The 57,671-nt window shown below is 68.0% G+C and carries 38 protein-coding genes and 1 pseudogene (1 of these 39 running past the window's edge); 13 read left to right on the top strand and 26 right to left on the bottom strand.

Going from position 1 to position 57,671, the window contains the following annotated elements:
* A protein-coding gene (locus IE244_RS39710) for an nSTAND1 domain-containing NTPase (protein WP_191878449.1) crosses the window boundary here: on the bottom strand, window positions 1–691 show its beginning. Its footprint begins 3,632 nt before the window's first position; only the first 691 of its 4,323 coding nucleotides appear in the window; it begins with the start codon at window positions 689–691; the stop codon falls past the left edge of the window.
* A gap of 175 nt (window positions 692–866) precedes the next feature.
* On the opposite strand from IE244_RS39710, the gene IE244_RS39705 reads away from it, so the two are divergent.
* Window positions 867–1,724, top strand: coding sequence for a hypothetical protein (locus IE244_RS39705; RefSeq protein WP_191878448.1), 858 nt, complete (start codon window positions 867–869; stop codon window positions 1,722–1,724).
* A 163-nt stretch (window positions 1,725–1,887) separates the two neighbouring features.
* Here the strand turns inward: IE244_RS39705 and IE244_RS39700 are convergent, their stop codons facing one another.
* Together IE244_RS39700 and IE244_RS39695 are read right to left on the bottom strand one after the other, a co-directional pair.
* On the bottom strand, window positions 1,888–2,505 hold the full coding sequence (locus IE244_RS39700) for an RNA polymerase sigma factor (protein ID WP_191878447.1): 618 nt from the start codon (window positions 2,503–2,505) through the stop codon (window positions 1,888–1,890).
* A complete protein-coding gene (locus tag IE244_RS39695; RefSeq protein WP_191878446.1) occupies window positions 2,486–2,827 on the bottom strand; it encodes a hypothetical protein in 342 nt (113 codons plus the stop codon). Before IE244_RS39695 ends, IE244_RS39700 begins: the two co-directional genes overlap by 20 nt.
* Before the next feature lie 1,036 nt (window positions 2,828–3,863).
* On the opposite strand from IE244_RS39695, the gene IE244_RS39690 reads away from it, so the two are divergent.
* Window positions 3,864–5,861, top strand: coding sequence for a zinc-ribbon domain-containing protein (locus IE244_RS39690; RefSeq protein WP_191878445.1), 1,998 nt, complete (start codon window positions 3,864–3,866; stop codon window positions 5,859–5,861).
* A 251-nt stretch (window positions 5,862–6,112) separates the two neighbouring features.
* On the opposite strand, the gene IE244_RS39685 is transcribed toward IE244_RS39690, so the two are convergent.
* From IE244_RS39685 to IE244_RS39670, 4 genes are all read right to left on the bottom strand, one after another.
* The gene (locus IE244_RS39685) at window positions 6,113–7,600 is read right to left on the bottom strand and encodes a UvrD-helicase domain-containing protein (protein WP_191878444.1); all 1,488 of its coding nucleotides are present in this window, start codon (window positions 7,598–7,600) and stop codon (window positions 6,113–6,115) included.
* 75 nt (window positions 7,601–7,675) lie between these two features.
* Complete coding sequence (locus IE244_RS42525; protein ID WP_229854794.1) at window positions 7,676–7,834, bottom strand: hypothetical protein; 159 nt, start codon at window positions 7,832–7,834, stop codon at window positions 7,676–7,678.
* Between the two features lie 327 nt (window positions 7,835–8,161).
* The gene (locus IE244_RS39675) at window positions 8,162–9,049 is read right to left on the bottom strand and encodes a DUF6083 domain-containing protein (RefSeq protein WP_191878443.1); all 888 of its coding nucleotides are present in this window, start codon (window positions 9,047–9,049) and stop codon (window positions 8,162–8,164) included.
* A 160-nt stretch (window positions 9,050–9,209) separates the two neighbouring features.
* A complete protein-coding gene (locus IE244_RS39670) occupies window positions 9,210–9,473 on the bottom strand; it encodes a helix-turn-helix transcriptional regulator (RefSeq protein ID WP_191878442.1) in 264 nt (87 codons plus the stop codon).
* A gap of 162 nt (window positions 9,474–9,635) precedes the next feature.
* Between IE244_RS39670 and IE244_RS39665 the strand changes: the two genes are divergently transcribed.
* On the top strand, window positions 9,636–10,676 hold the full coding sequence (locus tag IE244_RS39665; protein WP_191878441.1) for a hypothetical protein: 1,041 nt from the start codon (window positions 9,636–9,638) through the stop codon (window positions 10,674–10,676).
* Between the two features lie 430 nt (window positions 10,677–11,106).
* On the opposite strand, the gene IE244_RS39660 is transcribed toward IE244_RS39665, so the two are convergent.
* On the bottom strand, window positions 11,107–13,245 hold the full coding sequence (locus IE244_RS39660) for a CHAT domain-containing protein (protein WP_191878440.1): 2,139 nt from the start codon (window positions 13,243–13,245) through the stop codon (window positions 11,107–11,109).
* A gap of 1,028 nt (window positions 13,246–14,273) precedes the next feature.
* Between IE244_RS39660 and IE244_RS39655 the strand changes: the two genes are divergently transcribed.
* Window positions 14,274–17,462 carry a CHAT domain-containing protein gene (locus tag IE244_RS39655; protein ID WP_191878439.1) on the top strand — a complete coding sequence of 1,063 codons (3,189 nt, stop codon included), beginning with the start codon at window positions 14,274–14,276 and terminating at the stop codon, window positions 17,460–17,462.
* A 310-nt stretch (window positions 17,463–17,772) separates the two neighbouring features.
* Here the strand turns inward: IE244_RS39655 and IE244_RS39650 are convergent, their stop codons facing one another.
* From IE244_RS39650 to IE244_RS39595, 12 genes are all read right to left on the bottom strand, one after another.
* Window positions 17,773–18,183: a hypothetical protein gene (locus IE244_RS39650; protein ID WP_191878438.1), complete on the bottom strand. Its 411-nt coding sequence runs from the start codon at window positions 18,181–18,183 to the stop codon at window positions 17,773–17,775.
* Entirely contained in the window at window positions 18,180–18,941 is a 762-nt protein-coding gene (locus IE244_RS39645; protein ID WP_191878437.1) for a hypothetical protein, read from the bottom strand. The genes IE244_RS39650 and IE244_RS39645 overlap by 4 nt, the downstream gene beginning before the upstream one ends.
* Entirely contained in the window at window positions 18,938–20,968 is a 2,031-nt protein-coding gene (locus IE244_RS39640) for a hypothetical protein (protein WP_191878436.1), read from the bottom strand. The genes IE244_RS39645 and IE244_RS39640 overlap by 4 nt, the downstream gene beginning before the upstream one ends.
* Window positions 20,965–21,783, bottom strand: coding sequence for a hypothetical protein (locus tag IE244_RS39635; RefSeq protein ID WP_191878435.1), 819 nt, complete (start codon window positions 21,781–21,783; stop codon window positions 20,965–20,967). The genes IE244_RS39640 and IE244_RS39635 overlap by 4 nt, the downstream gene beginning before the upstream one ends.
* A 113-nt stretch (window positions 21,784–21,896) precedes the next feature.
* Window positions 21,897–22,556, bottom strand: a complete 660-nt coding sequence (locus IE244_RS39630) for a Crp/Fnr family transcriptional regulator (RefSeq protein ID WP_191878434.1) — start codon at window positions 22,554–22,556, stop codon at window positions 21,897–21,899.
* A gap of 39 nt (window positions 22,557–22,595) precedes the next feature.
* Entirely contained in the window at window positions 22,596–23,039 is a 444-nt protein-coding gene (locus tag IE244_RS39625) for a Pycsar system effector family protein (RefSeq protein WP_191878433.1), read from the bottom strand.
* A gap of 581 nt (window positions 23,040–23,620) precedes the next feature.
* A complete protein-coding gene (locus IE244_RS39620) occupies window positions 23,621–24,664 on the bottom strand; it encodes a hypothetical protein (protein ID WP_191878432.1) in 1,044 nt (347 codons plus the stop codon).
* Between the two features lie 127 nt (window positions 24,665–24,791).
* Entirely contained in the window at window positions 24,792–25,565 is a 774-nt protein-coding gene (locus tag IE244_RS39615; protein WP_191878431.1) for an AAA family ATPase, read from the bottom strand.
* The gene (locus tag IE244_RS39610) at window positions 25,562–27,082 is read right to left on the bottom strand and encodes a TnsB C-terminal domain-containing protein (protein WP_373305833.1); all 1,521 of its coding nucleotides are present in this window, start codon (window positions 27,080–27,082) and stop codon (window positions 25,562–25,564) included. Before IE244_RS39610 ends, IE244_RS39615 begins: the two co-directional genes overlap by 4 nt.
* Before the next feature lie 586 nt (window positions 27,083–27,668).
* A complete protein-coding gene (locus tag IE244_RS39605; RefSeq protein WP_268252929.1) occupies window positions 27,669–30,881 on the bottom strand; it encodes an AAA family ATPase in 3,213 nt (1,070 codons plus the stop codon).
* Window positions 30,878–31,105 carry an AAA family ATPase gene (locus tag IE244_RS39600; RefSeq protein WP_191878428.1) on the bottom strand — a complete coding sequence of 76 codons (228 nt, stop codon included), beginning with the start codon at window positions 31,103–31,105 and terminating at the stop codon, window positions 30,878–30,880. Before IE244_RS39600 ends, IE244_RS39605 begins: the two co-directional genes overlap by 4 nt.
* Before the next feature lie 5 nt (window positions 31,106–31,110).
* A complete protein-coding gene (locus tag IE244_RS39595) occupies window positions 31,111–32,355 on the bottom strand; it encodes a metallophosphoesterase family protein (RefSeq protein WP_191878427.1) in 1,245 nt (414 codons plus the stop codon).
* 432 nt (window positions 32,356–32,787) lie between these two features.
* Here IE244_RS39595 and IE244_RS39590 point away from each other — a divergent pair, with 432 nt between their 5' ends.
* From IE244_RS39590 to IE244_RS39575, 4 genes are all read left to right on the top strand, one after another.
* Window positions 32,788–33,627 (top strand): hypothetical protein, encoded by an 840-nt coding sequence (locus IE244_RS39590; protein ID WP_191878426.1) that lies wholly within the window; start codon window positions 32,788–32,790, stop codon window positions 33,625–33,627.
* 131 nt (window positions 33,628–33,758) lie between these two features.
* On the top strand, window positions 33,759–34,823 hold the full coding sequence (locus IE244_RS39585; RefSeq protein WP_229854792.1) for a hypothetical protein: 1,065 nt from the start codon (window positions 33,759–33,761) through the stop codon (window positions 34,821–34,823).
* Entirely contained in the window at window positions 34,820–36,322 is a 1,503-nt protein-coding gene (locus tag IE244_RS39580; RefSeq protein ID WP_191878424.1) for a hypothetical protein, read from the top strand. Before IE244_RS39585 ends, IE244_RS39580 begins: the two co-directional genes overlap by 4 nt.
* Complete coding sequence (locus IE244_RS39575; protein ID WP_191878423.1) at window positions 36,319–37,683, top strand: AAA domain-containing protein; 1,365 nt, start codon at window positions 36,319–36,321, stop codon at window positions 37,681–37,683. Before IE244_RS39580 ends, IE244_RS39575 begins: the two co-directional genes overlap by 4 nt.
* Window positions 37,684–37,742: 59 nt before the next feature.
* Here the strand turns inward: IE244_RS39575 and IE244_RS39570 are convergent, their stop codons facing one another.
* The 5 genes from IE244_RS39570 to IE244_RS39550 all read right to left on the bottom strand — a co-directional run bounded on the left by IE244_RS39570 (window position 37,743) and on the right by IE244_RS39550 (window position 48,442).
* On the bottom strand, window positions 37,743–38,930 hold the full coding sequence (locus tag IE244_RS39570; protein ID WP_191878422.1) for a hypothetical protein: 1,188 nt from the start codon (window positions 38,928–38,930) through the stop codon (window positions 37,743–37,745).
* Window positions 38,927–44,194, bottom strand: a complete 5,268-nt coding sequence (locus IE244_RS39565) for an AAA family ATPase (RefSeq protein WP_191878421.1) — start codon at window positions 44,192–44,194, stop codon at window positions 38,927–38,929. The genes IE244_RS39570 and IE244_RS39565 overlap by 4 nt, the downstream gene beginning before the upstream one ends.
* Window positions 44,195–44,857: 663 nt before the next feature.
* Window positions 44,858–46,882, bottom strand: a complete 2,025-nt coding sequence (locus tag IE244_RS39560; RefSeq protein ID WP_229854788.1) for a coiled-coil domain-containing protein — start codon at window positions 46,880–46,882, stop codon at window positions 44,858–44,860.
* Between the two features lie 5 nt (window positions 46,883–46,887).
* On the bottom strand, window positions 46,888–47,466 hold the full coding sequence (locus IE244_RS39555) for an ABC-three component system middle component 2 (RefSeq protein ID WP_191878419.1): 579 nt from the start codon (window positions 47,464–47,466) through the stop codon (window positions 46,888–46,890).
* Between the two features lie 49 nt (window positions 47,467–47,515).
* Window positions 47,516–48,442, bottom strand: coding sequence for a serine/threonine protein kinase (locus tag IE244_RS39550; protein ID WP_229854787.1), 927 nt, complete (start codon window positions 48,440–48,442; stop codon window positions 47,516–47,518).
* 1,744 nt (window positions 48,443–50,186) lie between these two features.
* Between IE244_RS39550 and IE244_RS39545 the strand changes: the two genes are divergently transcribed.
* The 3 genes and pseudogenes from IE244_RS39545 to IE244_RS39535 all read left to right on the top strand — a co-directional run.
* Complete coding sequence (locus IE244_RS39545; RefSeq protein WP_191878418.1) at window positions 50,187–52,232, top strand: DnaB-like helicase C-terminal domain-containing protein; 2,046 nt, start codon at window positions 50,187–50,189, stop codon at window positions 52,230–52,232.
* Window positions 52,233–52,853 carry a hypothetical protein gene (locus tag IE244_RS39540; RefSeq protein ID WP_191878417.1) on the top strand — a complete coding sequence of 207 codons (621 nt, stop codon included), beginning with the start codon at window positions 52,233–52,235 and terminating at the stop codon, window positions 52,851–52,853. It begins immediately after the preceding gene.
* Window positions 52,854–52,935: 82 nt separating this feature from the next.
* Window positions 52,936–53,388 (top strand): annotated as a pseudogene (locus tag IE244_RS39535) (AbiTii domain-containing protein); the annotation flags it as partial.
* Window positions 53,389–53,522: 134 nt separating this feature from the next.
* On the opposite strand, the gene IE244_RS39530 reads toward IE244_RS39535, so the two are convergent.
* A complete protein-coding gene (locus IE244_RS39530; RefSeq protein ID WP_191878416.1) occupies window positions 53,523–53,699 on the bottom strand; it encodes a hypothetical protein in 177 nt (58 codons plus the stop codon).
* 193 nt (window positions 53,700–53,892) lie between these two features.
* Between IE244_RS39530 and IE244_RS39525 the strand changes: the two genes are divergently transcribed.
* The gene (locus tag IE244_RS39525; RefSeq protein WP_191878415.1) at window positions 53,893–54,744 is read left to right on the top strand and encodes a Swt1 family HEPN domain-containing protein; all 852 of its coding nucleotides are present in this window, start codon (window positions 53,893–53,895) and stop codon (window positions 54,742–54,744) included.
* A 27-nt stretch (window positions 54,745–54,771) separates the two neighbouring features.
* Window positions 54,772–56,499, top strand: a complete 1,728-nt coding sequence (locus IE244_RS39520; RefSeq protein ID WP_191878414.1) for a hypothetical protein — start codon at window positions 54,772–54,774, stop codon at window positions 56,497–56,499.
* Window positions 56,500–57,671 lie beyond the last annotated feature (1,172 nt).

Here is a 57,671-nt window from a genome sequence, read left to right as displayed (position 1 = left end):
ACAGGCTCGGCTCATGGCGGCGCGAGTCCGGCCACACCCACAGCGCCCGCAGCAGGCCGGGGTTTTCATCCCCGACCGTGTTGAGGAGCTTCTCCCATTCCTCGAACGACAGATGGGGCGCAGTGAAGCCGGCCGACTCATCCCTGGCCTTGTCCAGCGCAAGATTCAGCAGCTGCGTGAACTCGCCCTGGCGGGGCTCCTGCTCGAAATTACCGCTGGTGATCACAGCGAGGGTCTTCAGGTCGCGCCGCTGCGTGCACAACTCCTCAAACAGCAAGCCCAGTTCGCTTTTGAGGCTGCCGGCGAAGCACGAGTCGACGAGCACCAGCACGTGCTCCGCCTCGCTGTCCATGACCTGCGTGATCAGTTCGCTGGTGGGAAACGCGGTGCCCAGCAGCCGGTCGGGGGAGGTGTGGCCGAAGGTCAGGTAATGGCGCCGGGTCTGGCCGCGCAGGCCGTGCCCGGTGATGTAGACGACCAGCGCCTGGTCCCACTGCGCCTGCGCGAGTTCCTGCTCGGTCAAAAACAGCCGCAAGTCCTCCGGCTGCGTCAGCTCCTTGGGCTGTGCGACCTCGAACCGCCGCTCTGCCTCCATCGCGGGGTCGGCCAGCCAGCCGGTGATTGTCTCCACCTGCTGCTGGATCCCCGCGGTGAAGGCCTCATCCTCGGTGAAGTACTCGTCGACCGCCACGACCACCAGCCGCCGAGGCCACGGCGTCACCCCGTTCAACTACGCCCCCTCACGCACACGTTGCCCAGAACTCTAACCACCCCAGCCAGACCGCGGCCGCGACACGGCCGGATAGGATCCCGGCAGCCACCAGCCCCGCATCCTGCGGGGCGCAGGCCCAGGGGGAAGGATCAGCGTGCACATCGTCGGTATCCACGGCATCTGGCAGGGCAACACCAACGCCGTGAAACTCTCGGCTGAGTGGGCCGGCGCCCTGACCAAGGGCCTGCGCACCCACCACGGGCCCGCCTGCCCCATCCCCCCGCTGACGGTGGCCTACTACGGCAACCTCTTCCGCACCCCGAGCAAACGCCTGGGCGCACAGGACGCCACCCCGCTCGTCGATGACACCGACCCCTTCACCGACCAGGAAGAGGCGTTCGTCCTCGACACTCTCGCCCTGTACGCCCCACCCGGCCTCGATCCCGAGCAGCTCCAGACCGAAACCCTCGGCCCGGGCATCCCCTATATCCCCCGACCCGTCGCCCAGGCCCTGGTCGCCGTCGACCACAAGATCGGCCGTGACATGGGGCGGCGCCTGCTGGTCTTCGTCCGTCAGGTCTACCGCTACCTGCACCACGACATCGGTGAGCGCATCCGCGCCGAGGTCCGCACCGAACTGCACCGCCCCGGGCCCCGCTTGGTCATTGCACACTCCCTGGGCAGCGTCATCGCCTTCGACATGCTCACCCGCGAGGACACCGGCCCCGGCCCTGACGGCCTGACCGCACTCGTCACCTGCGGATCCCCCCTGGCCTGGCCCACCATCCGTCATTCGCTGGGCCAGGACGGCGCCCTTGCACTGCCCGACGGCATCGACTGGCTGAACCTCCACGCCGCCGGTGACCTGGTCGCCCAGAGCGGACTGGGGGCCGTCGCTCCGGCCGTCCGTGACGAACTCGTCCGCAACGGCATCACCGATCCGCATACTGCCGTGCGCTACCTCGAGAAGCAGCCGCTCGCCGACCTCATCGTCGAAAGCAGCGCCTCGTAAGCCAGTCGCCGCCCGCAGCCCTCCACAGGGCATCGCGGCGAGACCATCGCGCGACCGTCTGCCAGGGGTTCCGTGGATGCTGCAGTCTCATGCTGAGCCTCTGTTCTGTTCAAGGTATTCGGACCCCTGGCTAGCCAAGCAACAGGGATGTTGCATCGGGTCGTCATGAGGCCCGTCGCTTTGAAGGGTGTCGCCTCGTCGGCGGAGGGACGGGTTCTCTGGTCCGAGCTGCGGGGGTCAGGGAGGCCACGATGTGGAGCCGAGCGCGATGCATCAGCACTCTGACCGTGCTCTGTGAAATGCCGAGGAGCTCAGCGATCTCCTGGTTCGTAAAGCCGGCGAGACTCAGGCGCAAGACCTCTCCCGCTCGCCCTGACATTGCCGTCACTAGGGCCAGCAGTTCCATGCGGGCATCGGCGTCGTCGTTCGCTGCTGCGTCTGACTGTTGCTCAAGGAGCGGCGCGAGCAGTTCGCTGTCGACAGGGAACTCTCGCCGTTGCTTTCGCCATAGGTCGATTGACCGGTGCTTCGCGACTGTCATGGCGTAGCCCATGGGGTTGTCCATCGTCAGCACCCGGTCCCATTTTCGGAGGACCACCTCCAGAGCGGCCTGCGCGACGTCTTCAGCGGTGTGATCAGGGACGTATTGCCGCGCCACCCGTATGAGTGCGGGAATGGCGCTTCGCGCGAACGCCTCGAAACACGCCGGCGAGGCCGGGGAGGTGTCCTCACCGCCGCCGACCTCGCCCCGCTGTCCGTCCTTAAAACGAGCCGCTGTCATCCGGAGTGCCGTTGGTCCCCCGCAGGGTCTCGGGCCGCTCATGCTGGGGGTCGCGTGCTCGGGCGGCCAGTTGCCGGAGGTCCGACCAGAACTGCTGCAGGGACACCCAGCGCAGCCGCAGGGCCGTCCAGCACCGCTGGATGATCAGCCAGAGGACGTGGATCAGTGCGGAGCTGATGATCGCCAGCTGGGTCTTCACCGCGGCCGAGCTCCACGCCGGAGCAGCCTGCTGGACCAGAACGCACCCGCCCAGCGAGAGGGCCAGCAGCGCATATCGCGCCTGCGGCCCCAGCCCCCACCAAGGAGGCTTGATGATCTGCATGTGCTTTCCCGTGTCTGTCGTTGATCTTGTTCTTGTTCCCCCCGGGCCGCGACGACGGTTGACCGGGGACGGGAAGAGAGTGGAAGTAGGACGCGCCGGATTTCCAGCCAGAACGGGCATAGCTACCCTTTCGGGTGGAGGGCAGCGGAAAGAGCAGACGGGATGGGATCTCGTCTGCTATGCGGCAACGATCTCCAGTTAAGGGTCTGGCCGCCGATCACCCCTCGTCGTGAGCCATCGGCAGCCAGACCTGACGACAGACACGGGAAGTGCAAGTTCGTCGCTCTTCTAACGTGCTTGCGAGCTGCTCCGTTTACTCGGAACCGTGGAAACTTCGAAGAAGCTGCACTACTGGCCAAGCAGAGTCTCTCTGACCAGCGAAGATGCCCGCAGGCCGAACAGGATAGAGGTTTCTGAGCAGAGCCCAACCTCATCCGAGGATGTGGTCAGTGAGAGCCCGCTGCAGCTAAGAAGCATGCCTCTGACCTGCTATTTTCCTGGTTCACCGTTACTCTGAGGCTGCTGTGATTCGGCGGAATCGGTGCAGGCTTGGCAGAGGCTGGCGAGCCACAGCATCAGGGTAGGGGCTGGCGCCGCCCGGGCAGCGTCCTGATCTTGGCTGCGTCTGCATCGCACTCTGAGGGCGGCGTGCTCCAGTGTCAGCTGATTGAGCGCTGTCGTGTAGATCTCCGTGCGGCGCTCCAGGGGGCGGCGGGCGAGAGCTCAGCGTGCTCGCGCTTAAGTGCGTACGTAGGCGTCAGCGCTCTGGGCTGCCTTGGTCCGCTGGCCTCTGCCTGTGCGACCTCGGCTTGGAGCGGTCCTTTAGATCGGTGTGCTGGTGGGTTTGGTGCCAGCGCTTAACGTCTGCCTCGATGGCCAGCTGGGAGACGTTCAGTCGCCCATTGGGCCGGCGTGGGGTGCCGGCGAGGAGACGGTTGATGGCGGTGGCGATGTCGGCTGCGTAGGCGGCTCAGTCCCCGGCGATGCCTGCTGTCGCATCCAGCGGGGTGTCAGTGCTGTACGCCATCATCGGCGCATGACCGCTGCCTCCTCGCCGAAAGCCAGGGCTACTTCAGCTGTTGAGCCGCCACGCACGGGGGCGCTTGTTCTTCCGGAGCCGCTCGTCGGTCTGTGCCGCGCAGATCAGTACGAGCGTCAGAAGAAGTTCTGGCAGGAGCTCACGCAGCAGTGGCGTGCTGAGGTTGCCGCTTCGCTGGAACAGGTACGCGCGAAGATCGAGAAGCAGAACGCTGCCAACCGGGAGCTCCGGGACAACGTCCTGAGTGTCATGCAGGCTGCCCCTGATCTGCGCGAGCTGTCGGTGGCCGACGTCATGGTGCTGAAGAACCAGTGGGCGGACACGGTGGATGCCGCGCGCGTGGGCGTGCGGGATGCGACCGACAGAAGATGGCGCTGCACTGTGGAACCGGGACACGGCTCGTGGATGGCTCCGCCGAAGGACCGCAGCCGCACCGACCGGCCCAGCATGTGCCCGAAGTGTTCCGGCGCGGCGCCGCGGCCAGGAGAGCGACCTGCCCTCGAGCGGTCCGTGGCGGCCATTTCCGCGCTGGCCGCCGAGCTTCACCCCGACTCTGGTGCGCCAGAGGAGATCAGCTACGGCAGCAACAAGCCGGTGACCTGGTGGCACCAGGTTCCTGCCGTTCGACCCAGCACCGGTGAGTGGTACTGGGCGACCCACGTTTGGAAGCAGACCACCAAGAGCCGCACCGGCCGGCGGAGCAGGAACGGGAAAGCGGCTGGGATCAACGGCTGCCCGGTCTGCAATTCCGACCAAGCCGACGCCTCCAACAGCCTGGCTGCGTGGTATCCGGAGCTCGCGGAGCAATGGGTGCATGGCCCGGTAGGCCGGAACGCGCACAACACAACCGTCGGGTCCAAGATCGAGGTGACGTGGCGCTGTACGTCCTCACAAGGGGAGCATGAGGACTGGCCAGCACCGCCCAACCGCCGAACCGCGAAGGCGCTGCGGTCCGGCTGTTTGAAGTGCAGCAAGAACGTCTCCGCCAAGGCGCTGGCGCTCTACCACGAGCTGCGTACCCACCTGCCCGCCTTGGAGCTCGAGGCGCCGATTCCACTCGACCCGGCGCCCGGCAAGCGGTACCGCGGCGTGCGGGTCGACATGTGGGAAGAGGCGTTGCAACTCGTTGTGGAGTTCGACGGCTGGAAGACCCATGGACCTGAGTCCTGGCGCGACCGCACAGCCGACGATCGCCTGAAGACCGAGCGTCTGGCCGCCGCTGGCCAGACGGTGATCCGGGTCCGCGAAGACCTTGACCCGGTTGGACCTCACGATGTCGTTGTCGGCTCAGGCTGGAGTGCGTGGAAGGTAGCCGCCGCAGTCCTGCTGCGCGTTCACCAGCTCGGCCTGCACCCGCTGCCCGGCCTCGCCAGCTACCTGGAGCACGGCACGGATACAGCGGCGGCCGATGTGGAGAAGGCCCTGCTAGGTATGCCATACCAGCCCCGCAGGTTGCCCAAGGCTCCGAAAGCGGCCGCCGTACCACGGCAACTGAAGGCCACCGAGCCACATGCGGACAGCTGGCTGACACCGGTGGGCCCCCCGTACTCCAATCCGAAGAAGCGAGCTGGATCGCTGCGGGACTACCAATGCAGGTGCAAGACGGTCGTCACCGGGGCCCCACAGGCCGACGTCACTCGAGGGAACACCAAGAGCTGCGGATGCCAACAAGATGCATCCCGTGCCCTCCCACGAGGCCGGGCGGATCGGGAGCTGACCCAAGCGGCTCGCCAATGGGCGCGGAAAACGGGGATCGAGGTCAGAGCAAATGGCGCGTTGGACGCTCGAGTCCTGGCTTCCTACCAGCTCTACGCTGTCGGCATGGCGAGCTTCCTCGGCGACGACAGCCTCATTCCTGAGAGCGTCGTACGTGGATGGGCCGATGATGAGGAGATCGCACTCGGTGCGCGCGGACGTCTGCCCCGGAACACCTGGCTCGGCTACGCGGCTTCTGTACTGGCCCAGCTGGCGAAGGCTCCGGACGAGGATGTGTAGGACATGGTGGACGCCCCGAACCAACCGTTGCTTCAGTTGCGGTAGCAACGCTTGAAGTCTGCCTCGCGCCGACAATCTCCTTCTTCGAAGACGTCGATGCGGCATAGGGTCCGTCACCAACAGCACATGGGATCGGGCATCCGCCCGCCTCCTCAGGGTGCCGGACGTGTAAGCCAGTCGGCGAGGGACGTGCGGACATTCGGAACGGGCAATGGCGTGTGCAGTCGTCCCGGTCGGGCTGCTCTTCGATGTCAGGCGTGTCCGGTGGGCAGGGGCGAGCTCGGGGCGGTGGGGTGGGTGTTGATCCAGGAGAGGCCGCCGAGGTCGAGGTGGTGGCGGGCGCGGGTGACGGCGACGTAGGCGAGGCGGGCGTCGGTGTCGCTGACGGGTTCGGGGATGGGGCGTCCTTGGCTGTCGTGCTGGTCGGTGTCCCTGGGCGGGGGGAAGTCGTCGGCGATTCGGATGGTGGGCCATTCGCGGCCTTTGGCGGTGTGGGCGGTGGAGACGGTGACGTCGGCGTGGGTCTCGTCGGTGAGTTGGTCGACTGCGGTGAGGATGGCGTCGGGGCCGTGGGTGTCGACGAGGTCGACGAAGGGTTGGAGGTCGCGTCCGGCGGGGTCGTGTGCCGCATAGTCCTGCAACTCTCCCCAGGAGGCGAAGAGTACGAGTTCGGGGTGGGAGGTGCGGCGGCCGTCCTTGAGGTCGCGGGCCGCGAGGGCGAGTGCGGCGAGTTGCTGGCCGCCGCGGGTGAGGGCGACGCGGTGGCCGGCGGTGAGCAGGCGCATGACTTCGGCCATGGCGCCGATGTTGGTGCGGCACAGCACTGCGTCCGGCCGGTTGAGGCTGCCGACCTCGGTGGGGATGGTGTCGGTGCCGGTCAGGCGGATGGGGGCGTCGGCCAGCGTGAGCCACCGGTTGGCCTCCTCGGCGATCAAAGGGCCGAAGCGGAAGGAGCGGGTCAGGGTGAGGGGAGTGGCGTCGAAGCCGGTCATCACGTCCCGGGCGCCGCGCCAGCCGTAGATGGCCTGGGCGGAGTCGCCGGCCATGACGAGCTGGGCATGGCGGCGCTGGGCGGTGAAGACCTCCTCGAGGACGGGGTTGGTGTCCTGGGCTTCGTCGAGGAGGAGGAAGTCGGCGTCGATGGTCGGCTCGGTCAGGGCCCACATCTTCAGGTAGTGGTCGTGTTCGAAGCGGACTACACCTGTCTCGGGGTTGTGCAGGTCGGCCCAGGCCTTGAGGGCGAACGGCAGGACCTCGTGGGCGAGCTGGGCGCGTTCGCCAGGGGTGTTGAGGCCGCGCAGGTGCGGTACGTGGTGGCGGGCCAGGATGCGGTCGGCGGAGTGGCAGTAGCGGGTGACGGTGCGCAGCACGGTGTGGGAGAGCGTCCGGGGGCTGATCTCGTGATCGCCGATGCGCAGCGGGCGGGTGATGCCGAGTGCCTGGCCGGTCTTCCAGGCCGGCTGGCGGGGGCTGTTGAGCCGGCTTGTGTAGCGGTGGCCGAGGGCGGCGTAGGCCGTGGCGTGGGCGGTCTTGCACACCACCGTGCGCGGGAAGCGAGCGGCGGCGTCGCGCGCGATGTCCTTGTTGAAGGCGAGATAGCGGCCGCGGCTGAGGGTGCTGGCGGCGAGCAGGGTGAGCGTGCTGGTCTTTCCCGTCCCGGCGCCGGCCTGCAGGACGAGATGGTGACCGGCCCGGAAGGCGTCGACGGCGTGGGCCTGTTCGTCGGTGGGCGTGTGCAACAAGGGCTCCGCGGAAGATGAAGAGGATCAGGGGCGCCTGCAGCCGCCGCGTCGGGAGCGACACGGCAGACGGGGTTACGGCGCTGTGCGGGCGGGATGGTGCCGGCGGCTGTGCAGGAGGCCGGCCATGCAGGCCAGGACTTCTTCGGGCTGGTGGTTGGCGAGCAGACTCTCGAGCCGGACCTCCAGGCGCCGGGCGCGTTCCTGCTCGTCCCAGGCCTGGGTCGCGGTCACCCGCCGCCGCAGCAGCCTCCTGGGGACGCTGCCCCAGGACGGCCGCAGCCTGGCGCAGGGCCCCCTCGGCGGAGTGGTCCAGGGCGACGTTGAGCAGGACCTGGCCGTGCCGGTCGGGGTAGTGCGTGGTCAGGACCTCGACCGGCAGGCGCGTGTCCAGCCGGCGCCGCAGCACCTGCAGGGCGCCACCGGACCTGCGGGCGCTGCAGACCGCCATCAGCCGGGTGCGGTCCGCACTCGCGGCCAGGCATACACCGCAGCGCGCCTGGCGGAGTTCGCCGGGAGCGGCGGGCCGGGTCAAAAGGATCTCGACGGCGTGGTGCGACGTCACGGCCGGGCAGTGTGCCGTGCGCGGTCCGCAGACCGGGGGCGTCGGGTAGTGGCGGGCAGGCGGGTGTGGATGTGCTCGTGGTGGCGCAGCGGGTCGAAGGGCTCCCAGTCGGCCACCGCCAGGTCGGCGGCCGTAGGTGCGGCGGCGTGCTGCGGACAGCGCTGCGCGCGCCAGCGCAGCTGCTCGGCGTAGGGGACAAGGTTGAGGTCGTAGACCGCCATGACCTCAGCGGGCAGGGCCAGTTGACCGCTTGATGCGGTGGCCGGGACCAGCGCCCAGGCGCAGGCCGGAGCGCCGGGGGTGAATAGCGGGCTGGTGCAGCGATCGCGGCGCCGGGTCTGCGCTACGCACTGGATCTCCTCCACCGGCTGGGAGGCGAGGTAGCGGAGATACAGCAGCTGCACGCTGGGCCGGGCCGGTCGGCAGACGGCCTGCTGGGATGCCGGGCCGTCCGGCGAAGCCGGGGGAGGGGTGAAGACGCCGGCGTCGATCAGACGGCGGGTGTCCACGGCCAGAGACCGGCGCAGTCCGGCGAGTTCGGGGGGAGTGGGGGGCGTGTCCCGGGTGGGGCAGACGACGGCGTGCGGCAGACGGCACCAGCTGCTGCCGTCTCCGGCCGGGTGGGCCACGCCGGAGCTTACGTGCCAGCGGCACACGGCGGGCACCCGGGTGGCTGGCAGTTCTTGGGGATGGAGACGGACGGCCCGCTCAGTGCTGCGGTGGTACCACTCGATCCGGTTGCCGCAGTCGCGGTACCGGCCGCTTTGGCCGCAGCGCAGCAGTCGGCTGACGCCGTCGGGGCAGACCTGTAGGGAGCGGCGCACGCGGTGGGCGAGGACCGGGCTGCCGTCCCAGTGGCGGGAGGCGGGAGGTGTGGAGCGCATGCGCGCGAACCTGCCAGCCAACACGCGGCATCCACGGCAGCGCTGCCGCCAGGTCACCTACCCGGCCGCACGCGATGCAACGGGGGTACGAAAGGCCGATTGTGCGTTCGAGGTCGTCTCGCTGGTTTGAGTGATCCGCGGCGGCCGCTCGGACCGGGTATCAGCCTTCACTCGGCCCGGGCAGATCGTGCCCGCGGCACAGCGTGCTGAAGAGCTCGTCGAGCGGGGTGTCCAGGGCGTGGGCAAGGGCGTGCCAGGTCTTCAAGGTGCCGATGGTGCGCCCCTGCTCGATTTCGATGAGGGTGCGCCTGGCCAGGCCGCTGCGGGCGGCAAGCTCGTCATAGGTCCATCCGCGCACGGCCCGCAGGCGCGCGAGTTCCAAGCGCAGCGCGTTGAGGTCGGGATCGGGCGGCAAGATCGTCACCCGTCCATCCGACGGGGCAGACCCCTGCCCTGTCAGTGCAGAACTCTGCCCTATTTCTGCAGGTCGCGGCACAGCGAGAGGGCAGAGGTCTGCCCTATGGTGAGTGGCCGCCCACAGCCCCTGAAGGGACCGGCGCGCAAGCACAGGGAGGAACACGCGCCCATGAGGCAGCGCACAACATGCCCGGCGACGCCACGCGCCTGGACCGTGGAACTGCGCTCGCACCCCGGCGGGCTCGTCCTGGTCTGCCCACAATGCCCGCACGCCGGCGGACAGGTCGCCGCGGCTTCCGCCCGCTCGGCCGCCCTCACCCACCTCGCACGCCACGCACGCAGCGACCTCGTCCCGCCCCACCTGAGGATCTGCCAGTGCCACGAACGCGGCTGCCGCTGGCACCCCCGCCACCGTGGCTGCGACGGCCCCATCCGCCTTCTCCTCGCCTGTGAACGCGGCGGACGAGTATGGCGACTCGCCGACGCCTGCAGTACCTGCGCCGCCGCGACCGCCCAGGCCGCCGTCGTACCCGACACCACCCCCGCCCGCACGTCGCCGCAACCGTCCACCGCTCGGCGGCGCAAGCGGCGCGCCAGAGGCCCGGGTGAACAGACCCGCGTACGCGAAATGCTCAACTACCTGGCCGCCGCACTTCCGCCAGGTGTCTCGCCCGCCGCACGCCTGCTCGCTCTGCAGTGCGCCCTGCGCATGAACGCCACCATGCACGTCCGGCTGCCCCAGGGCATCCCGCGCAGCCTCCGTCTCAACAGTCCGGACCCTTGGCACGAGTTGGAACACGCGCGATGGCTGCGTATCGCCCCCGCATGCTCCGCCGGCGAGGTCGTCGCCGAACTGCTCGACATCACAGTGCTCGGCCAGGCCCCAGCCCGCCCCGACCGTGTGCAGGCCGCGGACTGGGCGCTGCGCGCCGGCTCCCCGGCCGGGGCAGAGGCCATCGGGCCACTGCTGCAACTAGCCGTCGTCTACCTTGCGGCACACACCGGTCCCGAAACCGGCTCCGGCCTGACCGAACTCGACCAGATGACGCGCGCCTGCGGAACGCACCCCACTGAGCTGCTCGACATGCTCGACCGGCTGGCCCGGACTGGACTGGTCAGGTCATGGGAGGCCTGCCCGGAGTCCGGGGACCTGCACTGGACCTGCCGGTGGGTCGATCCTCAGGCCGCGCGCCTGGCCGTCACGAGGTAGGTGAACAGATGCTCTGACCCTCACATTCGCCGCCACACCTGCCTCGGCAACGGCGAGTTGCGCATCTCCGGTTAGCGGCGCGGACGTACGTCTGACCCGGTGGTTTTCGGAGGTTCGTCTCTCTGGGGCCGGTCGGCGTCTGGGGCGCCCATGAAGACGGCCGTGGCTGCCTTCCCATTCATGGCAAAGAAGAGCAGGAAGAACACGGCCAGACCTACGAGCAATCCGATGGAGTACCAGCCGAACACGTCTCCCTGCTGAGGGTCAAACATGCCAGTCACAGCCCCGCCGCCGACAGCGGTAACCACCGTAGCCAGGTCGGAGACAGCCGATCTTCCGGCGCGGACCAGAGTGCGATAGGTGATGTAGCCGATTGCGATGCCGAAGCAGCAGGCACCGACAGACATGACACTCTGTGAGCTACCCATAGCTACTCCTGACTGGTCTTCGGCGGTCGCAGGGTGAGATTGGCGAGACAGTAGGCGGTGTACGCCAGGCCCATGACGTTTCCCCGGCGCAGCATGGCCCATCGGGTCCCGTGCAGGGCTTCTCCGATGGAGGCGCCACTCAGCAGTCGGGTGAGCAGTTCCTCCATCGCCCAACCGGCCAGGCCCTGCTCGAGCGTTACCTCGGTGCCTAGCACGCCAGATGCGCCTGCCCATGTTGTGAAGGCGGGCACAAAGCTGTTCAGTGTTCCGCTGGTGGTTTCGGCGGTGTGACAGCCGTTGAGGATGACCAAGGGGCGGCGCCGCGGCCAGTGGGGGTCATCCCACTCTGTCCTCGCCCAATTGGTGATGTCCAACGGCTGCATTCTGACCTCTCCCAGGTCGAGGTAGCGGTCAGCGGCGGCCGTGTCACTGCGTACGTCGTATCCGCAGTGACAGTAGAAGTACACGATGTCCATGGCTTCCGGCCCGAGTGCACCAGCCACTCTCGTACCTGTGGCGATGGAAAGGCCACAGGTGGGTGGACCGGCGCGCAATCGGTCCAAGTGGGCAGTGGCGAGGTGCTCGTCCAGCGATCCGCCGACTGCGGCCAGGACTGCGACCTCCTTCGGGTCCCTCAAGACCGTCGTCTCTAGATCACGGTGGACTGTCGGGGGCTGTTCCACGATGCACGACAAACCCCAAAACCCGTATGGACACAGCACGTCGCCTTGATCCGTGTGTTGGTCCTCCCAGGGGCAGACAGGTGGAATGTGGGTGCCCGTGCCTTCGGGTCCGTACGCGCGCACCGCCGGGCACGGTTGGTAGCGGTCAATATCGCCCCCGACGGGCAGGTCGTACACCATCGACCAAAGCATGGCGTGTTCGTCGAACCGATCATCGACGATCTGCAGTACCGGCGGGCGACCGCGCAAGCGTGCCTCATGGCGCAAGAGGGACGGCAGCGAGAATGCGACAGTGAGGTCACCGCTCGGTGAGCTGAACAGTCGGGAATACAACTCGGCGCCCTCGCGAGCCAGACGACGCAGATCCGTCTCGTAGGTCGCGTTCGTCTTGCTGAACGTGCTGTCGTAGAGGGAGCACAACTGGCCGTCGCGCACCTTGATGTGGCTATCGAAGAGGGCCTCGCGGGCATTGAGAGCGGATGTGTCTGCGGCGCCGGCGCTGATCGCGAATGGGTTGTCCAGGAAGCCTACGCTGTTGACTACCACCCGCTGCGATGTCGACGACACCAGTAGGGACGCCGTGCGGCGCGTCAGTTTGCCCAAGTCGTTGAACGTTGTGCTCAGGCGCCCGACGACCGAAGCCTTCGGCGCCGCTCCCGGCTCTGCGACCGGCAACTCCAACTCGATCGCGACGACAGCGGCGGCCTCGTAGTAGATGACTAGTTCGCCCCGGACGGTGGCCGGTTGCTCTGGAGCCTTGATCGCAAAGCGGACCCACCTTCGCCTTGCGCACTCGCGGCTGTGTCCAGAGCCAGGCTCACAGGCACAACAGAAGCTCTCTCCATCTGGTGGCAGGAAGAGGGGGACGGTTACGGATTGCTGCATTCCGTCCAGCAACAGTGCCGCGTGCAACCACACGCCCCCCTCAGGCACCAACTCCTCAGGCCAAGCTGCCTCCTGCTCCTGCAGGAGGCTCGCATTAAGGCGCAGGCCAATGTTCAACAAGACCTCGTAGTCCGTTGAAACGGCCAGTTCGCGTACCGCTCCTTCCCTGCCCGGACGGGAGACAAATACATTGACAAACCGAGCTTCTTTACGAGGTTGTGTGCCCTCGCCATGCAATACGGGGTGTTCGTCTTTACCGGAAAGGACCGGATCGGACAGGGGCGCCGGTGGGTAGTAGATTCTACGGTCGGTCTGGTCCGGGCGTCGGGCAGTAACTGGTTCCGGGGTCGCAGGGAAGCTTAGTGTTCTGTGGTACTTGAATGACTGTTTTGTCCACTCCTTCACTTTGGGGCGCGTCAGAATTGCCATGATCTCGTCGCTGACGTCCATGCCGTCTCTGGCTTGCGCGAGCAGGTCCTTAATCTCGTTGTCGTATGTGCCGGCTTCGTCGCCGACTAGTTCAGGTAGGTGGCGTCTGAGTATGCGGGCAACATCGATAATGTCCTGGTCCATCACGAGCCTCCTGTCGTGTGATGGCCTGTTCAGGCGCCCGCATGCGCCTAGGCCCACCGGGAGGGGGGATCTCAACGGTTGAGGGGTTTGGGAAGGTCTTGTCCGTCGCGATTGGCTCGCACGGCGTGATGGAGGCATGTGCCGCCGCCATGATCACCACACCGGCCATATAAGGCCATCTCGTCTGCAGTCAGCAGTTGCAAGGCATGCTCCACTGGGAGTGTATCTACCTTTGAGGCAAATCCGCACTAGATGATGAGTCAACAAATAAATGTGATCACGTGTGGGCTTGACTGGAAGAGTTGAAGGCTGCGGAACATACTGGTTGTAGGTCCGATGAGCAACAGGTAAAAACGTTCATTGGAGTGATCATGCAGCCAACATGCATCATCTGTAGGGAACCTACGGACACGCTTCTCTGTCTTCGGGGCGGTGGCAAGTGGCTGACCGGCGTCCTGATGGCACTAGGGGTTCCGCCCGGTGAAGCCAAATATATGATCGGTAACCTCCTTGAGTGTGAACCAAGCGAGGTTTTCAACCATCAAGAGTATGAAGATCTGCCCCTGCTCGCCTGCCCGCGTTGCGTAGAAAAGTCTGGCAAATTTCCGCCTCCCGAACCCGCCGGAATACCCAATCCGACGGTCCTCGTTCAGCCCAGTGACTGGCACTAGCCCATCGCATCTTTCAACTGTGATCGGTGACTCACACACCCAGGTGGCTGAACCTGTCAATGGAGTCAGTTGCCACGAAACCCTCCGAGGGTGCTGTGCGAACGGGGTGTGTGCACAGCCTAAGGAGCCCACTTTCGGCTGCGGAAGTTGCATAAAAGCAATGGCGCTCCCCGTAGCTGCGACTGCCGCCACAGTGGGTGAAGCTGCAGATGAGAAGGTAAGAATTTATGGGGTGAAGGGCGCATGACGCGGGAAACTTTGCTAGCTGCCGTGACCGAAAGGTTGAGAGACTTTGACGCAACGAGAGATCCGCAATCCGTCCTCGAACCTGGGGCCCTAGCTGAGGCCGACGCCTTGATGGACAGCCGTGCCGATCCAGTGTCCGACTGGGAGGTCTTGCGCGCGGTCGGACTCCTGCACTGGGACCGGTACCTCGCCCTTCCGGAAGACCAAGGCCCCGAGGAATTGGAGCAGGCTGTTGAACTTCTCAGTCCGGTCTACCGGACAGTCCCAGATGATGTTCCCGAGCAGATCAAGGTGCTCCTCAACAAGGTGACTGCCTGGCATAACCATGCCGTTGACCTGCTGGAGGAAGCCGATACTCAAGACCGAGCTGCAATCGAGGAGGCCATCAGCCTGCTGCAGAGCGCGGTGGAGCACACGGTAACCACCGATCCCCGCCGGGCGGGATATCTGTCAACTCTGTGCACCGCGTTGGCGGACTTGCACGCCAACACGGGGGATCTGACCGTGCTCTCGCAGGCCGTACGAGTGGGCTGGGAGGCAGTTGCGGCAGGCAAAGAAACCGAAGCAGACAATGCGACACTGGCCCGCTACCTGTCCCGCTACGGTCAAACGCTCCACGTGTGGCACGAGCGCACGGACGACGTGAAGGCGCTCGAGGCGGCCATCTCCACGCTGCGCGAAGCGGTCAAGAAGAGCTCCTCTGAGGAGCGCTCCGGCTTCGGATTCGCCCTGGGTAGCGCGCTGCAGGCCTGGCACGAGCGAGTGGAGGATCCAGAAGCGCTGAAGGAAGCTATCGACCTGGGCCGAAAAGAACTAGCCGAGACTGGGCCCGGTCACCCCCTCCGGTGGTCCTCGTTGGGCAGTCTCGCCGGCGGCCTGCTGCTCTGGTACAAGCGCACGGGAGACCCCGCCACGCTCGAGGAAGCGGTGGGATTCTACAGGGACGCCGTCAAGGAGACTCCACTCGGGCACAAAGGGCATGAGGCCAACTTGGCCGCACTCGGCATCGCCTTGCGCGTTCGATACGACGCAACAGGCGACCTCACCACGCTTGACGATGCCATCGACGCCCTGCGTGAAGCCGTCGCCGTGACACCCGTCGGCGCCCCTCTCAATCCGGGATTCCTGACGGGCCTCAGCAACGCTCTGAGAGTGCGCTACGAGCGGATACCGGACGAGGCGACGATTGAGGAAGCGCTACGCGCGAGCCGGAAGGCGGTCGCCGAAGTTTCGCCTGGCGATTCCCGACGAGCTGGCATCCTGGCCAATCTGGGCGGCGCGCTGATAACCCAGCACGAACAGACTGGCGCCTCGGGTCCCCTCACCGAGGCGATCACCGTATTGAAGCAAGCGATGGAAGAAACCCCAGAAGGCAGCCCGTATCGAGGCATCGTTTTGTCCGGTGTGGGGATGGCACAGCAAGCCCGCTACCAGTGCACGGGAGACGTGTCCGCCTTGGAGGAAGCAGTTCAAGCTTCCCGGAAAGCGGTGGAAGCGACCCCCGCAAAACCCCCACACCCTGACCGTGCGAAGCTCCTGGCGAACCTCGGTAGCGTATTGAACGCCCAACAGCGGCAAGCAGGCTCTGGGAACAATGCTGCACGCGAGGAAGCTGTAAAGGTGTTGCGAGAAGCGGCGGGTGTGATCGCTGCACCGCCCAGCATCCGCCTAGGTGCTGCCCGTGACTGGGGTCGTCTCGAGGCTGTGGCCGGGCATTGGGAAGAAGCGGCTGAAGGGCTGGCGATAGCCGTCGGCTTGTTGCCACGTGTGGCTGCACGTCATCTGCAGCGAAGCGACCAAGAGCATCAACTGACCCGTTTCCCGGGGCTTGCCTCCGATGCCGCCGCCGCTGCCCTGCAGTGCGACAGGGTGGAGCAAGCCGTGGAACTGCTGGAGCAGGGGCGCGGAATTCTGCTCTCCCAGGCGCTGGAGTCGCGCAGTGACCTCACCGGACTACACGATTGCGACTCCGAGCTGGCCGCAGAGTTCGACCAGATCCGCGCAGCACTGGACGACGACCTCTACACTGCATCACTCAGAACTGATGATCTCGGATCGCTTCCGAAAGGTGTAGCGGATCGGCGCTATGAGCTGGCCCGTCAGTGGGACCTCCTGATCCAACAGATTCGCAACAGGCCAGAACCTGAGCTGCAACGCTTCTTGCTGGCCCCGGGCCTGGATGAACTGCTCCCTGCCGCCCAGGAAGGTCCGATCATCACCGTCAACGTCAGTGCGTATCGCTCTGATGCCATCATTCTCACCCCGCAGGGGGTGCAGGTCGTGCCGCTGCCCGACCTCACCCCGGAAGCGGTAGTCGAACAAGTGGAGAAATTTCTTACTGCGGTCGAGACTGCCCGGCAGAAGCACAAGGACGCAACAGAGCGCGTGGAGAGCACGCTCGGCTGGCTGTGGGACGCACTTGCCGAGCCGGTGCTTACGCACCTTGGCCTGACCGCGTCGCACGTGCCTACGCAGGCCTGGCCGCGGATCTGGTGGTCGCCGACCGGGCTGCTCAACTTCCTGCCCCTCCACGCGGCCGGCCACCACGATCTCCTGAGACAGACCGCGCCGCCCACAGTGCTGGATCGGGCTATCTCCTCCTACACGTCAACCGTGGACGCCTTGCAGAACGCCCGGCGGAAGGAAGATCAGGACCAGGAACTGGAGACCGATCGCACCTGGTCCGTGGAGCAACATGAGCACACAACCCGTCAACTCGTCGTGGCCATGCCTCACACCCCCGGGCAAAGCGACCTCCCGGGAGCAGAAGAGGAAGCACAGATCATCACCCACCGCTTCCCCAAAGCTGAGGTCCTGCTAGCGGCACAAGCGACGCGCGATCGCGTCCTGGCAGCACTCCGGAACTGCTCGTGGTCTCACTTCGCCTGCCATGCGTACAGCGATATGGCGAGCCCTTCGAACAGCCACCTGCTCCTCCACGGCGCTCCCTTGACCATCGTCGACGTCTCACGGCTCCAGGCCGACGGCTCTGCACTCGCCTTCCTGTCCGCCTGCAGCACCTTCCGAGGCGGAGCAGCGATCCCGGACGAGGCGGTCCACCTGGCCACCGCGTTCCAACTTGCGGGCTATCAGCACGTCGTCGCCACGATGTGGCCGGTGCTGGATCAGACGTCGGCCCGGGTAGCTAACAAGATCTACGCCGAGCTGGACGCCACCGACACCCTGGAACCGGATGCTGGAGAAGCCGCTTTTGCCGTGCACGCCGCGGTCCGCGAGCTTCGCGCAAACGCCCCAGGCGACCCTCTGCAGTGGGCTCCCTACGTCCACGCTGGCCCCTGATCCTGCGACGCCCGCCGACCACTTTGGGGGTAACGACAGCAGCCACGGGCGACCGACCCTCTGTACCTCGGACGCCAAGCTCAGGACAAATGCGTTGGGAGCACAATCTGCAAGGCACGGCATAGAGTGGTTCAGCAGGATTTCTCAAGGCTATCCACCAGCACCGATGTGCAGGAAGGTGGGCCACGCCGCGAACTCCCCGGAGGAGGCATATAGAGGCCCGCTGCGGAGTCCTGACCCCGAAGACTTCCATGAAGCCAGGCAGGCCCGCCCAGTGCCGTGAGAACGCCGGTCAACACGGTGACGATTGCTAGGGCTGGTCGCGAGTTTGTGACCAGGGGGGAGGCGTCGCATGGTGCTGGGCGGCAGGGATCGGCGGCCGGCCCCAGTCCAGGACGTGGAGGCCTGTGCTGTGGATGAGGCCAGCGTCGAGTTGGAGGAGCTGGATGGGGGAGTGCCCGCGTCTGCGCAGCCACCTAAGGCGGCGTTGCTGTTCGGCTTGGCTCAGTGTGTGCCAGTGGTCGTAGTGGATGCCAGGGGCAGCGCCGGGTCTCTCGCGGGCCCAGGCGCGCACGAGGGTGATTTCGTCTGGTGCGCTATGCAGGGTGATCAGGGCCCACGCGGTGTCGTACGCCAGCGTCGCCCCGTGCCGGGCCATGAGCCGGCGGGTGCGCAGCTGGCGCACAGGGGCCAGGAGCCAGCGGGCGGTGTGGAGTTTCATGCAGGTGTGCTCCCGAGATCGTGAGGCCGGTGCCGAAGGACGGCGTCGGTGGCCAGGCCCTGGTGGCCGAGGGCTGTGAGGGTTTGGACGAGCGCCTGGACGAAGACCTCGCGCTGCTGCGGGCTGTGCAGGGTGGTGACGAGGTCGTCGGTGAAACGCCGGATGTCACCGCGCAGGTCATCGTCCTGCGCCTCCTGCGGAGCAGGCAGGCCCTTCAGCGCCTGGGCCAAGTTGTCGAGGTCGTTGAAGCGGTCGGGGAACTGGGCCATCCACCACACGCGGCGTAGGTCGGGGTCGGCGAGCACCCGCTGCAGCTGGGCCAGGCGGTGTAGCTCCTCGCCGTGTTCGAGGTCTGCTGCCTGCTGCCGGCGGGCATGTTCCTCGGCCAGGGCGCGGTCCGCTGCCGTGACGCTCAGTTCCGCCGTGCCACTGACCTCCAGCCCTGGCATGGGGTAACCGCGTTGCAGCAGGGAGTTAATGGCGTCGTGGGCCGCTGCGAGATCCAGGACGGAGTGCCGGCACAGGATCCCCGCGGCCTGCCGACGCAGGTGCTCACGCGCCGGCACCGCCAGGTCGCCCCCGCCCGTGTCACCGGGATGCGTCCACTTCCAGCTCCCGGTGATGCGGACGGTGAAACACACACTGCTGATGTGGCTGGCCATCCGCTCGCCGCTCAGCACGAGCGGATGAGCTGTGCCCGCGGCTGCCGCATCTGCTGCGAGTTGGGCCGGTCTGCTGCGCCGGCGCAGCAGACTCACGCCGTCACGGCGGCGCCGTCACCGCCGGACCGCGGCATGGCGGTGGGGCTAGCAGGGGAGGCCACCTCGGAGATCAGCCGGGCGAACAGCTGTGCGCGCCGGGCCCGTCCCAGCTCGGAGCTGTCGGGCGAACCCACCAGCAGGCCAGAGGGGCCTTCCTGGCCCAGATAGCCGCGCAGCACCTGCGCCACCAGGGGCAGGACCTGGTCGTCCTGGAGCTCGGGCGAGTCCAGCCAGGCCGCCAGATGCCGGTACGCCGCCTGCGCTGTTGTGGGCTCCTGCAGGGCTGCGCGCCAGCCGCGGACGAACAGTTGATCGGCCAGCACATTGGGAGCATCGACGGCCTCGCCGGTGCTCTCCTGGCTCGCAGGCAGTGGCAGGAGGATGTCGCTGGTGATATCGGTCAGGGCCAGGAACGTGCCCGCTCCGGCCTTACGAATGGTGCTGTCGCTGGATTCGGCCCATTCCACGATCTCCGACAGCACCAGGACGCGTTGCTCGGGAGCGCTTGCCAGGGTGCGCACCGCGTCGGCTACGGCGTCCCGGGCCTGGTCGTCATCGCGGGAGGCCAGCAGCCGCAGCCGGGTCAGGGCGACCCGCGGATAGCGCTGGCCCAGCTCGCCCGCGCAGACCGCGGCGACCGCGGTGATCAGTTGTTCGCTGGTTGTCTTCTGCTGGGCCCAGTCGTACAGCTGCTTACGTACGGCGACGCCGGCGACTGGATGGAGCGCCATAGTCTGCAGGATGTGGATGGCAAGCTGACGGTGCGCCACACGGTCGGTCTCGATCCAACGTCTGGCCACGGACAGCACGGTCGAGCCGCCGGGCAGCAACGCCAGCGGCACCAGACAGTCGGCGATGCGCTGCAGATGACGCACGGCGATCTTGTTGGGTGCGCTGATTTGGGAGGCCCATTCCAGCAGCACGGGCCGCAGCTGCGGCCGCTGCCGCCACACGTACTTCAGCGCAGCTGCGGACAGCCCACGTTGCTTCTCCTCCAGGGAGATGCCCTCGTCATCCGTGTACGAGGCGTCGATCGCGGCCAGCCGCTTGTCCAGGTCGCGGCCGAACAGCGCACCGCCACGCGGCAGCTCACCACCGACTTGCGTGAACAGCTGGTCCGCAGCTCCCAGCACGACGGCGGCCGGAGCTCCATCCAGCAGGGCGGCCGCGATCAGCAGCGCGCGCTCCTGCAGGTCTCCCGGCGCGGAGTGCCGCTCGAACCAGGTTTCCAGATGCTTCTGCCAGTCGGTGAACTGCTTTCCGACTGCGGACTGGTCGTCGTCCTTGGCCTCGGCGATGAGCCGGGCCAGCCGGGCGCCGTCGGATGCCGGCGCCTCGGGGGCGAGCAGGTCGTTGAGCGGATCGTGCGTCAGCCAGTCCATCCGGCCGGCAGCGAGGTGGCGCAGATGGGCCTCGGCGACCTTTAGGGCCGAGGGGCGCGCGAGGTGCACGGCCGGCACGGTCGCGAGGATCCTGGGGTTCCAGCCGTTCGGATCGGCCAGGATGACCAGAACGGCGTCGTCGGCCTGTGCCTGCTTCTGGTAGTCGGCAAGTCCGGTGTAGAAGTCCTCCGACAGATCGCGGTAGTCCGTCAGGTCCAGAATGCAGGCGCGCCCCTCGGCGTGGGGGATCTGCTCGGTGCGCGGCTGGTCCCAGTCCAGGATCAGCCAGCTGATCTGCTTCCTGGGCACCCCAGCCTTGCGCAGCGCATGCAGTGCGGCAGTGCGTCGTCCCGTGCCGGCCTCCCCGCAGAGCACCAGGACGTGACTCTTGCCGTAGGGGCGGCTGAGCATACCGACGGCCTGTGCCACTTGGCCGGACCCCTGCGGCTCGGGGGGATCGACGAATGCGTGTTCCGCGAGGTCCAGTTCACGGTCGTCGACACTAGCGCTGCGCAGGTACTGCCAGCCCCGGACGTACTGGTGGTGGTGCTCTTCGTAGTCGCCAGCGACCTGCGTCACCTGGGCTTGGCCGGATGCTTCGATCTGCTGCTGCACCGATGCGGTGCCCTCGGCGTCGGTCATGACTGCTCCTGGCTGCGGATGTAGTCGCGTCCGACCTGGATCAGCCGGGCCTTGCCGCTGGCCTTGCCCTTCTGCCGTACGGCGCCGCTGCTCTCGTTCGCGGTGGTGTCCTTTGTGCTGCGCTCAGTGGCCTGGGTGGGGCGGCCGTCGGGTACGGCGTCGCTGTCCTGTGCGAGGTAGGGAGCGAGTACCGAGGGGACCAGCCCGGGGACGAAGAGCCAGCAGTTCTGCTCGAAGCCCGGCTTGCCCTCGACGCGGGCGGTGGCCCGGTGAAAGTGCTGCTCGTCGAGAGTCGGCGTGCGGCCTGCGGCGACCGTGCGGCCAAAGACGGTGTCCGACACCACGGCAGCCAGCAGTACTCCGTGGTCCATCGCCGCGGTCATGGCCCGGCGGGCTGCGTCGCTGTCGACCAGCCGGCAGGCGTCGTTGGCCGCGTCCCCTCGGTGCTCCGGCGGCGCCAGGGGCCCGACGTGCACGCTGGCCCGCAGCCGGATCGTCGGCGCGCTGGCCAGCCGGGTCTGCTCGCGCCGCTCGAGTGCCTGACCGAGGTGGACGAGGAGAGGGTCGATCAACCGTGCCGCATGCCGGGCCGGCAGCACGAAGATGGCGCCGTCTCCACGGTCCTTGACGACGCCGAGCAGTGTCGCGTCGCCGATCCCGCACTGAGCGAACACCGTCGACAGCATGCTGTCCAGATCGGCCCGCGCGGGCGCCATCTTCGCCTCGGGGAGCTTGCTGTACTCCTTCATATCGACGGTCAACAGAGCATGCTCCGGCGGCACATCGGTGACGTCGGACGGGACGAGAGAGGGCATGGGCAGCAGCCTTTCCATCGTGTTGGGGAAATCCGGGTGGGTGTGCTGCCTCATGCTGGACGCGCCCGAGCGACGGCGGTGCCCAGTGCTGGGCACCGCGCCGGTGCGGTCGGTCACGTCTGCGCGTGAGCGTGTGACTGGATCGATGTGATGTCGCGGATGATGAGTCCGCCAGCGGCCTCCGTGGCGAGCCATCCCTGCTCGCGCCACGGTTTCAAAGCCGTTCCCACGGCGTTGCGGGACGCGCCGATCAGCTGTGACAGCTCCAGCTGCGTCAGCCGCACGAGGCATTCGGCGCCGCCCGCCGACGCGGCCTGGAGCAGCCGTCCGAGCGCCGAGGCCAGGCGCACGGGCACGGCCGAAGTGGCCATCTCGAGACGTACGGTCTCCGCTTCGCGTACCCGCGCGATGGCGTGACGCAGCAGCGCGGCCTGCAGATCGTGGCGGTCCACGAAGGCCAGGAAGTCAGGGGCAGGGATGATGTGCACCCGGCAGTCCTCCGCGGCGATGACCGACGCGGTGCGTGGCTGGTTGTCCAACACCGCCAGCTCGCCCAGCAGTTCACCTGCGCCGCGTACCGCCAGCAGCGTCCGTTCGCCATGCGATCCGGTGAGCGTGATCAAGGTTGATCCGGAGACCAGCAGGATGACGTGGGTGCCCGGATCCCCCTGCCGTAACAGCACGCTCCTGGCCGGGCGCACACGGGCCGGAGCCAGCTGACATAACTGCGACCAAAGATCATCACCGATGACCGAGACATGCGGCTGATACATACACCCCCCGAGTGTGGTACCCGTCACGCCACGATGTTCTCAAGCAGTGATGTATCCGCTCAACAATCCAATTCCGGCCATGCCTATGGCAGTTGCCGTTAAATCGACTGCCCACTTCACCGCACGGAACTTCTGCTGCGCCAAGCCGGCGAACAACACCAGCCGCTCCGCCTCCGCCCGCGCAGGCTGGCCAGAGCCCATCGCCGAGAACGTCGACACGAGTTCCTCGGCTCCGCTCTGTTCTGGGAGAGGACCTACGAACACCCTGAATCCACCGTGCCGTGGCAGCACAGGGCGGATCGCGGACAGGGCAACGACGAGTGCCGCACCAAGAAGAGCCGCAGCACACGCCAGCGCAGCCACCGACAGCCAACTGGACCCCGGCACAGTCGACAGCGTCGCAGCGTCCACGGCCAGCAGGCCGCCAGTCACGCCGCACAACGTCGTCGCCTTCGTGTCCGCCCGCTGCATCTCAACGAACATCTCCGCTGCCGCATCCCCAAGCCGCCGGCAACCCGTGCAGTCAGCTGGAGTGAACCCCCCGCCCATGTCAGCCACGTCGTTCCTCCATCGGGGCTTCGGTTCTGCACCGCTCGGTTTTGCTCCACACCGTGCAGGAATCACGTCGGGGCCTGGGCACACTGCAGTGCATCACGCATGCCGAATCCGTCACAGTCCGGCTGCGCCCATGCGCCAGGGACACCGAGCCGGGCCCCTCGGCGGGGCGCCTGCCCGGCCCTGGCAGATGATCTCCACGCGGGGATGCGCGGTGAGCCACGCGGCGAGCGGTCCCGCTTCATGTCCGGACAGGACATCGGTCGGACGATGGCGTTTACCGTCCGTGATCGCAGTGGCGTACGACTGTCCGTGCCAGGTGGCGAAATCATCCATACCCAGCACCCGTGGCGTGCTGGGCTGCGGATCTGGCAGCGACATGACCCGGCGCAGCAAGGTCAGCATCTGCCCGATCCCCCGTCGCCCTCCGGCCGTGGGCGGCGGTGCCTGACGCGAACGGTGGCCTTAGCTGTGCCGTGTCTGTGGCGCGCAGCGGGCGGCACCCCAGCTCAAGGGACGAGGGCGCCGGCGGGCAGGGACAGGTCGAGCCGGGGCAGACGTCCGGCGTGCGCGCGCAGATGCCGGGCTTCGGCGAGCATGACGGGGGCGAACACGCTGTCGCCGGGCGGGCGGCCCGTCAGCCGGTGGTGGGCGCGGGTGCCGGCCAGTAGCGGGCGTGCCCAGGCAGGGACGGCGTGCAAAGGGCAGTGCCGATGGCCGACCCCGTGGAGCTTGACGGCGGAGACGTCGCCGGTGATGTCGAGGTCGCGGGTGAAGCGCAGGCTGCCCAGGCCGGCCCGCGTGAAGGCCAGCACGCTCAGCGTTCCGGCGATGAGCGGGTGTGCGAGAGCGGCTAGAGCGGCGGCCTCCTCGGACGCGATCTCGATGCCAGGGGCGGCCTGGATCAGCTGCGCCGTGGCCAGCGCACCGGCACAGGGGTGACCCCGCTGGCCGGGCCTCATCGACGCCGCCTCGGTCCCGCCCGGCTGCGGGGCGGCTGACTGCCTCGCGGCCACCGCCGTCGCCGCCGCTCCCGTCTTCGCCGGGGGAGCGGGAGGGAAGGACGGGTGCGCGGGTATCGGTCCCGGTTCGGCGAGGAGCGCCTTGAACTGGTCCCGGCCGCTGATGCGGCGCTCCACGCGGGCCAGCGCCGGCGGCAGTCCGCGCGGCGGCTTCTGCCACAGCAGCGTCAGCTGAGCTCCCGTCATCTCACGCCAGGCGAGCAGTTGGTCGATCCGGCGGATGGTCAGCAGATGGGCGCGGGGGACCAGGACGTGCCGTACTCCGGTCGCGACCGTCCAGGCGGCCGCGGCGAGCCAGGCCGTGTTCACGGAGTCCAGCCACACGTCGGGGGAGTGGGGCCCGGGGGCCAGCCGTTTGCCCAGCGCATACAGCATGTCGTGCGCCAGCGCGGCCGGGCTGCCGCTGGCCGGCGTCGGCTGCACGGTGATGCGGCCTTCCCCGGGCTGGTGGGCCTGCAGTGCCGCCCGGGTGTAGAACAGGTCGTCCTGCTCGTCCACCACGATCGTCACGTCGCTGTACGCCACTGCCACCGTCCTCTCCCGGTCGCGCGCCGCCACACCGCCCCGGACCGGCCAGGCACGCGGCTGGTCCGTACGGCGCGCACGGTTGTTGGCGGCGGCCCGTGCTTGCCGGGCCGCCGCGCATGCGCGGCCGTTGCTACATGCCGCCGAGCTTGCTGTACACCCAGTTGACGAGATCCTGGCTGACCTCGGTCAGGCCTTTCTTCTTCATGCCGTTGAGCATGTGCTTGGTGATGGTGGCCCAGTTGCGGAAGTTGCCGTGGGCCGCGGCCCGGTCGATGTTGCGGATCATCTGCGGGGCAACCTTGGCCCACAGGGAGTGGAACGCCGGCAGCGTGGCGACGACCTCGGCCTCGGGCATGCGCGTGAACTTCTGCCAGATGAAGATCCGTGACGCCAGCATCGGTTCACGCTTGAGGACCTTGTAGCAGTTGTCGCCGCCGGCGAAGATCACCGCGATGTCGGTGTTGCGGTCGTCCCACAGGTGGCGCCAGTACTCGAACGAACTGCGGCCCATCCACTGGGCCTCGTCGCACACCAGCACGCGGAACGTCTGCGACAGCGTCTCCTTCAGGAGGGTGTCGAATTCGATCGGCCGGGTCGGCGGTTCCCCGGGCAGCCCCAGGGCGTGGAACAGTCCGTGGCGGATGTCGCGGGGGGTCGGGCCCGAGCGCAGCTCCAGGCGGTAGGTGTTGTCGGGGGCGATCTTGCGCAGTGCCGAGTTCACCGACATCGTCTTGCCGTATCCGGCCGCTCCGTAGGCGACCATCATGGCCTTGGCGTCGATCGTCGCCTGGACGTCGTCCAGCGTCGTCATGAGCGTGTCGGTGGCCACCAGATGCGCATCGAGGCGGTGGAAGTGGTCCTCGTCCTCTGCGGGCAGCCTGCCGTAGTCCATGTCACCGCTCACGCGTTCTCCTCAGGGGTGTCGTCCTCCGGCTCGTCCGCGGCCGGTGGGATCGGGCGGGCCCAGCCGTCCGGGACGGGCTGGTGCGGGATGTAGTCCGGATCGGCCCGCCGCAGGCCTGCGGCGGCCGAGTCAGCCAGTTCTGCCTCGGCCTCCGCCTCGGTCAGCGCACCCAGACGCTCGGGCGGGGCGGCGGTGGTGACGGCCTCGAAGCGCTCGCGGCGCAGCCGTGCCGCGGCCTTCATGTCCGCGCGAAGCCGCCGCGCCTTGGCGGTGCGGGCGTTGCGGACCTTTTTGACCTGCTCCTCGCTGGCCGCCTCGGCCAGAACGGCGCTGCCCAGGTGCGCGCCGTCCAGGCCGAAGACCTCGATGGTCATGTCGTGGTGGGGCAGGTGGCGCACCGCGACGCGGACGCCGGCCTGGCCGACCATCCAGGGGGCGATGTAGTGGCGGTTGCGCAACCGCACGCCCTGCGTGGTGATGGTGCGGGTGCGTCCGTCGTCCTCGAGCCCGAAATGGGCCAACTGTTCGGCGGGAACATCGTGCAGGGGAGTGGGGTCGCACGACCACGCCTCCATCGGGGTGCGGCCGCCCAGCCCCCTGGGCTGGTGCTCGGTGTTCCACCAGTGCACCCACTTCAGCAGCAGCTCCACGAACGCCTCGAAGGAGAGCGCGGGCTCGTTGGGATCCGCGGTGCGGCCGCCGGTGAGCGTCTGCCGGTGCACGTAGCGCGGCATGGAGACGAACAGCATGTCCTCGACCGCGCCGTTGAGCGCCTCGATGGTGCCCTTCAGATGCGGGCTGTAGGCCGGGAGATCGACGACGGGCACGGCGAAGGCGCCCAGGGCCGAGGCCACGGTGGCACACAGGAACTCTTTGCCGCGGTCCACTCGGATCAGGCCCGGCAGGCCGCCGGCCGGGCCGAAGGGCTCGGCACGGTCCAGGGCCATCCGCAGGGCCGCCAGCACCGCATCTGCGCTGGGCGCGTGGGGCGTCACAGCCACCCCCGTGACGACTTTGGTGCGGCAGTCGATGAACCAGGTCACCCAGGGCTGCATGAGCTGGTCCTCGAGCAACACCCGCACGGGCACACACTTGTGGTCGCCCTCCCAGGCGGCGTTGCGGTGCGCGGGAGGGCGCTGTGCGAACACATCGAAGGCCCGCCGGGCGGCCTCCCCCCTGGCGAGCCCGGCCCGCTCCCCAAGCGTCAGGTCCCGCCGCAGCGCCCGGTGGATCGTCGACAGCGACGGGGCCGCAGGCAGCCGGGGATCGGCCAGGGCCCGCTGCTTAAGCTCGCGGTGCACGGCGGAGGCGTTGCCTCCCCACAGCACCAGCAGCCGCCGGATCTCCGGGGTGACGCTGAACCGTGTCCGGGACGCCGCGTCGACGTGGCCGGTGGCGCGCGCTTTGGCAACCCACCGCCACACCGCCCGCTCCGAGCGGCCCACGGCCGTGGCGACCAGCTTCACGTGCGCGCTGGTCAGCTCGCCGCTCTGGTCCAACGACAGCAACCGCGGCAGCGCGGCCAGCCGCCCCGAGCGGGCGGTGAAAACCGCTTTGCCGGCACCCTGCGTGCCAGCAGAAGAGTCATTCATGCGGTCTGCTCCTTACATGGATACGAATCGCGGAAGGGCCACAAGTGCCGTGCTTCCTCGGGGTGTTGGGGGTGTTCGGGCAGGACGTTGCGGGCGACGCCCGGCCGTCAGGGCCGTGAGGTGGCGTCATGCCAGGGGAGGCGGGCACGGCGGAGCCGTAAGCCCGCGCCGGGTGCGAGCGTCAGCAACTTCGCTGGGAAGGGGGGCGTGTTCCTCGATGGCCCGGCTGTTCCAAGGAGCACTCGCGTGCGCCGGGATACCGGGGAGGATCCGGCACTGGCCGTCCTGCTGCGGTGCCGTCGGGTGGGAGGCTGCGGTCGGCGCTGAGCCAGTTCTTGTCAGCGCCGGCCGCGGGCATGCAGGGGCGGCCTGTGATACGCCGGGAAGGAAGTGCCGGGCCCGCCGGTCACCGCACGGGGGAGCTGCCGGCGCCCGAAGAGGCTGTTCGAGGGCCGGGAGATGGGCTTCTCGGCGACTGTGGTGCCCGGTTTGGTACTGGTACTGGTACTGCTCAGGTGTTTTCCAGCAGGCGCCGGATCCCGTCGTGGATGACTGAGGTGTGTTGTTGCGGTGTGAGCCAGGCGGCCGTGGAGCCCTGGTCGGTCTTGTTGACGAGCAGGACGTCGTCGACGACCTCGGCCACCGGGTACAGGTGGCTGATGACGATGACCCTCGTGTCCTGGGCCACGCTGTCGCTCAGGACAGCGAGGGTGTCGCCCAGGCGGGTGTTGTCCAGCGAGCCGAAGCCTTCGTCCAGGAACAGGCTTTCCAGCTTGTTGTGGCTGGTGTTGTGGAGTTCGACGAGCGCCAGCGCCAGCGCGAGGGAGGTCTGGAAGGTCTCTCCGCCGGAGAGGGTCTCCGGGTCGCGCGCGTGATTGGTGGCGCGATCAACGACCTTGAAGTCCTCAGTGAACGCGTAGTCACCCATGGAGATCTGCCGGAGGATCCTGCTGCCGTGCCTGAGCAGCGAATGGGTGCGCTGATCGGTGAGATAGGTGAGGAACCTCCCGTCGGTGAGCTGGTCGCTCACGCTCTTCCACACCGCGGCCTGCCGGTGGGCGGCTTCGAGGGCGGTGCCCAGCGCGTCGGCGTAGGGGATTTGGGACTGTGCGGTGCTCAGATCGGCCTTGGCCGTGTCGTGGGCTGCTTCGGCTTGGATGGTCTTGCGGCTGAGCGGGTCGAGAACGGCGGGGGCGAGCAGGTCGCTCTTCTCGGGCACCGGGAAGCCGGGGTCCGGGTCCGTCTCGTCGGCGGTGGCGCCGGCTTGGAGGATCAGCTCCTTCTCGAATGCGCGGACCTCGTCGGTGGCGTGCTGCGCGGCCTGCCCGAGCGTGCCGGTCAGAAGCTGATGCAGCGAGGCGAGGGCCATGCAGTAGGTGTCGACGGCGGCCAGGTCGCCTGCGTCCGGGACGGGAGGCAGGTCGGGGGATGCCTCCACCTCGAGAAGGCCTGCGGCATCGGTGGCCGTGTCCGCCCAGCGCTCCAGCTGCTTGATGAGCTTGCGCGCGGGGGTCTCGACTGTGCGTCGGCGGCGTGCGTCCAGGGCCTGCAGGTTTTCGCTGTGCAGCGTGAGGGCCTGCCGGGCGTCGTCACGCTCCACTGTCTTCTGCTCGAGCCGTTCGAGGCGCTGGCCGGCCGCCTCCTTAGCGGAGGCGATGTCTTGCAGGGAGGGCAGCTGTGACGGGGAGGACTGGGCGGGGCGGATGGAGGGCGGCAGTTCGCCGACCTCCTTCAGCAGACTCGCCAGCTCGGTCTCGTACTGCAGCAGGGTCTTGTCCAGCCGTTTGCGTTCACGCTGCAAACGGCCGCGCTGGCGTTTGAGCTCGGCCCGGGCCGCCTCATGTTCGGCCTGCGCCGCCCCCAGCTCCGCCTGGGCGCTCGTGTGTGCCGTGAGGGCCTCACCCTCCGCGTCGCGTAGCGGCTGGGCAAGTGCTTTGACCGCACGGGTGATCTCCGCCCGGCCTACTGGTTCGCCCTCGGCAAGGGCATGCGCCTGAGCGGTCGCCTGCCCGCCCAGCGTGTTCAGGTCGGTGGCCGGGGCCGGAGCACCGGCCGGGTGCACCGCATCTACGAGCTCTTGCACCTGGAGCAATGCCGCGTCCATGCGCTCGCGGGCGGCCAGGTGTCCGCGGCGGTGCTTTTCGACCTTCCGCTCGGACACCTTCAGCTGGGCGGCCGCCTCCGCCCTGGCCTCCACCGCCGCTTCAACGGCGTTTGAGCGTGTGGTGACCTTGCGTCTGGCCTGAGTAAGCGCCTTGCCGTCCAACAGCGGCGGGGGAGTGAAGTCGCTTGGGACGGGCCGGGTGCACACCGTGCAGGCGTCCCCGGGCGCCAGACCGGCACCCGCCGCGTGGGCGGCCTCCCGGCGCTGCAGCGCAGCGAGGTCGTCCTGGGCTGCTTCCAGAGCGCCGCGCCGCTTCTTCAGCTCGCTCTCCAGGCCGGCGCTGTGGCCGCGCTGTTCCTCCACCGTCTCAAGCGTCGTGCGCTGCGTCTGCAGATGCCCGGCCGCGGTGTTGGCCTCCTGCAGCGCCGCCCGGACGGCCTCCTGGATCTGTTCAGTGTGCGTGCGTGTCTCGCTCACCATGCGCTCGGCCCGGCCGGCGGCCTCGACGAGGGCCGCGTTGCGCTGCTCGTGCTTTTCCAATTCCTGCCGTGCCTGCGTGTGCTCCTGGTCGTGCTCGGTGTGCTGCTCCTGCTCCTGCTTCAGCCGCTGTTCGACGGCGTCCAGGCCGGCTGCACGCTCCGGCAGGCGGGACAGGACAGCGAACGCGTTGGACAGGGATCGAAGCGTGTCACTGGCCTGTGCGGCCGTGTCCAGGGCGCCCTGCGCCGCCTCCAGTTTCGCGGTCAGGTCGCGTCCGGTGGTCTCCTGTTCTGCTGCCTCGGCATCGAGTTCCCTCTTCTTCCGCGCCAGCGCAGCCGTCGTGATGCTCGCATCCGCAACAGCGCGCTCACGCAGCAGCCGCGCCGCTTTGTCCACGCCCGTCTTGCGGTGCTTGTGCTCGACGGCCCGGCTCTGGGCCGCGCGCAGCGCATCCAGTCGCTCGCGCCGGCGCGCCGCGATACCCCGGGTGCGTTCCAGGTCCAGCAGCGCCTGGGAAGCGGCAGCATGAGGATCCGGCAGGAGAATCGCGCGGGCCCTGGTGGCCTCGGTGATCTGCGTATTCAGGCGCTCCAGTCGCCCGCCCGCCCGCTTGCGTACACGCTCGAGCTCGTTGATGCCGAAAATGTGCCGCAGGATGTCGGCACGGATGGCCCTGGGGGCCTTGAGGAGGGTGCCGAACTTTCCCTGGCGCAGCAGGACCGTGCTGACAAAGCCGTCCCAGTTCAGCCCGATGATCCGGGTCACCGCCTGCGTCACCGCGGCCTTGCCGTCGACCCGCATGTCGGCGCTTTCTTCGGCGAGGGACTCGAGCACGGCCTGCGGCCCCTTCTTGCCGTCCGCATGCAGGGTGCGGCGCACACTCCACTCGCGGCCGTTCGCCGAGAACTCGAACACCACGTCCATGCTGGGGCATCCCTTGCCGATCAGCTCGTAGGCGGCCTTGGGGTCCTTGGACCACGAACACGTCCCGTACAGGGCGAAGATGATCGCCTCGAGGATGGTGGACTTGCCCACGCCGGTGTTGCCCAGGATGGCGAGCAGGCGCTTGCCGGTGAAGTCGATGCTGCAGGTGCCGGCGTAGCTGCGCACTCCCGTGAGGGTGAGCCGCAAGGGCTTCACGATGCCTCCATCCCGGTGTCTTCCAGCGCGGTGCGCGGCAGTTCCTCAAAACCTCTGCTGTCCTTCGGCCACGGGCACGTCCCGTACAGGGCGAAGATGATCGCCTCGAGGACGGCGGACTTGCCCGCGCCGGTATCGCCGGCGCTGCCAGGCAGATGCTTGCCGGTGACGTCGATGGTGCAGGCGCCGGGGTAACTGCGCACCTCTGTGAGGGTGAGCTGCAAGGGCCTCATGATGCCTCCTTCCAGGGGTTTTCCAGCGCGGCGCGCAGCTGTTCCTCGGCCGGGACCGGGGTCAGCGTCTCGTCGTCGAGTTCGTTGAGCAGGTGGAGGAATGCCGTGACGGTCGACTCCGCGGCATCTGCGTCCACTCCCTCACGTGCTAGGTAGGCCCGGAATGCGTCGGGGAGTTCCGGCTCGTCGCCCAGGTCACCGTCCAAGACGGCGCCAGCGGCCGCTTCCCGCGCCGGGGCCGCGTTGATGAGGATCGCGTTCGGGACGATCTCGGCGATCTTCTGGCTGAGGAGCCCGTCGGGCTCCTCTCCGGTGATCACCGGTTTGAGGAAGGTCCCGTCGTACTGGTCGGCGGCGGCCTTCAGCTCCTCGAGGGTTCCGGTGAAGTGGGTCAGCCGCCGGCCGCTGGAGAGCCGGCGCGGCAGCACCCGCACCGGCCGCCCCGGGTCGGCGTCGACGATCACGACGCTCTTGGTCTCGTCGGCTTCACCGAAGTCCATGGCAAGCGGGCTGCCCGCGTAGCGGGCGGCGAACTTCAGGCCCTCGATGGCCTGCGGGCGGTGGATGTGTCCGAGAGCGGCGTACGACACCACCGGAAGATCTTCGGGAGGGGTCTCGAAGGCCTCGTCCACGGCCCGTTCGCTCGGGGAGGTCCTGGCGCCTGTGATGAACACATGGGCCGAGAACAGCAGGATATCCCGGTCGGGGTCGTACTCCTCGTGCAAGGCCTCCGTCAGTTCCCCCTGCAGGCCGCGCATCGCCGCGGTGTAGTCGGCATACGACGTGCCGGTGGTGGAATCGCGCCGCCAGAACCGGTTCGGGTGCACGAAGGGCAGGACAGCCAGCCGGATGCGCTGCTCACCGCCGCAGGCCTCGAAGGTCATCACGCCCCCGTCGTGTGCCGGGCGGAGCCGGTCGACGAAGAACAGGCCCCGGCCGTAGGAGGGACCGTTCATGGAGTGGAAGAACTCGAAGTAGTCGGGGGAGTCGTGGTTGCCGGCCACGACCACGGTGGGGGCGATGGCGGCAAGTTCGCGCAGGGTGCGCATGGCGCGGAACATGTCCCGGATGGTGGGACGGGAGGAGTGGAACAGATCGCCGCTGTGGACGATCAGGTCCGGTTTGCTCTCCTGGGCGATGGCCACGATCTCGGCCAAGACGCCGTCGAAGTCCTCGTCGCGTGGATGCCCGTGCAGGATGTGGCCTAAATGCCAGTCGGAGGTGTGGAGCAGTCTGCTCATGCCTTCATGCGCCCTTCTGGAAGCGAGGCGTAGGAGGGCACCGGTGGTGCCTTATGAGCCCGGGACTGTACATCAAAATCCCTGGAGTAAAACTGGACTTCCCGAGTAGTCGTCGGCGTCCGGTATGGACGAGTGCCTGATCGCTCTCGAGAAGCGCATGCAGCAGCTGCAGGAGGCGCTCCGGCAGGCGCTCGCGCAACACGATACTTTCCAAGTGCGCCACCTGGATGCGGATTTGACACGCACTCGATGTGCCTGGAAGGTTCTGTGCGGGCTCGGTGATGTCCCGGACGCGGCCCAGCTGACGCCCGCGTTGATGGTCGCCGAGCCCTACCCGGGCGAACCCAATAGGCGACCAGATCCACCAGGTGTCGGTCTTCGCGATTGCCTGGAGTAAAACTGGGAGTCCCGAGTGACTGCTAGCATGCGGGCATGGATGAGCATCTGGTCGCTCTCGAGAAGCGCATGCAGCAGCTGCAAGAGGCGCTCCGGCAGGCGCTCACGCAACACGACAACGCCCAAGTGAAGGTTCTGGGCGAGGAGTTGACCCGCACACGGCACGCGTGGAACGTTCTGTGCGGGCTCAGTGAGGTCCCGGACACGGCCCAGCCGGAGGTCCAGCCAGAGGCCCGGCCGGAGCCCACGCAGACGGTCACCGAGTCCAACCAGGGCGTGCCCGTACGCGACCAGGTCCACCAGGCGCTGGCCCTCCTCACCGTCCCCGCCTCGCCGAAACTGCTCAGCCAGGTCCACCAAGCGTTCTTCTCCAGCCCGCTGAACACGGCACGCCTGACCACCCTGCGCCGCGACGAAGAACGCTCCTTCCGCTCCGCGCCTTACGGCCGCGCCTATTACATCTGCCCCGCGCTGACCTCCGATCTGCTCTCACCGGCCCGCGGGTTGCTCGCCCTGAGCACCTGGCCGCTGGAGCAGCGCCTGGTGGGGCCGCTCACCCAGCGAGTCCACTTCCTCACCGCGGCCCTGCGGCTCGCGGACGCCGCCGAACACCTCGCCGGCGAAACCGGGGTGCCGCAGCCCGTCCAGCAGCTTCTGCTGCACTACAGCCGCAACATCCACGGCGACACCCCCCGGGGCCCGCTCGACCTGGATGCGCTGCGCCGGGCCGCCGCAGCGGAACTGGAGATTCACGCCGACGACGACGCCGACACCCGCGCCGAAGCGGCCCAGCGCGCACGCGAGCAACTCGGCGACGTGGAGCAGATCTTCGGCAATATCCTGCGCGACACCGCCCGCCTGCGCCGCACTTCGTAAACCCGCCCCTGCAACCAGCACGGCTGTGCCCTGTCCCGCCAAGGAAAACAGTGAGCTCGCTCGACGCACGACTGGGCGTATTACGCGGAACCGCGCCGCCCATCCCACACAATGCACGCACCCTGGCAGCGTTGACCGCCAATCCGAGCTGCGACCGCCGCTCCCTGCTGGATGCGGCCGGCATCGACAAAGACGCCCTCGCCGCCCATCTGGGCCTCCCGCGGCCGCTGAGAAAATCCCAGCTCGCCCTCGACTACGGCATCGCCTTCGAACGCCAGATCACCGCCCAAGCCGGAGCCCCCCTGGTGCCGCTGCTCCGCCAAGCCCTGGGCCTGACCTTGTCGGAGGTGTCCTACGAGGACGTCAACAGCGTCGGCAGCGATGACGACAAGTCCCCCCTGAAGCTACGCCGCGCCCACACCCGCTCCCGCATCCTCAGCGCAGCACACCGCAGGTCGGACGACCCTCGCACCCTGCTCGACCACCCCGTACTGTGTCTGACCGTCGCCGGACACCAGGTCTACCTCGAGCCCGACGTCATCGCCTTCCAGCGCGACGGCGTCTTTCACGTCGTGGAGATCAAATCCTTCCCCGTCATCCACGGACAACCCGACCCCATCAAGGCCAACGCAGCGCTGACCCAGGCCGCAGCCTACGTCCTGGCCCTGCGTGAACTCCTCGCTGGTGACGGCCTCCCGCCGGACCGCGTCTCCGACACCGTGATCCTGGTCAACCCGCGCAACTTCACCCGCCACCCCACCGCCACGCCCTTCAGCGCCCACAAGCAGATCAAGTACCTGAGCCGCCACCTCGACAGACTGAGGCGCCTGCCCCAACTGCTGGACAAGCTTCCCCCCAACACCACCTTCGACCTGGCGCCTGGCCCCGACCAGAGACCGACCCGGCCCCGCGGTGAACTCGTTGCCGCACTCGCCACCGTGCGGCCGTACTACACCCCCGGCTGCCGCCACCACTGCGACCTGGCCTTCCACTGCCGCACCGAGGCCCACAACCAGGGCAGGACCGCGGCCTTGGGCACAGCAGTCCGCGACGACCTCGCGGGAATTGACACCATCGCCACGGCCCTGGCCCTCACCGACGGGCACCTGCACCCCTCACGGGGCCAGAAAGACATCACCCAGGCCCTGCGCCACGCACAGCGCATCCACGCAGACCTTCAGACGGACCCCGCATGAGCCTTCTGACCTCACTCCTGCGGATGCGCGCCGCCCACACCGGCAACGCCCAACGCGCCAGCCAACTGCGCCACCTCCACCTCAGCGACCAGCCGCTGATGCTGCTGGCGCTGAAGCAGACCGGCCCCGCCGCACGACCGCTGGCCATCATGCTGGGCACCGACCCGCACCGCCCCCGGCTCCTGGTCGCGCCGCCCTCAGGCAGCACCGCCCCCATGCTCGGCACCCTGGCAGACGCCGTCACCGCATACATCGACGCCTGCCAGCGGCACAGCGAACACCTGCCCGCCACCTCCAGCAAGCCAGCACGCCGCCGCTACACCGACGCCCCCCAGATCCTCGTCCCCAACCCCCAGACCGTGCAGCACCTGAAAGACCTCGGAGACGACCTGAGATTCCGCAGCGTCGACGACCAGAATCCCGACTCCCGAGCCGTCCAGCGCCTGGGACACTGGCTCACCTATCTCACCGACCGCGCCGACCTCCCCGGCTCAGCCGCCCTCATCCCCATGACCAGCTTCCTCGGCATGCACTGGATCAGCGGCCAAAGCCCCCTAGAGGACGAGGACCTCGCCACCCTGCTGGCCTGGATCGACCCACCCCGCCACGCCGCCTCGGGACGCGACGCCGCACACACAGCAGAAGACCCGGCCACCTACCGCCCGGCGGGACCAGCCACCGACGCCGCCTTCGACAACGACCACCTGGTCCCCCTGTTCGACGCCTACGCCCACGCCCGGCGCCAGGCCCAGGGCCAGCAGCAGACCCGCACTCTGCAAGAACTCGACCGCCTGCTGGCCACCTACATGCAGCCCACCTGGGATTTGATGTGGCAGGCCTACGCGCTCCTGCAAGCTCTTCCCGAAGCCAAGGGCACCGCACGCCGCTGGGACCAGGAACGCACCGCATTCACCGACGAATGCAACTACCTGGCCCAGGACGGACGCCCGCGGCCCGCCCGCGACCACGCCGTCGCCGCCGCCGTCCGCCTGGCCCGCATGGAACACGCAGCCACCGCCTTCGCCGCCGAACGCGCCGCCGACGACCCCTTCGTACGGGCAGAACTGCGCACCACCGGCGAAGCCTTCGGCGGCCCCGTCACCACCATCGACCCGGAACACACTCTGCGCGGACCCACCGGACGAGCACAATGGCGGCCCCGGCTCACCGTGTCCACCCCGGACCCCGTGCCCATGGAACCCGGCCAGCTCCTGGCCTGCCACACCCACCCAAACGCCCGCTACAAGATCTGCGAGGTCACTCCGGCCGACGGCGACACCCTCGTCGAACTCGAGATCACCGCCGGAATGGGCACCGTGACCCGCCCCAACCACGCCGTCCTGCCCGAAGCCGGCGCCTTCCTAGTGTTCACCATCGCACCAGACCACTACCGGATGCCGGAATTCCCCGCACGAGACCAGACCCCCTGGACCCACGGCGGGCCTCCTGCCGACCATCCGGCCGACAGCGACGAGGGCGAGGGCGAGGAAGAACAGTGACACCGCCCCATCAGCCATCGCCGCAGCAGCGGTTGGACACGGCCGCCCGCGCCATCCTGGAGCAACTGCCCATGCTCACCCACCGCGGACTCGTCGTGGACTCCCCGCCCGGCGCCGGCAAATCCACCCTGGTCGCCCAGGCTGCCGACGCCCTTGCGCAATCCAGCGCCCCCTGCGTCGTCATCGCCCAGACCAACAGCCAGGTCGACCATCTCGTGCGGCGATTCGCCCGGCACCACCCGCATTTGCGCATCGCCCGGCTCACTGGAACGGAACACACCGTCCCGGATGACCTGCAGGTACATCCCGGCATCCGTATCGGCACCCGCATCGAAGCCCTCGAAAAGACGGCCGACGTCATCGTGGGAACCGCCATGAAATGGGCCACGGTCACCGACCGCCGATGGCCATGGGCGATCATCGACGAGGCCTACCAGATGCGCTCCGACATGCTTTTGTGGACCGCTGGCCTCTTCGACCGGGCACTCTTCGTCGGAGATCCCGGCCAACTCGACCCCTTCTCCGCGGTCGAGACCGACCGTTTCCAAGGTCTGTCCCATGACCCCATGCACAGCGCGGTCGCCGTCCTGCTCGCCAACAACCGCGACCTGCCCGTCCACTCCCTGCCCGTGTCCTGGCGCCTGCCGTCCTCAGCCGTCCCCCTGATCAGCGACGCTTTCTACCCTTTCATGCCCTTCCACGCCGGAGGCCGTGAAGCCGACCGCACCCTCACGTTCCCCATCACCGGTATGCGCACCCCTACCGACGAGGTCATCGAACATGCCGCCCGAACCGGATGGGCACTGTTCGAACTACCGGCCCGCATCACCGGCCAGCTCGACATCGAAGCCTTCCAGGCCGTCCTCGGCATCGCCGAGCGGCTGCTGGCCCGGCGCGCCATCACCACCTGCGAGGAAAACCCCGAAGGCCACGTCCTGCTGCCGGGCGACATCGCCATCGGCACCGCCCACCGCAGCCAGGCCCACCACATCCGCGCTCTCGTGGCCCGCCAGTACCCCCAACTGCATGGCGTCACAGTCGACACCGCCAACCGGCTCCAAGGCTGCGAATTCCGCGTCACCATCGTCCTGCACCCCCTCTCCGGCCGCGGCGACGCCTCCGCCTTCCACCTGGAAGCCGGTCGCCTGTGCGTCCTCACCTCACGACACCGCCACGCCTGCATCGTCGTGGCCCGCGCCGGCATCGCCGAACTCCTCGACGCCCACCCCTCCAACGACCCCGTACACCCTGGAGCCGCCTCCAAGGTTGCCGACGGCTGGGAGGCCAACCATGCAGTCCTCGCCCACCTGGCCCAGCACACTATCGACGCCCGGGCACAACCCGGTCGCCGACGCGGATGAGCAGCACACGGCACGCACCCGCAACGTGAGGGTGGGTTGCGGGGCGTCGTTGACGTCCCTCAGCCCTCGGCGTCGAGGGCGCCGTCTTCTTCGTCTGCCGACATGTGGTGAACGTTGACACCGGCTCGGCAGCGGGAGGCGCCGATCGTGTCGTGCAGCCGGGTGAACAGGTCGGGGCGGAGAAGCAGATCCGCTCCTGCGACTGCGGGCATGAGGGGTTCATAGTTTCCGTCATGGACCAAGTGACCGTGCCACTGGCGGCAGACCAGTGCTTCCCCAGCGGCGTCGCTGAGGCTGAACCCGCAGATGCCCTCTGTGGGTTCAAGGCCGAGTGTGGCCACGACGCTGGCGGCGGGCGCGAGTACATAGAGGGGCAGGCCGAGGCCGTTTAGGGTGCGGGGGCGGGGTACATCGATCAGACCCGTGCTGCCGGCGTCAGTTAGGGCCGTGAGGACGTGGTTTGTGGCGCTGATGTGCTCGGATGCTGACTCGGTCGTGAGGCCCAGTCCCAGGCGCCGCCACGGGCTGGTCCACAGCTGCCAGGGGGCCTGGGAGACGGGCAGCGTGCCGGGCGGCGGTTCCTCGTTGAGGGCCTCCAAGCCGACGACGATCTGCAGTTGGCGGGCAGGCTGATCCGGGTACCGGCGTGCAGGAGTGCGCTGCCGCTCGATCAGGCCGATCTGCACCCAGCCCACGTGGGGGCCGTCGTCCACGCGGGCAAGGGCCATGGCGCCGCCCGGCAGAGACCGCAGGCTCGCGACCGAAGCAGAGCCGGGAGGCGGCCAGGGCTTGGCCGCTTGATGGCTGTCGCTGAACCACGGTGCTGGATCGAGCGACCACGCCAGCGACTCGGGACGAGTCAGGGGGCGGGGGATGCGGGCGAGTTCGGCACGCAGGGCCGCCCGGGGGTCGTCGCGCAGCCGCGCGGCCGCGCCGCGTTCGAAGCTTTGGGCGTTGCCGAGTTGTCCCGCTTGAGCCAGCGCGGCACGCAGGCCGGCGGCAGCGTGCTGCAGGGCGTCTTCGGCGGCGGCGTGGTCGGCGAGGTAGGCGTCGGGAAGCTGGCTGCGGTGTCCGTTGGTCAGCAATTCCAGCTGCGTGCTCATCAGCGTCTCGACGCGATCGGGGAGGGCATCGATCACGAGGTCAATCACGGTCTCGCGAAGCCCGGCCGGACTGCCGGCGGCATCGAGGCGCGCGCCCAGGTAGTGATCGACGAGGTGGGTTGCGAACTCCCGAGGGTTGTTCATGCGCTGTCCTCGGTGCGGGAGAGGGCGGCGGCGATGGCTTGTGCGAGGGTCGGATGGGCGGCGGTTGCCGCAGGGGAGGGGGGCTGGTGGCCGGCGCGGGCCAGGATGGCGGAGGCTTCTGCACGGACGGACAGCATGTCACTGCCGCATAGCGTCACGAGCTGTTCGATGAGCGCAGCGTCCAGGGAGCCGTCGGGCAGGTGACTGTTCAGGACGGTCAGGAGCCAGGTCAGGGGGGCAGCGCCGAGGTCGAAGGAGAGGACGTGCGCCAGAGCCACCTGTGCCTGGCCGGAACGGCCGGCCAGCAGAACCGTTGCTGCGATCAGGGCGCGGCGCTTGTCGCCACGTTCGGGCAGGGCAATCGTGGCGAGCGCAAGCTGGCACAGCGCGGTGTCGATGTCGTGCTGGGTCGCCTGCCCTGGCACCGGGTGGTAGGCACCGTGGCCGAGGCGGGCACGGCCCGGCAGGCGGTGGGCGATGACCCCGTACGCCGCGTCCCAGCAGGCGAGCGCGCTGGCAGCCGGCGGCTGGGAGACATCCGGGGAGTGAACAGCGAAGGCCGAGACCAGGGCCTGGCTGACGCCGATGGTGCGGCTGTAAGACGCCTCGGCGACGGCGTGGACCACTTGATCTGCGAGGTCGTGGACTGCGGCGGCGGCATCCGCGGTATGCGCCTGCTGCCACAACTCCAGCCGGTCATTGCCGGCGAAGGAGCGCCATCCACCGCCACCCCGGATCTTGGTGTAGGCCAGCATGCCGGCCGTCGCGGCGAGTGGACCGAAGACGGCGGGGTCGATGTCTTGGCGCAGGCTAAGCCCGGCGGCCACATCGGCGAGCACCTCCAAGGGGCCGGAGGCGCTCATCTCGTCGGCGATCCGATGCAGCAGTTGGGCGGCTGCATCGGCTCCGTGGCGGTCGATGATCTCCAGCAGCCGCCATCCGACCGCATTGGCCAGGGCGTCCATCGACCACCGGGGGCCCAAGGGGGAGTCGTATGCCTTGCTGCTGCGGTCACGGACTGCGGCAAGTACGCCGGCGGCACCTTCTGGCAGCGTCGGGCGTTGCTGGGCGTGCAGGTAGGCGCCTGTGTTGGGGCGCTTTTTGGGGCCTGACCAGTCACGGGAGGTGTTGTCGGGTACGGGGCGGGGTGCCCAGGGCGGGCCGCCCTCACCGCCACAGCGCTGTGCTGCCGTGCGCAGCGCACGGGTGGGCTCCTCCCCGGCACCCTGCGATGCAGCGATCAGCGTCTGGTCGTCGTAGGTGGAGGTGATCGCATTGGCCAGTACCGGCAGGAGGCGCCGTGTGCGTGCCGCGTCCTCGTCTGGCAGGTTGGCGAGCCTTGTGAGTAGGGCGATGTCCTGGTGGATGCTGCGGCCGCCGGGCCCTGCCGCGATGCGGAGCGCGGCCAGGACGACGGGATCGGCGGTGTCGGCCTGCGTGGCCAGCAGCTGTCGGTGGGCCGCGTCCACCCGGGCATCGGGCAGTCCGGGCTCGGTTAGCAGCACCTGGGCACCAAGCTCTGCGGCGGCCCGTGAGTCCAGCCGTGCCAGAAAGCGCCACCATTCCTGTGGTGTTCCCGCTGTGCCTCGCCCGTCGGTGCAGTCCGCGACGAGATAGACAAGAGGCTGCGTACGTGCCAGCCGCACACGCGCCTGGGCGGGATCGGCTTGCATGAGCTGGGGCAGCGGATCCAGCAGTTCCTCGATGGTGATGTCCTTGTGGCCGCCGTAGGCACCCATGTAGCGGGCGGCGCGCTCCCAGCAGCGCTGCGCTTCGTGCGGGTCGTCGCAGGCCAGACTTACGCGGGCCATCTCGAGCTCGAAGTCGGCGTTCTCCGCATACAGCGCACGGCGCTCGGCTTGCGCCGCGCGCAGCGTGCGCATGAGCTCGTGCACGACGTCCGCCCCGGCCTGGCCGACGCTCCCGGCGAGCAGGGACAGCAGCTCCGTGGTGATCAGAGGGCCGGTTCCGGCCATGCCCATGAGAGAGGTGGTGGTGCCTTCGCTGACGGCTTGCAAGGAGACGATGCCCAGCGCGACGTCGTCGCCGCGCAGCAGGGCGACGGCGTCGTGCAGCACCTGCCGCACGAGCCGGTGGATGTCCGCAAGATCGCAGGCCCGGGGCTGACCCATGAATGCGTGTGCGTGCTGGGCCAGTTGTCCGAGCGCCACACGCACGGTGGTGGACGCTGCTTCAACCGGGAGGCTGCCCACCTCGACGTCGCGGTGCAGGCCGACGGTGGCAAGGGTGAAGCGCAGCCAGGCACGGTAGAAACCGTCGCCGTCCAGGAGGGGGAGCAGCCGGACGGGCGCCTGCGGGTCGACTGCGTGGGCCACGGCCAGCAGCGCCAGCCACCTGCTGACCGGCCCCGACAGGCCGCTGGCACGCTCGGTCAGCACCTCGCGCGTTGCCTCGGTGAGACCGGTGGTGATGTCTGTGGGGAAACCCTCCTCGGCTAGGTCGGCCGCCGCCAGACCATGGCGGAGCAGACGCCGCGGGTCGCACCAGCCACTGGCCCAGGCCGCCGTGGCCAGCATGCGCGCCGACGGAAGTGCGCCGCCTGCGCCGTCGCGGGCATCGGCAAGATGCAGCAGAAGGGCGGTGCGCCGGTCGGGACGGTCGACGTACTCGGCACTCTCCAGCAGCGGTACGAAACCGAGGCAGTCCAGCAGCACATCCAGTGCACGCTCGGACGATGTCAGGGCCTCCTGGTCCAGGAACCTGGCCACCCGCTGCGCGAGCGTACGCGGGACCTGCGCGGGCTCCGGATCGTCGGCAGGCCGGCCCGGCAGCCGGATCCGTCCGCGCAACTCCGCCAAAAACACCGACTCATCGCTCTCGGAACCGTAGTGGACACGCTCGCCATCGCGCGCCTCGTCCCAGGCCGTAAGGTACGCCTCCCACGGGGCGGCATGGCCGGCCCGGTCGACCGCCGCACACAGCTCCAGGCCCCACCGAGGCGGCATCGTGGGCACACCCTCATACATCAGGCTCGCCGCCACGCGGTCGGCTCCAGACAGCGCCACCAGCACGTCCGCATACGGCACCAGGGAACCCGGCAGGCCCTCGTCCTCGTAGGTCGCCCGTGCCCGGCTCAGCTCGATGCAGCGCACCAGCGTGGGCCAGTCGTTGCGGGCCGCCGCCCGCCGTGCGACAACAGTCAGGGTGTGGACGATGGCCTGCGGCGGCTGCAGCCCGGCAATCGCGCGGGAGAGGAAATCGGGCCCGATCAGCAGAGCGAGTTCGTCGTCACGGCCCAGGACAGCCAGTAGTTCGGGCAGGTGCCGGAAGGCACGGGGATCAGTGAAGAAGCCCCGCTGGGACAGCCAGTCGGCAGCCTGAGACCGGACCTGATCGACCCACCTGTGATCGCCGTCGATCCGGCGGATGAATCGGCTGAAGCTCTCATGGTGGATCTTCAGCCCGCCGATACCCGGCTGCTGCGCGACGATCGGCGCCACGCTCGTCAGCGCGGCGCCGATCTGCATCCCGGGCAGAGGGAAAATTTCCTCGAGTTCCTCTGCGGACACGGCGAAGTCGCAGACCGCGAGCATGCTGACAGCAGAGCGCTGCCCGGGGGTCAGACCGTCCAGCAGATAGGCGTAGTAGTCGTCGAGGTCATGCGCCGACGACGGGACCGCCCGCAACCTCTCCAGGGGATCGCCGACGCCCTCCGGCGCGGGCGCCGCTCCCAGACCCGGGACCGGACCAACCGCCTGCCGGCATAGATACGTGGCGTACAGAGCGTTGCCTCGTGAGCGCTCCTCGATCAGGGCGACAGCGGCCTCCGCCAGCACAGTGGAATCGGTACCCGGGTCGGCAGCCGACGAGGCCAGGGCCGCCAGCACGCTCAGACGATCCGCCAGGGCATGCAGTTCGACGCGGTTGAGCGGAGGAACGGTGAGGCGGCAGGCACTGGCGTCGACGGCCTCGAGGTGGGGGCCGGGCTGACTGGCCAGGACGAGCACGACACCGGGCGGCAGTTCGAGACCGGTGAGGTCCGCGACTAGATGGGCGGCCGGGTCCGCCTGTGCACGAAAGGCGCTGCCGGTGCTGTACCCCAGAACCCGACTGACGTGGTCGATGCCGTCCACGATCAGCGCGATCGGCCGGTCCGGAACCAGGCCGCGCACTGCAGTGGCCGCGGCCGTGAGCGTCTCCGGCGTGGCCGCGTAGCGGGGCCTGACTTGCGCCAGCGCCTCCGGGACGGCCGCGCCCAGCTGCTTCAGCAGGCTGCCGATCACGACCTCGGTCAGCACACGCTGCTCACGGTCGCTGTCCGCGGCGCCGAGCCAGCAGTGATGCCGCACCGCCAGCCAGGTCTGCCGCAGCTCATCCCCGAGCTGCTCGCACAACCACGACTTACCGACGCCGGGAGCGCCGGTGACCACCACGACGCCCCCCTGCTGCGCGGCGTCCTCCACGGCCGCGACCACGCCCGTGAGCACCATGGGACGGGTTACCTCGGTGGCGCGGTCCACGGGGTGCCCCTCACGGACCGCCCCGAAGTCGACTTCCAGGCCCAGCCGGGGAAGCAGATCCTCGACCATCACGGTCCCAGCCCGGCTGCGCGCCGCTTTCGCCGTCTCGATCAGGGCCAGCGCCACCTCCTCGGCCGCGCGGTGCCGGTTCGGCGGCCGCCCTGCCCCGAGTTCTTCGGTGATGCGGCGCAGCAAGGCCGCTTCGGCTGGTCCGGGCTCGCGGATGTTGAGCGAACACGCCGGAAGATTCGTGTCGACGACCAGGGAGGCGCAGGCGCGATTGAGCAGGTCGTCGCTTGTCCCGGCGAGCATCTCCTTCCACGGAGCGTGTGCCCGCAGCGCAGCGGCATCGAACCGAAACCGCTTACTGCTCAGGCCCTGCAGCGCAGGCCCTGGGTCGGTGCTCGTGCTGACCGGCCGCAGCACCCGGGTCAGATCGGGAGCCTCCGGCTCCGTGTCACGCACCACGAGGCGGTGCGAGGCACCGGGAAGCAAGGTGAGGCCGTGGTCCATAGAGGAGAAAAGCAGATCCAGACGCAGGCCCCGGTTGTCCTTCGTGAAACTCTCCACCGACAACGCGCGGTCGTGATCCGTGTGCTTGATCTGCAGCCGTTCGCGGCTGCCGGTGCCCCACTCGCACGTGATGTCGTCAAATCGGTCACCGGTGAACATCTTTGTGTCGACCAGCACGGATTTCACGCGTCCCACAGCCACATCCACCAGGCGCAGCGCGGTGAGGAGGTCCTGGTAGGCGTAGCCGAGGTGTGTCGGGCGCAGCCCCATGCTCACCTCCAGCGTGCCTTGCTCACTCGGCACCCCCCACGGTGCGCGTCGCGATCACCCTAACCTCCATGCCGTACCGGGACGGAAGCGGTGGACTGCCACGTTCCCCTCCTTCCCCGCCATGCCCTGGGAGGGACAGGGCGCCACCCCGCGGGCCACAATGACACGTCCGCCTTCCGGGAAAGGCCACCGGATCCTGGGGCGATTCGTACGCCATGGACAGCGACCTCAGTGACCGCGTACCTCCCGACGGGCCTGCCGGGCGGGACATGGCAGCTCCTTCCGGCCCGCCGCCGCTTGCTCACAGCAGAGTCTGCAGCACCGCTCCCCGACAGCGCGCTCTCTTCGGTCGGAGGAGCCAGTCCTGCGCGGAGGAGTGGTTTCGACCGAGCGGCGGCATACAGCAGGGCCCGGCTCTCCCGAGCCGCCTCTCGGGAATGTAACGGGTGGCGCTGACGGCCGCTCACATCTGAGCCTTACTCTGCGTCTTACCGACTCCTCATCACCGCGGGGAAGGCGGCGCAGACCCACTGCGGCAGCTGGACCGCACCAAGCGGTCTGCACTCGAGTAGTACGGCTGTTTGCAAACTGAAGGCGCCATCCTGGTCAGTGCCGGAATAGAGCGTTGGACGGACCAAGGTCATGCTGCAGTGCCGTGGAGTTCTACTGTCTGGCCTCTTCTGGTTCTGCGCTGGTCTCGTCCTCGATCAGCCCGTAGGGGGGCTGGTCCTCGTTGCGGCTGTAGCGGGCCACCACGCTGTCTTCCGCGATTAGCGGCGGGCTGTTGTCGACGATGATGAGCTGCGCTTTGGCACCTCGGTCTGCCAGCCAGACGGAGAGGTGGTGGTAGAAGTCGTCGATAGCGACGGCATCGGCGATCACCGCATCCAGCGTGCCGACGCCGTGACCGAGGTTCTTCTGGGGGCTGTCGATCATGAGGAAGCCAGGGTGTGCAGCGCCGGTTTCGACAGCGATCTCAAAGACAGCCAGCTGCCACGCCAGCGTCAGGAGCGTGCGGGCGCCAGAGGACGCCTCCTGGTAGGGCTCCCCACGGACGAACGGTGTGAGGTCGGGCTTGATGAAGGGCTGGCTGAGCTTGGGGTAGCGCCACTCACGCAGGAGGTCGCCGTAGCGGCTGCTGACCTGGGCGATGATGCGGTCACGGTCGTACGTCGCGTCACCGAGCTGCTCGAGTTCCTCCTTCAAGCGGGCAATCTGCGCCTCGTGCCGCTCCACCACGGCGGCGCGCTTGGCGAGTCCCTCTTGGAGCCTTGCGGTGCTTTCAGCCTGGTCGATGAGGCGGAGTACCTGCTCTCGCCGACGGTGGAGGTCGTCGCGAGCGGCGAGGAATGGCGACACCGAGGGCGACGTTGCCTCGTCCAGCGCGACGGCCGCCTGCTCCTCAACAACGGCCGCCTCTTCGGCCTGCAGTTTGAGCGTGGCCAGGGCCCCGTCCAAATCCTCGATGTAGTTGGTGATCTCTTTCAGACGCGCCTTGGTCGATCGGATCTCGGCCGCAACATTGACGCGGTTGCCCTCGGCCTGGCTGCCGGTGTCCGCAGCCCCCAGGGTTAGCGCCCCGTCAGCATCGGACAGGTCATGGCTACACATGCTGCACTGCCCGTCCGCGGCGGCCGGTGGGTCCGGCAGGCGATTCAGGCAGGCCGGGCAGGTGGTCACGCTTAGGGGGTCGAAGAGCTGCTGGGCCTCGCCCAGCATGCCGAGCTTGAGTAGATCGTCCGCGTACTGCGCTCGCAGCGGCATCAGGCGCGCGATCTGTGTCTCGCAGTCCCGAAGCACCGATGCCGCCCGGCGGGACTCGCGTGCGGCCTGCTGATGCTCACGACGTAGTTGAGCAGCAAATGCTGTCCCTGCCTGAGCTGCTTGGTCAAGGGCCTCGAGCTGGGAGGTAATGTCGGCCAGCTCCTGCTCGTACGTGAGAGGCGACGAGACGGCCTCGCCGTGGGTGACGGCGGCGGGGGCCTGTTCCTGGACAAAGGAACGCGCTGCTGCCAGTTCGGCCTTGGCCTGGGTGAGCCGGCCGCCAAGTTCCCGGATCCGCTGGCCGAGCTCGACAGCACGGTCGTCGTGGACGCCGAAGACGACGTCGACTACCTGCCGCAGCTTGTGCTTGCGCATGTAGTCGTTCTCGAAGAGGAAGTTTCTGTCCGCGACGCGTTCGTTGGGCAGGAACGCCAACCACATCAGGTCACGGAAGCTGAGCGGGTCCGTGCGAGACTCACGGCTCGTAGGGGCTTCCCGCAGCTGGACACCTTCGAGCTTGCAGTGGCTCAGCAGGAGAGCCGACAGGCTCTCCGGTGCCCCGGCCGGATCGATCGGCCTGCTCTCGCCCTTAGACGCGGGCCGACTGTCCAGCGTTCCCCGACGTACGAAGGCGACCTTCGAGGGCTCGCCCACCGACCGCTCGATCACATGCGGTTCACCGGAAAGATCAACCTCCAAGAGGCAGGAGCGGACCCTTCGCAGTACCTCTTGATGACGGGGGTGCCGCTTGGCACCGAGCCCGTACGCAATGAACTCGAGCACCGCGGTCTTGCCCGAGCTGAACGCCCCAGCGATCACAGACAGGCTCCGCACCTGCTGTTCGATCGTGAAGTCGACGTCATAGGACCGGTCGATCCCAGCCAGCCGCAGGCGTCGGATCCGGATGCCGGGAAGCGACTCCATGACGATCAACCCTCCCAAGACATTGCCGACACGCGGGGGCCCGGGCCCAGGACACTCATGAGGGCAGCCGCGGGACCGCCGTGTCCGTCTGGCCGAAGCCACCGCGCGGTCTGCTCCCGCAGCCCCTTGTCGCTGAGCTTTCGGAGACGACGTACGACGATGCTGGCCGCTGTACGGAACGAGGTGGCGTAGGTGGCTGTGAACTGTCCGCCGAGTTCCTTCCCAGCCGCCGTGATCGAGTAGGCGAGAGCGCCATCGCGGTTATCGACCTGGCAGCACCCATATGCGACCAGGAGCGCCAGGTCGTGTTGGATGCGTTCTCGACGACTGGTGAACCGTTGCGACGAAGAGGCGTACGCCAACACTTGAGGGTCGAACCCGGCCAGCCGCAGGAGGCTGGCCTCTCGTCCCTCGGAGGGCACCACGAGGAAGGGGTTCGCGGACAGGAAGTCGTAGTAGCCGATGCGCTCCAAGCTCGCACCGCTCGCGTCCTGCTCGGTAACAGCGGCAAGGAGCAGCAGCAGCTGAGCGAGCCGGAAGGGCACCTCGTCCTCCGGCATCACTACCGGCCGGTGTGCTTCCACGACGGGCTCCTCATCAGTTGTCTAGCAGGGGGCAGGCGGTCGTGAGACTTCAGCCGTCGGGATGACTGCTCGCGATCTGCCGCCAGTGCTTGACCCAGCCAGCCCGACGGTTGTCGACCAGCCGGTGGACCAACCCCCAGCTGTGCACCAACTCGAGACGCAGCACATTCGGCAGCTTGTCGTGCTCGCTGCGCACCTCGCGCCAGACCCGCCCATGGAGAGCATTGATGGCATCCTCGGCAGAGCACTCGTTGAACTGCATCTCCCACACGCCGTGCAGGGTGGCATCAGCAGACCGCAGCGCAGCCACCTCTGCAGGCACAGCCTTGTGCGCGATCTCCCGTGCGACCAGATCGGCGTTGAAGAACTGCTGCTTGGCGGAGTCCAGCTCGACGTGGCCAGCCTCCATCATCTGCCGCACGAACAGAGCCGAGTCGAGCTCTGCCGCCTTGTCATCCTCCACGTCCAGAACCAGCCGAAGCTGCTCCTGGACGGGTGCGGCAGGCGCCGGCGTGAAGGGCTCGTAGTAGGCGCGGCGCACCTGATCGCCCTCGGGGCTTTGGAGCTTCTTCACGAGCGCGGTCTCGTCCCACAGCTCGATGACGATGTTGTGCTCCCTCTCCTGCTCCTTCTTCCACCGGTCCCACCACTTCGCTGCAGGGCCGTCCATGCTGGAGGGGATACACAGGATCCAGATCGCGATGGTGTGACCGTTTGCCGCTGCTGCCTTCAGCCCATTTGCGAGCGACTCACGGATCTGCCGCGACTGTTTGGTCGTGGTGATAGGCATGAAGTACTTGGACTGCCAGACCGTGATGGCGCCCCCGAGGTTGCCAGCGAAGGCGTCGATGCCCCAGTCACCCGGGTTAGCCGCAATCATGCGAACGTTCGGAGTGGTGGCGCTGGCGAGCTGAGCGAGCATCTTCTCGAAGTCTGCTCGCGCACCATCCGCACTTCCTGTACGGATCTCGTGCACCGCGAAATGGATAGGCGGAACGCCCGCTGCCACGGCTATGGAGCTATCCAACCCGGCAACCCCCACTTCCGGCAGGCAGCCCCGGCTATTGGCGTTCAGCCGAGTGTTTCCGCCGCACCACACACAGTAACCGCTGTCAGCGTAGTGGTCTTAGAGACAACCGATCAAGGCGCACGACGCGGGTAGCAGCCGGTGCGCGGGGAAGCCAGCTCTGAGCGCGCGCGAGGCTGGGCACCTGCAGACCTCGTTCAACGGCACATTCATTCGTGGGATCAGCAGGGCACGGCGGCGACCGGCGGTGGCGCTCTCGCGCACTGCTCCCTCGCTTTTGATGGCCCGCAGGGGAGTGTCAGTTGAACTTCGTTGCCTGAGCGTCAGTGGTACAGGCACGGCGACCAGGTCGCTGACACTGACGTTGCGCTTACTCATCGTTGCTGACATGAACGCCATGCCATTCTCACGTCTCGCGCGACCGTCACTCCGCCCTCGACGTTACATACTCTGACCAACATTATGTACCGTCAGCTAGACTGGGCAGCAACGTTACATTTTTGAGCGGCGCGGTCGCTCCCCACCTGCTGACGGCCGCTGCCGAGCCGACTGCCCGACCTTCCCCTCGCAAACCCGTTTGCCGCTTCTGCTTTGGAGTCCCCGGGTGTCCTCCTCGCGTTCATCCCGCACCGCCGGTGAGGCGTCTTCCGGCGCTGCCGTGCCGGGCAACCCCGCCCACACTGCCTCGCCCGCAGCCTCGACGGAGCCGTCCGACCAGGCTCCGCGCTGGGCGGGCAACTGGCCCCTGAGTTTCCCGACACCTCCCACCCCATCCGCAGCGGCCAAGACGGCCTCCGAAGACGCCGGCCACCGACACGGCGAGAACAGTCAACTTGAGTCAGTTGAAGGCCCGTTGGACGAGCCGGGAACAACCTCCACCGCTCCTGACGCGGACACACCACACGCCCTGGCGCGCACCGGCCCGGCGACGCTGCACGAGGCCCGCAGCACACTTAAGCAGCTGATCAACGCCGCCATCCAAGGGCACCCCACACCCCTGACACGCGGCCCGCACCATGCACTGCTCACCACCCCCGCCCACGCAACGGAACTGGGCTGGGACCTCACCCAAGCCCCCACCCACAGCTTCGTGGACGCCCGCAAAAAGCTCGGGGATCTGATCCAGTACGGCGCCGAGGGCCACCCCCAGGTGCTGTGCCGGCACAAGACCCCCGTCGCCGTCCTGCTCGCCGCAGCCGCGGACGGCACCCCCACCCTGCCAGCACTTCAAGCCGAGCTCGCACCCGACACAGCGGCTCCGGCTGCACCAGCAGCATCGGTCTCCGCCACAACACCCCTTGAGGGCCAGCAACCAATCCAGAACCCCCTCCCGACCACAACAGCCGAAGCCGAGGCCGCCAAAGACCTCGCATCCGCGCCGACAACTCCTCCGGCCGAAGCGGCCGCTGCACCCACCACGCCCTCGGAACCACGGCCGGAACCGGCGCCACCAGCCCAAGACACGCCTGCACTTGCCCATACGCCCCCCGCCTCGCCCCGTACCACCCCAGCCACACCGACCCCGCCGACCACCCTCACCGGCTCGCCAGCCCCTATCGCTACCGCTCCCACCCCCACCACCCCCACCACCCCCGGCCCCCCGACACTCCAGCACCCGGTCACACCGCCGGCCGCCCTCCAGGCACCTTCCTCGGCCCCGCCCGAGCCGGGCCCGCCGGCCCCCACTCCCGCGATGCCCGGTACCGGCCACGAGACCGCCATCCCGGCCAGCGGCCCACCGGCCATCACTGCGCCGCGCACCCCGCGGCGCCTGGCCGCACTCGCGCAAGCCCTGGACACCCTCCTCCCGATCACCGTCCCCACCGGTGACACCGCCACACCCACACCCCTGATGGGCCTGTCGACGGGCATCCGCACCCTGGACGACGCCTTGGGCGGCCTGCAGCCCGGGCGCTTCTATCTCGTTGCCGCCGCCCCAGGCGCCGGATCCAGCCTGATCGCCACCGCCGCCGCACGCACCAGCGCCCTCGACCAGCACCAACCCGTCCTGTACGCCGCCTCCGGACTCACTCGAGCCGACATCGCCGCACGCATCGTCGCCGCGCACTTGCCCGTCGACTACCGCCGCCTGCGAGCCGGCCGCCTAACCCCCACCGAGCAGGACGACACCGCAGCCCTCGACCACCACCTGGCCCAAGCGCCGCTGTACATCGACGACGGCACCGACCTGACCACCGACGCGATCGCCGAGAGCGTCCCGGACCTGCCCGGCCTGGCCCTCGTCGTGGTCGACCGCCTCCAGACCACCGAAGACCCCCGACTGCCGCTGTCCGGCCCAGCCCAGATCACCGACGCCGCCCAGGCCCTCGCACACCTGGCCCGCACCCACCAGCTCCCCGTCCTCGCCGCCGTCGACACCGACGACCCCCACCTCATCGCCGCGCTCAGCCTCGACATCACCATCACCCTGACCCGCGACGCCGACCAGATCCACGCCACCATCACCGAACGCGACCTCGGCCCGCAGGCCACCCTCACCCTCCACGCCGACCTCGCCCACGCCCGCATCACCGACCCCACCACCCCCTACACCAGCGCGGTCACCCCCACCCCAGCGCCACAGACGCCACCCCCGGCCGCGACCCCGGATGCCCCCGCACAGACCCCGCAGGCACCTCTCCAAGTCCCCACCAGCCCACCCCCGGACCCCATGCCAAGCGAGCCCGCCCCCACAGCCCACACCGCCGCCCCGCGCAGGCCATCGCCGCGCCGCACCGCCCCACCCCCGCCTGAAGGCGGCTACGCAAACCGGGACTACAGCTACTTCACCGGCATGATCACTCGCGCCGTCGACGAAGCCCTTCACGACCACGACGGTGACATCGCCGCCGCAACCGAAGCCCTGGTGAAAAAGGCCGTACCGAACGCAATGGCCTTGTTCGAAGCAACCCGCGTCGGCGGAAATTACGAGCACACCGTCTACCCGGAAACCCTCGAATTCCTCCGAAAGAAATCCAAAGACGGCGCCGACGAAATCTGGGAAGGCCGCCACAACTGGACCAACACCCGCCTCATGGAAGCCCTACAAAACGGCACCCACCCTCCGATCACCGTCAACGCCCTCGACACCAACGCCAGCTTCCTGTCCGCCTTCAAAACCCACCTGCCCATCGGCGCCTTGATCCACGACCCCAACGGAGGCTTCGACCCCAAGCGCTCCGGCATCTACCGCCTCCCCGCCCGCCCCACCTGGCACCACCCCCACCTGCCCGATCCCATCGGCAACCGCCGCGAAGACGGCCCTGTCCTCCTCGACGACGCCACCATCCGCCTCCTCATCCGCTGCGCCCGCCTCGGCCTGTGCGAGGCCCCGCACATCACCGAGCGCTGGACCTCCGGCGCCAGCGAAGGCCTCCTGGAAAAATTCCGCCGCGTTCTGACCGAGGCCCGCGCAAACGCCATCGAAGCCGACGACACGGTGACCATCGAATACATCAAAGCCATGTACTCGAAATTCACCTCCACTATCGGAGAATCAAGCGTCAACCGCGACATCCGCCGACCCGACTGGATGCACATCATCCGTTCCCAGGCATTCGCTAACCTCTGGTATAAGTCCCACCGGGCCCACAGCAACGGCCTGACCGTCGTCCGCGTCCGCGGCACCGACGAACTTCACGTCGCTGGCGACTGGCGCACGGTATTCACCGAAGGCCGCCTCACCACCCAGATGAAACAAAAAGACCAGTACACCCTGCCGAGGAAGAGCGCCCGATAGATGTCGACCGACGGATGGAAGAACTTTGGCACCTACGGCGCAGACCGCGACCCCGGAAACGTCCACGGCAAAATCGCCCTCGCCCGCGCCCTCGAAGACGCCCTCGAACGCATGATCATCGACGGCGGAATCAAATCCCCAGTCGACACCCGCCGCGGCCTGAAAGCCCGCATGCGCTACCTCACCACCACCAAAGGCGGCCCCCAAGCCCTGGCTGACGCCGGCATCACCGCTACCCCGGCCACGATCCGCGCCTGGACCCGCGGCACCCAGCGCCCGCGCCCGGCCAACCTCGAAGCGATCGACACCGCCTACTGGAACCTGCGAGCCCACAACGTGCTCACCAATCCCGGCGCCCTCAAGCAGCACCTCAACCGCAACGGCCGCGGCACCCGCATCGAGATCCACCCCGTCAACCAGGCCGCCGTCGACGAGCCACGCCGCCGCGACAACCTGAGGATCCAACACCGGCAGGTCCGCTACATCTGGGACGACGCCGTCGACGCCCTCGTCGCCGGCGACCTGGACACCATGGAAGACCTCTGGGACGACATCATTGCCGAACTCGACTCCGACTGGGGCGCCTACACCTACGTCTCCTACATCGGCATCGGCGCCTGACACGACCGCCCGCAGCCGACCTGACCGGCCCAAAGCGGCGCTCGGCGCCCCGTAAGACTGATGGTCTGCGCAGAGTGTCGGCCAGATCGAGTCGCTCATCGCCCGGCAGCCAGGTCAGACGGTGCAACTCGTTCCGGCTCTGGCTGCCGAAGTAGCCGTATTCATGAGCCAGAACTCTCCCCGGCAGGTGCTAAGGCTGTACTGGGCTGTACACCCGTCAGCCATGGAGGGGGTCCTGGACCAGGTCCGTACCCGGCTGGTCCAGCTGGTCGGGGAGCTGCGGGCCGCCATGCCGCACGGCCAACAGGACCCGACACCGGACCAGGTCGCTCAAGCACTCCAGAACATCAACATCGTCACAGGCGACAACTCCTCCGTGACGGTCACTGCGCCCGTTGCCGTCGCGCACCGACGCGGATCAGCACGTGCCGAGATCGGCGAAACGGCGCAGCGGGCCTTCCCGTGGATGTTGGTCGTGTGGACCGCTTCGGCCGCTCTTGTGACGGCAGCCGCTGTGACCGCCTGGGTGACGTGATTCTGGCCCAGTTGATCGACGCCGTCACTGCTGGACGGCCGGCGCCGCCCCAAATGACCGACCGCAACGCGTGCTGGGGCGCTGGCGAAGGAGGGCAGCCAGCAACCTCCCCGGGCCGGGCGGCCTGGTCGGGCTCATCCGTCGGGCGTGTGGTGGCAGGTGTCGCGCTGTTGATACCTGCCCGACACGCCCGCGCCCACAGCGGCCCAGAAGGCTCGGGAGTCCTGGAAGTGGCCGCCCAGGGCGTGCCAGGACATGCCGGGGTGCTCCAGGCCCGCGGTGGCCATCCCGCGCCGCTGATACTTCTCCATGGTGTAGGGCTGCTCGACTCACCCGAGCTGGCAGTGGGCGCAGACGGTGTAGTCGACGGCGAAGGCGACAGCGCCGGCGAGGTTCGTAGCACGGCTCCTGGCCTGAACTCCTCATGGTGATAACCCGGTGACGTGCGCGGTGAGTGACGGGGATGATGACCTACCGGGACCTGTGCAGGAAGGGGGCGAGGCAATGCCGCAGATGGCGCCGGCGGAAGCGTTGGCGGCGTGCGAGCAGGCGCTGAGGAACCTCATCACCACGGTGCTCACGAGGAAGCTGGGCAAGGACTGGGTCTCCCAGGTGTTCACCGCCGAGAAGGTGGAGCGGCTGCGAGAGATCCGAGACGAAGAGACTGGTCGCCGTATGCGGCGGGGCGTCGCCGCAGTGCCGAGCAATGAGTTGGCGTACGCCCAGTTCTTCGACATCCTCACGCTTCTGAAGAAGCACTGGGAGGACTTCAAGCCCGCGCTGGGCGACCGGAGCGAGACCATGGGATTGCTCAGCCGCTTCGAGGCCCTGCGGAACTCTGTGGCACACAGCCGAGACTTGCTGCCCTTCGAAGAAGAACTCCTCAGCGGCATCGCGGGCGAGATGCGGAACAAGGTGACCATCTACATGAGCAGCCAGGACCCCGTCGGCGACTTCTTCGCGCGCATCGACAGCGTCACGGACAGCTTCGGCAACTGCATCGACAACTTCCCGCAGGACCCGATGGAACACGGCACCTTGCTGCGCACCGGGCTGGTCCTGCACCCCGGCGACACTGTGGCATTCCGCTGCCGCGGAACCGATCCCCAGGGCCGCGAACTCACCTGGTGGATGCTGCCGAATCACGAGACCGAACTCTCCCGCCACACGGGATGCCACGTCGAGCTCACCTGGCACGTCAGCGACTTCGACGTCGCTGCCCGCACCGACATCCACATCTACATGGAGAGCTCCGGCCCTCACCACAGGGTCAACGGATCGGCGAGTTTCGATCACTGCGCATCGTTCGTCTACACCGTCCTGCCCCGCGAGAACTGCGAGCGCGAGGCGTCATAAGGACGACGGCGGAAGGCAGGAAAAAAGATGACAGAGGTGCACAGTGCCGTGCTCGCGGCGCTGGACGCCGCGTCGGCGTCCTATCCCTCGCACTCGGTCGTGGCCGAGGGACTCGCGGCCGCGGCCGACCGGCACACCTGGGCCGAGGCGCAGAGACAGCACTTGGAGGCGCTGCGCGCCGCGATGCTCTTCTTCACCCGGCCCGACGGCACGCTCCAGGGCGAATACCAAGGCGCCGGACCTGAACCCTGGCCGCGCGAACTCGGCCAGATACCGGATGAAGCACGTGAGGTCTGGGCGGCTTACGCGCAGGCCGCCGGCCACCCGACGGTACGGGCACGCCTGCACCACCTGTTGTGGGAGGCACGTCATGGCGCGCGACCGATCGAGCACCTGTGCTCGGCAGTCGACGCGTACCGCCAAGCCGCCCCCGCACTCCTGGACGAATCAGAACCACTCGCCTCGATCGGCCGGATGCAGGCCGCCGATGCGCTCGTCGCGGCATACAAGCTGGCCGTCGCGACCCGACAGCCAGTACTGGAGGACGTCGTCACCGAGATGCTCGCCCTGTCCGACACCGCTCTGGGATGGGATGAGCCGGCCCCAGGAGTCATTGCGGCGTTGACCGAGCCGCTGCTTGAACACCGGGAGTACCACGACAGGGTGCGCCCGCTGCTGGAGCGGGCCGCGGACCTGTACCGATCCGACCTCCACAACCACGTGTTCTTCCTGACCGACCTCCGGCGTATTGCGGGCCACGACGAGCGGCGTGGACTCGACGAGCGCATCGTCGACGCTTACACCGACCGCGCCGAGCAGCTCGGCGGTGTGGCCCAGCTGATGTGTCTCGAGGAAGCCGCCACTTACGCCCAGAAGATGGGCCTCGCAGCGGCGTTGGAGGAGATCCGCCGCCAGCAGCAGCGCCTCAACCGTGAGGACCTCGATATGGCCCGGATCGGCATCCCGATACACGTGTCCGCCGACTTCTTCGCTCCCGCCCTTGCGGCCGTTGACACCGCACACGACCTCAGTGAGGCGCTGTGGACGCTCGCCGCGAACGCTCCCACGCTGCCCGAGACAGCGGACACGCCCTTCCCGGACGGCACGCTCCGCGGACTCCTGCGCCTACCGACAGCAAAGATCAACATGAACGGTCCCGTCGTGACCACGCCCCCCACGCAGGACGCCACACGCCCTGTCGGGACCGACACTCGCACCCTCGCCATGGACGTGTACGGCCTTCTTGCGGAAGCCCAGCTCGACCGCATCCAGGAGCGTTTCACCCCCACCATCGACGAGCTGCTCGCCCTGTTCACCCGTCCCCCCGTGGCACCGCACGAGCGCATGCGCGGTCTCGCCCGCGCCTTTCAGGCCTACTTCGAACACGACGACGACGTCGCCATCGCCCTCTCCCTGACCCGCATCGAAGGCCTCTTGCGCCGCCATCTCAGGGCCGCAGACGTCCCCGTGATCCAACATGCCCAAGGGGAGCGGCCCGGCCAGGTCAGCCAACTCGGCGCACTCATCGCTGACATGGAAGCCGCAGGCTTCGAAGCACCGTGGCCGACCGTCTTCCGCCTCCTGCTTGCCGACCCGAACGAAGGCATGAATCTGCGCAACAACGTCCTCCACGACCTGGCCGATTGCCCGCCCCGCCACCGCATCGCCCTGGTCCTGCAGGCCGCTCTCGTTCTAGTCCAGACGATCACCGGACGCGAGCCGCGAGAGGAAGAGGGAGCCGTCGCGCCTGTATGACCCCAGACCAGACTGCCTGCCGCGGTGGCTCCCGTTGTCACAGGCACGCTCTACGGTCGGAACATAACCTCCTTACCGACCCTGCCCCCCAACGACCGCTGGCTGCTCCAGGTCACGATCCGGGCGGCGCGCCCCGATGATTCCCGTTGGTAGGAGCAGCTGGCCGTGCTGCGCCACGTGTCCGAGTACGACCCCGCCACTCAGACCTGGAACACCTTCATCGGCGCGTTCGACGTGGCGAGCATCCACACGCTCCAGACCCTCTTCGACGCGCCCGGACATTCGGGAGCGACGTGCAACTGGAGCCGGCGCCGGTCCCGGCCACCTAGCTGGGACCGTTCTTCGCGAGCGACACCGCGGTGGCCGCGCTTCTCACGGCCCAGGCCGACAAGGGGTGGTCGCTCGGCGTGGCCCGCGACGAACTCGTCGACGCGGGCCGGTAACGCGTCCGGGACGCGAGCGTGGTCAGGGGTCAGGGGCTGGCTGATGGTGCCGTCTCATGCCGACCGCCAGACTGCTTGAAAGCACTGTTGGGCGGTACCACGGCGACGAACCGGCGGAAGACACAAAAGTCCTACAAGCCTCCCACCAGCTCCCACACACACGAAAAACGAGCCCCGAATTAGGTCCTGATATTCTGCCTCACACACAACGATTCATCCCTTTGGAGAACACCGTCCAGAGAGAATCGATACAGAATAACCAACACCCCCAAACAGGAAATGTAAGGGAGTGAATGCACTCTCTCGGCGAGTACATAATCTTCTGGATAGGTACCCCTTGCAGGCGTCGAGTTTTTCCCAACAGGTTCAGACCACTCTCTCAAACACGAAGAGTAGTCGTTACATAATGTGTACCGATCTCAAGAGCGTTACATAAGTGGGTACACATTGGAGGCAGAAAGGGCGCCCGGAGGGCGCTTCAACGCATACTGGTGGCAAGGTGGAGCTGACTTAGTCGAGTGCCCCAAGAGACTAAATTCGCAGGTCAGGAGCACCCAAAGCCAAACGATGCCGGCACTTCAATTATGTAACGGCGACGAAGGGCTAGCGCCCGCCCTCTCTAGCCAGCCTGTAACGTCGCGGAGCGGCGTTACAAAACCGTCGCGGAGCGACGGTGCAACGCTCCGTCACGTAGTGACGGCGCGTCATGTCTCCGGAGGAGACGGCGCG

Source organism: Streptomyces filipinensis, from assembly GCF_014649495.1.
GTDB classification, from domain to species: domain Bacteria; phylum Actinomycetota; class Actinomycetes; order Streptomycetales; family Streptomycetaceae; genus Streptomyces; species Streptomyces filipinensis.
The sequence above is the reverse complement of the archived record's forward strand: the minus strand, read 5'-3'. Positions and strand labels throughout refer to the sequence as shown.

Excerpts from the sequence above, each read along its gene's own strand:
- IE244_RS39700 (WP_191878447.1), bottom strand. The coding sequence starts at position 2,505 with ATGACAGCGGCTCGTTTTAAGGACGGACAGCGGGGCGAGGTCGGCGGC.
- IE244_RS39695 (WP_191878446.1), bottom strand. The coding sequence starts at position 2,827 with ATGCAGATCATCAAGCCTCCTTGGTGGGGGCTGGGGCCGCAGGCGCGA.
- IE244_RS39690 (WP_191878445.1), top strand. The coding sequence starts at position 3,864 with ATGACCGCTGCCTCCTCGCCGAAAGCCAGGGCTACTTCAGCTGTTGAG.
- IE244_RS39675 (WP_191878443.1), bottom strand. The coding sequence starts at position 9,049 with ATGCGCTCCACACCTCCCGCCTCCCGCCACTGGGACGGCAGCCCGGTC.
- IE244_RS39665 (WP_191878441.1), top strand. The coding sequence starts at position 9,636 with ATGAGGCAGCGCACAACATGCCCGGCGACGCCACGCGCCTGGACCGTG.
- IE244_RS39660 (WP_191878440.1), bottom strand. The coding sequence starts at position 13,245 with ATGGACCAGGACATTATCGATGTTGCCCGCATACTCAGACGCCACCTA.
- IE244_RS39655 (WP_191878439.1), top strand. The coding sequence starts at position 14,274 with ATGGACAGCCGTGCCGATCCAGTGTCCGACTGGGAGGTCTTGCGCGCG.
- IE244_RS39650 (WP_191878438.1), bottom strand. The coding sequence starts at position 18,183 with ATGAAACTCCACACCGCCCGCTGGCTCCTGGCCCCTGTGCGCCAGCTG.
- IE244_RS39640 (WP_191878436.1), bottom strand. The coding sequence starts at position 20,968 with ATGACCGACGCCGAGGGCACCGCATCGGTGCAGCAGCAGATCGAAGCA.
- IE244_RS39635 (WP_191878435.1), bottom strand. The coding sequence starts at position 21,783 with ATGCCCTCTCTCGTCCCGTCCGACGTCACCGATGTGCCGCCGGAGCAT.
- IE244_RS39630 (WP_191878434.1), bottom strand. The coding sequence starts at position 22,556 with ATGTATCAGCCGCATGTCTCGGTCATCGGTGATGATCTTTGGTCGCAG.
- IE244_RS39625 (WP_191878433.1), bottom strand. The coding sequence starts at position 23,039 with ATGTTCGTTGAGATGCAGCGGGCGGACACGAAGGCGACGACGTTGTGC.
- IE244_RS39595 (WP_191878427.1), bottom strand. The coding sequence starts at position 32,355 with ATGAGCAGACTGCTCCACACCTCCGACTGGCATTTAGGCCACATCCTG.
- IE244_RS39590 (WP_191878426.1), top strand. The coding sequence starts at position 32,788 with ATGGATGAGCATCTGGTCGCTCTCGAGAAGCGCATGCAGCAGCTGCAA.
- IE244_RS39580 (WP_191878424.1), top strand. The coding sequence starts at position 34,820 with ATGAGCCTTCTGACCTCACTCCTGCGGATGCGCGCCGCCCACACCGGC.
- IE244_RS39570 (WP_191878422.1), bottom strand. The coding sequence starts at position 38,930 with ATGAACAACCCTCGGGAGTTCGCAACCCACCTCGTCGATCACTACCTG.
- IE244_RS39565 (WP_191878421.1), bottom strand. The coding sequence starts at position 44,194 with ATGGGGCTGCGCCCGACACACCTCGGCTACGCCTACCAGGACCTCCTC.
- IE244_RS39560 (WP_229854788.1), bottom strand. The coding sequence starts at position 46,882 with ATGGAGTCGCTTCCCGGCATCCGGATCCGACGCCTGCGGCTGGCTGGG.
- IE244_RS39545 (WP_191878418.1), top strand. The coding sequence starts at position 50,187 with ATGCCCGGTACCGGCCACGAGACCGCCATCCCGGCCAGCGGCCCACCG.
- IE244_RS39540 (WP_191878417.1), top strand. The coding sequence starts at position 52,233 with ATGTCGACCGACGGATGGAAGAACTTTGGCACCTACGGCGCAGACCGC.
- IE244_RS39530 (WP_191878416.1), bottom strand. The coding sequence starts at position 53,699 with ATGGAGAAGTATCAGCGGCGCGGGATGGCCACCGCGGGCCTGGAGCAC.
- IE244_RS39525 (WP_191878415.1), top strand. The coding sequence starts at position 53,893 with ATGCCGCAGATGGCGCCGGCGGAAGCGTTGGCGGCGTGCGAGCAGGCG.
- IE244_RS39520 (WP_191878414.1), top strand. The coding sequence starts at position 54,772 with ATGACAGAGGTGCACAGTGCCGTGCTCGCGGCGCTGGACGCCGCGTCG.